This window comes from Niabella sp. CPT15-335-S11, assembly GCF_058792415.1.
Map to the genome: position 1 here is coordinate 57,672 of NZ_JBYTEI010000004.1, position 57,671 is coordinate 115,342.

General features: G+C 46.0%; 52 protein-coding genes and 3 tRNA genes (2 of these 55 cut by a window edge). 20 read left to right on the top strand and 35 right to left on the bottom strand.

Features of this window, described 5'->3' with window-relative positions; translation table 11 throughout:
- The 3 genes from AC3WS5_RS12970 to AC3WS5_RS12980 form a co-directional block, all read left to right on the top strand.
- Positions 1–310, top strand: partial view of an endonuclease MutS2 gene (locus AC3WS5_RS12970; RefSeq protein ID WP_492467821.1) — the 3' end only. 1,796 nt of this gene lie to the left of the window's left edge; only the last 310 of its 2,106 coding nucleotides appear in the window; the start codon falls outside the window, past its left edge; its stop codon occupies positions 308–310.
- 114 nt (positions 311–424) lie between these two features.
- The gene (locus AC3WS5_RS12975; protein ID WP_492467822.1) at positions 425–1,192 is read left to right on the top strand and encodes a phosphatidylinositol-specific phospholipase C/glycerophosphodiester phosphodiesterase family protein; all 768 of its coding nucleotides are present in this window, start codon (positions 425–427) and stop codon (positions 1,190–1,192) included.
- Between the two features lie 36 nt (positions 1,193–1,228).
- Positions 1,229–3,073 (top strand): alpha-L-fucosidase, encoded by a 1,845-nt coding sequence (locus tag AC3WS5_RS12980; RefSeq protein WP_492467823.1) that lies wholly within the window; start codon positions 1,229–1,231, stop codon positions 3,071–3,073.
- A 3-nt stretch (positions 3,074–3,076) separates the two neighbouring features.
- Here AC3WS5_RS12980 and AC3WS5_RS12985 read toward each other — a convergent pair whose 3' ends face one another.
- From AC3WS5_RS12985 to AC3WS5_RS13045, 13 genes are all read right to left on the bottom strand, one after another.
- Entirely contained in the window at positions 3,077–3,769 is a 693-nt protein-coding gene (locus tag AC3WS5_RS12985; protein ID WP_492467824.1) for an NUDIX hydrolase, read from the bottom strand.
- A gap of 33 nt (positions 3,770–3,802) precedes the next feature.
- Entirely contained in the window at positions 3,803–5,437 is a 1,635-nt protein-coding gene (locus AC3WS5_RS12990; protein ID WP_492467825.1) for a sodium:solute symporter, read from the bottom strand.
- 37 nt (positions 5,438–5,474) lie between these two features.
- On the bottom strand, positions 5,475–6,965 hold the full coding sequence (gene araA, locus AC3WS5_RS12995) for an L-arabinose isomerase (RefSeq protein WP_492467826.1): 1,491 nt from the start codon (positions 6,963–6,965) through the stop codon (positions 5,475–5,477).
- Positions 6,966–7,094: 129 nt separating this feature from the next.
- Positions 7,095–9,107 (bottom strand): glycoside hydrolase family 127 protein, encoded by a 2,013-nt coding sequence (locus AC3WS5_RS13000; protein WP_492467827.1) that lies wholly within the window; start codon positions 9,105–9,107, stop codon positions 7,095–7,097.
- A 14-nt stretch (positions 9,108–9,121) separates the two neighbouring features.
- Entirely contained in the window at positions 9,122–9,913 is a 792-nt protein-coding gene (locus AC3WS5_RS13005; RefSeq protein ID WP_492467828.1) for an L-ribulose-5-phosphate 4-epimerase, read from the bottom strand.
- The gene (locus AC3WS5_RS13010; RefSeq protein WP_492467829.1) at positions 9,849–11,537 is read right to left on the bottom strand and encodes a ribulokinase; all 1,689 of its coding nucleotides are present in this window, start codon (positions 11,535–11,537) and stop codon (positions 9,849–9,851) included. Before AC3WS5_RS13010 ends, AC3WS5_RS13005 begins: the two co-directional genes overlap by 65 nt.
- A gap of 274 nt (positions 11,538–11,811) precedes the next feature.
- Positions 11,812–12,000 carry a sulfatase-like hydrolase/transferase gene (locus AC3WS5_RS13015; protein WP_492467830.1) on the bottom strand — a complete coding sequence of 63 codons (189 nt, stop codon included), beginning with the start codon at positions 11,998–12,000 and terminating at the stop codon, positions 11,812–11,814.
- Between the two features lie 239 nt (positions 12,001–12,239).
- Complete coding sequence (locus AC3WS5_RS13020) at positions 12,240–12,680, bottom strand: cold-shock protein (protein ID WP_492467831.1); 441 nt, start codon at positions 12,678–12,680, stop codon at positions 12,240–12,242.
- A gap of 75 nt (positions 12,681–12,755) precedes the next feature.
- Positions 12,756–13,010 carry a short-chain dehydrogenase gene (locus AC3WS5_RS13025; protein WP_492467832.1) on the bottom strand — a complete coding sequence of 85 codons (255 nt, stop codon included), beginning with the start codon at positions 13,008–13,010 and terminating at the stop codon, positions 12,756–12,758.
- A 69-nt stretch (positions 13,011–13,079) separates the two neighbouring features.
- Entirely contained in the window at positions 13,080–13,349 is a 270-nt protein-coding gene (rbp, locus tag AC3WS5_RS13030) for an RNA-binding regulator (RefSeq protein ID WP_492467833.1), read from the bottom strand.
- 421 nt (positions 13,350–13,770) lie between these two features.
- Positions 13,771–14,046, bottom strand: a complete 276-nt coding sequence (locus tag AC3WS5_RS13035) for a hypothetical protein (protein ID WP_492467834.1) — start codon at positions 14,044–14,046, stop codon at positions 13,771–13,773.
- Positions 14,047–14,455: 409 nt separating this feature from the next.
- A complete protein-coding gene (locus AC3WS5_RS13040) occupies positions 14,456–15,694 on the bottom strand; it encodes a DEAD/DEAH box helicase (protein WP_492467835.1) in 1,239 nt (412 codons plus the stop codon).
- Between the two features lie 529 nt (positions 15,695–16,223).
- A tRNA-Pro gene (locus tag AC3WS5_RS13045) sits at positions 16,224–16,298 on the bottom strand.
- A gap of 144 nt (positions 16,299–16,442) precedes the next feature.
- On the opposite strand from AC3WS5_RS13045, the gene AC3WS5_RS13050 reads away from it, so the two are divergent.
- The 7 genes from AC3WS5_RS13050 to AC3WS5_RS13080 all read left to right on the top strand — a co-directional run bounded on the left by AC3WS5_RS13050 (position 16,443) and on the right by AC3WS5_RS13080 (position 23,826).
- The gene (locus AC3WS5_RS13050) at positions 16,443–17,717 is read left to right on the top strand and encodes a dihydroorotase (RefSeq protein WP_492467836.1); all 1,275 of its coding nucleotides are present in this window, start codon (positions 16,443–16,445) and stop codon (positions 17,715–17,717) included.
- Entirely contained in the window at positions 17,701–18,198 is a 498-nt protein-coding gene (locus AC3WS5_RS13055) for a DUF4199 domain-containing protein (RefSeq protein WP_492467837.1), read from the top strand. The genes AC3WS5_RS13050 and AC3WS5_RS13055 overlap by 17 nt, the downstream gene beginning before the upstream one ends.
- Before the next feature lie 2 nt (positions 18,199–18,200).
- Entirely contained in the window at positions 18,201–19,151 is a 951-nt protein-coding gene (locus tag AC3WS5_RS13060) for a glycosyltransferase family 2 protein (protein ID WP_492467838.1), read from the top strand.
- Positions 19,152–19,318: 167 nt separating this feature from the next.
- Positions 19,319–20,461: a glycosyltransferase gene (locus AC3WS5_RS13065; protein WP_492467839.1), complete on the top strand. Its 1,143-nt coding sequence runs from the start codon at positions 19,319–19,321 to the stop codon at positions 20,459–20,461.
- Positions 20,462–20,615: 154 nt separating this feature from the next.
- On the top strand, positions 20,616–21,452 hold the full coding sequence (locus AC3WS5_RS13070; protein WP_492467840.1) for a universal stress protein: 837 nt from the start codon (positions 20,616–20,618) through the stop codon (positions 21,450–21,452).
- Positions 21,453–21,555: 103 nt separating this feature from the next.
- The gene (locus tag AC3WS5_RS13075) at positions 21,556–22,884 is read left to right on the top strand and encodes a TIGR00341 family protein (protein ID WP_492467841.1); all 1,329 of its coding nucleotides are present in this window, start codon (positions 21,556–21,558) and stop codon (positions 22,882–22,884) included.
- Between the two features lie 363 nt (positions 22,885–23,247).
- Positions 23,248–23,826 carry a hypothetical protein gene (locus tag AC3WS5_RS13080; RefSeq protein WP_492467842.1) on the top strand — a complete coding sequence of 193 codons (579 nt, stop codon included), beginning with the start codon at positions 23,248–23,250 and terminating at the stop codon, positions 23,824–23,826.
- Positions 23,827–23,876: 50 nt separating this feature from the next.
- On the opposite strand, the gene AC3WS5_RS13085 is transcribed toward AC3WS5_RS13080, so the two are convergent.
- From AC3WS5_RS13085 to AC3WS5_RS13105, 5 genes are all read right to left on the bottom strand, one after another.
- Entirely contained in the window at positions 23,877–25,121 is a 1,245-nt protein-coding gene (locus tag AC3WS5_RS13085) for a GTP-binding protein (protein ID WP_492467843.1), read from the bottom strand.
- A 153-nt stretch (positions 25,122–25,274) separates the two neighbouring features.
- Positions 25,275–25,616, bottom strand: coding sequence for a hypothetical protein (locus AC3WS5_RS13090; RefSeq protein WP_492467844.1), 342 nt, complete (start codon positions 25,614–25,616; stop codon positions 25,275–25,277).
- Positions 25,617–25,685: 69 nt separating this feature from the next.
- Complete coding sequence (locus AC3WS5_RS13095; RefSeq protein WP_492467845.1) at positions 25,686–26,024, bottom strand: hypothetical protein; 339 nt, start codon at positions 26,022–26,024, stop codon at positions 25,686–25,688.
- Positions 26,025–26,108: 84 nt separating this feature from the next.
- Positions 26,109–26,348, bottom strand: coding sequence for a hypothetical protein (locus tag AC3WS5_RS13100; RefSeq protein WP_492467846.1), 240 nt, complete (start codon positions 26,346–26,348; stop codon positions 26,109–26,111).
- Positions 26,349–26,472: 124 nt separating this feature from the next.
- On the bottom strand, positions 26,473–27,189 hold the full coding sequence (locus AC3WS5_RS13105) for a pirin family protein (protein ID WP_492467847.1): 717 nt from the start codon (positions 27,187–27,189) through the stop codon (positions 26,473–26,475).
- A gap of 403 nt (positions 27,190–27,592) precedes the next feature.
- Here AC3WS5_RS13105 and AC3WS5_RS13110 point away from each other — a divergent pair, with 403 nt between their 5' ends.
- Complete coding sequence (locus tag AC3WS5_RS13110; RefSeq protein WP_492467848.1) at positions 27,593–28,708, top strand: Fic family protein; 1,116 nt, start codon at positions 27,593–27,595, stop codon at positions 28,706–28,708.
- Here AC3WS5_RS13110 and AC3WS5_RS13115 read toward each other — a convergent pair.
- From AC3WS5_RS13115 to AC3WS5_RS13150, 8 genes are all read right to left on the bottom strand, one after another.
- Positions 28,694–29,095 (bottom strand): HipA N-terminal domain-containing protein, encoded by a 402-nt coding sequence (locus tag AC3WS5_RS13115; RefSeq protein ID WP_492467849.1) that lies wholly within the window; start codon positions 29,093–29,095, stop codon positions 28,694–28,696. The genes AC3WS5_RS13110 and AC3WS5_RS13115 overlap by 15 nt on opposite strands.
- Positions 29,067–29,987, bottom strand: coding sequence for a HipA domain-containing protein (locus tag AC3WS5_RS13120; protein WP_492467850.1), 921 nt, complete (start codon positions 29,985–29,987; stop codon positions 29,067–29,069). Before AC3WS5_RS13120 ends, AC3WS5_RS13115 begins: the two co-directional genes overlap by 29 nt.
- Before the next feature lie 195 nt (positions 29,988–30,182).
- Positions 30,183–30,332 (bottom strand): GIY-YIG nuclease family protein, encoded by a 150-nt coding sequence (locus AC3WS5_RS13125; protein WP_492467851.1) that lies wholly within the window; start codon positions 30,330–30,332, stop codon positions 30,183–30,185.
- Positions 30,333–30,397: 65 nt separating this feature from the next.
- Positions 30,398–30,483: transfer RNA gene (locus tag AC3WS5_RS13130), tRNA-Leu, on the bottom strand.
- Positions 30,484–30,645: 162 nt separating this feature from the next.
- Positions 30,646–30,718: transfer RNA gene (locus AC3WS5_RS13135), tRNA-Gly, on the bottom strand.
- A gap of 77 nt (positions 30,719–30,795) precedes the next feature.
- Entirely contained in the window at positions 30,796–31,035 is a 240-nt protein-coding gene (locus AC3WS5_RS13140; RefSeq protein ID WP_492467852.1) for a hypothetical protein, read from the bottom strand.
- 45 nt (positions 31,036–31,080) lie between these two features.
- On the bottom strand, positions 31,081–32,109 hold the full coding sequence (locus tag AC3WS5_RS13145) for a glycosyltransferase family 2 protein (protein ID WP_492467853.1): 1,029 nt from the start codon (positions 32,107–32,109) through the stop codon (positions 31,081–31,083).
- Between the two features lie 180 nt (positions 32,110–32,289).
- Positions 32,290–32,511 (bottom strand): uroporphyrinogen decarboxylase, encoded by a 222-nt coding sequence (locus tag AC3WS5_RS13150; protein WP_492467854.1) that lies wholly within the window; start codon positions 32,509–32,511, stop codon positions 32,290–32,292.
- A 165-nt stretch (positions 32,512–32,676) separates the two neighbouring features.
- Here AC3WS5_RS13150 and AC3WS5_RS13155 point away from each other — a divergent pair, with 165 nt between their 5' ends.
- The 5 genes from AC3WS5_RS13155 to mnmC2 all read left to right on the top strand — a co-directional run bounded on the left by AC3WS5_RS13155 (position 32,677) and on the right by mnmC2 (position 43,302).
- On the top strand, positions 32,677–33,111 hold the full coding sequence (locus AC3WS5_RS13155; protein WP_492467855.1) for an SPOR domain-containing protein: 435 nt from the start codon (positions 32,677–32,679) through the stop codon (positions 33,109–33,111).
- 89 nt (positions 33,112–33,200) lie between these two features.
- A complete protein-coding gene (locus tag AC3WS5_RS13160) occupies positions 33,201–34,379 on the top strand; it encodes a M20 metallopeptidase family protein (RefSeq protein WP_492467856.1) in 1,179 nt (392 codons plus the stop codon).
- 56 nt (positions 34,380–34,435) lie between these two features.
- Positions 34,436–40,570 carry an alpha-2-macroglobulin family protein gene (locus AC3WS5_RS13165; RefSeq protein ID WP_492467857.1) on the top strand — a complete coding sequence of 2,045 codons (6,135 nt, stop codon included), beginning with the start codon at positions 34,436–34,438 and terminating at the stop codon, positions 40,568–40,570.
- A gap of 56 nt (positions 40,571–40,626) precedes the next feature.
- Complete coding sequence (locus AC3WS5_RS13170) at positions 40,627–42,495, top strand: outer membrane protein assembly factor BamB family protein (RefSeq protein WP_492467858.1); 1,869 nt, start codon at positions 40,627–40,629, stop codon at positions 42,493–42,495.
- 81 nt (positions 42,496–42,576) lie between these two features.
- The gene (gene mnmC2, locus AC3WS5_RS13175) at positions 42,577–43,302 is read left to right on the top strand and encodes a tRNA (5-methylaminomethyl-2-thiouridine)(34)-methyltransferase MnmC2 (protein WP_492467859.1); all 726 of its coding nucleotides are present in this window, start codon (positions 42,577–42,579) and stop codon (positions 43,300–43,302) included.
- A 1-nt stretch (position 43,303) separates the two neighbouring features.
- Here mnmC2 and AC3WS5_RS13180 read toward each other — a convergent pair whose 3' ends face one another.
- Positions 43,304–43,906, bottom strand: coding sequence for a DUF4126 domain-containing protein (locus AC3WS5_RS13180; protein ID WP_492467860.1), 603 nt, complete (start codon positions 43,904–43,906; stop codon positions 43,304–43,306).
- 193 nt (positions 43,907–44,099) lie between these two features.
- Between AC3WS5_RS13180 and AC3WS5_RS13185 the strand changes: the two genes are divergently transcribed.
- Both AC3WS5_RS13185 and AC3WS5_RS13190 read left to right on the top strand, forming a co-directional pair.
- Complete coding sequence (locus AC3WS5_RS13185; RefSeq protein WP_492467861.1) at positions 44,100–45,995, top strand: DUF4962 domain-containing protein; 1,896 nt, start codon at positions 44,100–44,102, stop codon at positions 45,993–45,995.
- 37 nt (positions 45,996–46,032) lie between these two features.
- The gene (locus AC3WS5_RS13190; protein WP_492467862.1) at positions 46,033–46,671 is read left to right on the top strand and encodes a TrmH family RNA methyltransferase; all 639 of its coding nucleotides are present in this window, start codon (positions 46,033–46,035) and stop codon (positions 46,669–46,671) included.
- Between the two features lie 132 nt (positions 46,672–46,803).
- On the opposite strand, the gene AC3WS5_RS13195 is transcribed toward AC3WS5_RS13190, so the two are convergent.
- The 8 genes from AC3WS5_RS13195 to AC3WS5_RS13230 form a co-directional block, all read right to left on the bottom strand.
- Positions 46,804–47,766 (bottom strand): YihY/virulence factor BrkB family protein, encoded by a 963-nt coding sequence (locus tag AC3WS5_RS13195; RefSeq protein ID WP_492467863.1) that lies wholly within the window; start codon positions 47,764–47,766, stop codon positions 46,804–46,806.
- Positions 47,767–47,773: 7 nt separating this feature from the next.
- Entirely contained in the window at positions 47,774–48,796 is a 1,023-nt protein-coding gene (gene mltG, locus AC3WS5_RS13200; RefSeq protein WP_492467864.1) for an endolytic transglycosylase MltG, read from the bottom strand.
- A gap of 66 nt (positions 48,797–48,862) precedes the next feature.
- A complete protein-coding gene (locus tag AC3WS5_RS13205) occupies positions 48,863–49,615 on the bottom strand; it encodes a zinc ribbon domain-containing protein (protein ID WP_492467865.1) in 753 nt (250 codons plus the stop codon).
- A 57-nt stretch (positions 49,616–49,672) separates the two neighbouring features.
- A complete protein-coding gene (locus tag AC3WS5_RS13210; protein WP_492467866.1) occupies positions 49,673–50,767 on the bottom strand; it encodes a Nif3-like dinuclear metal center hexameric protein in 1,095 nt (364 codons plus the stop codon).
- A 56-nt stretch (positions 50,768–50,823) separates the two neighbouring features.
- The gene (locus AC3WS5_RS13215; protein WP_492467867.1) at positions 50,824–53,238 is read right to left on the bottom strand and encodes a hypothetical protein; all 2,415 of its coding nucleotides are present in this window, start codon (positions 53,236–53,238) and stop codon (positions 50,824–50,826) included.
- Between the two features lie 163 nt (positions 53,239–53,401).
- Positions 53,402–54,001: a hypothetical protein gene (locus AC3WS5_RS13220; RefSeq protein ID WP_492467868.1), complete on the bottom strand. Its 600-nt coding sequence runs from the start codon at positions 53,999–54,001 to the stop codon at positions 53,402–53,404.
- Positions 54,002–54,177: 176 nt separating this feature from the next.
- Positions 54,178–55,509, bottom strand: coding sequence for a hypothetical protein (locus tag AC3WS5_RS13225; protein ID WP_492467869.1), 1,332 nt, complete (start codon positions 55,507–55,509; stop codon positions 54,178–54,180).
- Between the two features lie 24 nt (positions 55,510–55,533).
- On the bottom strand, positions 55,534–56,121 hold the full coding sequence (locus AC3WS5_RS13230) for a YceI family protein (protein WP_492467870.1): 588 nt from the start codon (positions 56,119–56,121) through the stop codon (positions 55,534–55,536).
- Positions 56,122–56,428: 307 nt separating this feature from the next.
- Between AC3WS5_RS13230 and AC3WS5_RS13235 the strand changes: the two genes are divergently transcribed.
- Both AC3WS5_RS13235 and dnaJ read left to right on the top strand, forming a co-directional pair.
- Positions 56,429–56,974 carry a nucleotide exchange factor GrpE gene (locus tag AC3WS5_RS13235; RefSeq protein WP_492467871.1) on the top strand — a complete coding sequence of 182 codons (546 nt, stop codon included), beginning with the start codon at positions 56,429–56,431 and terminating at the stop codon, positions 56,972–56,974.
- A 1-nt stretch (position 56,975) separates the two neighbouring features.
- Positions 56,976–57,671, top strand: the 5' portion of a protein-coding gene (gene dnaJ, locus AC3WS5_RS13240) for a molecular chaperone DnaJ (protein ID WP_492467872.1). It continues 462 nt past the right edge of the window; only the first 696 of its 1,158 coding nucleotides appear in the window; the start codon lies at positions 56,976–56,978; the stop codon falls past the right edge of the window.

Sequence of the window (57,671 nt, forward strand, 5' to 3'; positions counted from 1 at the left end):
CAAACAGGTTACGATTGAATGGAAAAAAGAGACAGACAAGGATAAAGTGGTCAAGCAAATCAATGCGCTCCTTTTCAATCGCGGTGAGAAAAAACAGGTGAGCAGGATGCAAAAAAAGATCGACACAAAATACCAGGAAATTGGCGGCGAAATCAAAGTGGGAAGCAAGGTAAAGATGAAACGCAACCACCAGGTTGGCGAAGTGCTGGAAATTAAAGGCAAGCGCGCCGTTGTAAAAATTGGGTTGCTGCCCATGCAGGTACCCCTGGATGACCTGATCGTAGTGAAAGATAAAGAAATGGTTCCCTAAAACAAATCGTCGCAATCCACCCGGGTCATGGGGTCGGGTTGACAATTAACGGGTTGACAATTAAATAACGCCCGGTTAAACGGCAGATATTTTTTATTGAAGTAATATTGCGCTATGAAAAAAATAATTCTGACCGGAATTGTATTTTGCCTGACGTTTCTTGGGTCGTACGGACAAAAATATACCACTTCCAATGCCCACTCCCACAATGACTACGAACAAAATGAGCCGTTTTGGAAGGCGTACAGGAAAGGATTTGGTTCTATTGAAGCCGATGTGTTTCTGGTAAATAACGATCTGCTGGTAGCCCATGAAGCAAAACATGTCCTGCCTTCCCGAACCCTGAGAACGCTATACCTGGATCCCATTAGACAAAATATCCTGAAGAACAAAGGGCATATCTACCCCGATAAGAAAAAGAAACTCATTCTTCTCATTGACTGCAAGACAGACGGAGTGGCCGCTATACGGGAACTTATACGTGAACTGGAGGCCTACCCCGAAATCCGGAAATCCAAGACTGTGACGATAGCGATCAGCGGCAATCGCCCCGACAAGGAATTGTATTACCAATATCCCGAATATATTCAATTTGATGGCAATGTTTCAGACAGCTATTCCGAAAGGAACCTGAAAAAACTGGCGCTCCTCAGTGCCAGCTTCAGGAATTATTCAAACTGGAACGGGATAGGGAAAATAGATAGTGCCACGCAGCAGCGATTGCTTTCTGAGATAGAAAGGGTACATAAGCTTAAAAAGCCTATCCGTTTCTGGGCCACACCGGATACGCCCGAAGCCTGGAAATTCCTGATGGAATCAGGAGTTGACCTCATCAACACCGACAAAATAGAAGAACTCGCATCTTTTCTGGCTAAACCCTGAAAGATTTCGCGGAAGCCCTATTTTTGATGAAAAAATATGACCCAACTGTTCCGGCTCGTGACCTTGCTGACTTTGATGATATTTTCCACGCGGGCCTCCTCACAAGCGAAGATTAGTCATGGAAAAATGCAATGGTTTGCTGATGCCAAATTGGGCATTTTTATACATTGGGGAATTTATGCAGTAAATGGTATTCCTGAGTCATGGAGTTTTTTCAACAACTACATAAACTATGCTGATTATAAGAAACAGTTAGACGGATTTACGGCAGCAAACTATGATCCGGGACAATGGGTAAACCTCATCAAAGAAAGCGGGGCAAAATACGCCGTTATCACTTCCAAGCACCACGACGGCGTGTCTTTGTGGGATAGCAAACAGCCTGATGCCTTGACGATTCCCCGGCACAGCACAGCGCGCAAAGACGTGTTAACACCGTTTGTCAGGGCGCTGAAACAAAGCGGACTAAAAACAGGAATTTATTTTTCTCTGCCGGATTGGAGTTATAAAAACTATGATGTGTTTACCGGCTCCATCAAGAGATATGATATCAAACACGAACCTGCAAGATTTGAAAAGTTTGTGAAGTATTACCAGGGCCAGCTTTCAGAAATTTCCAGGCAGTTTAATCCCGACCTGCTTTGGTTTGATGGCGATTGGGAACACAGCGCAGAAGAATGGAAAGCAGCTGAAACCAAAGCCATGTTGCAACGGAGCAATCCTCAAATAATTATCAACTCGCGGTTAAAAGAACAGGGTGATTACGCCACCCCGGAGCAGGGCGTACCAGTACAACGCCCGGCAGATCGATACTGGGAGCTCTGTTACACGATGAACGACAGTTGGGGTTATCAACCCTTTGACAGGCATTATAAAACGCCTTTTATGATCATCAGCACGCTGGTAGACTGCATTTCAATGGGTGGTAATTTACTGCTGGATATCGGACCAAAAGCCGATGGCACCATCGCACCCGAACAGGTGAGTATACTTAAAGCACTTGGCCGATGGACAAAAAAACACGCTGAGGCCGTATACGGGACGCGTGCCGGTAATCCGTTGCTTCAGTACACCGGCAGATCCGCTTTATCAGGAGATGGCAAAACGTTATTTCTATACCTGGATCAACGGGCGATGCCATCGCTCAAAATCGGAGGTATCAGATCTTCGGTCAGGAAAATATCTGTTGTCGGCACAAACCAGGAAATCCCTTTCAATGGAAAGAGTGGAAATTACGAACTGAACCTCCGTTCAGTGAAATGGGATCAGGACATCACTGTGCTGAAACTGAGTCTGAGCGAACCTTTGAACCTCTCCGCCCCTGTTCAGCATATTCCTGTTCCAAAGTTCGGCGATTATATCAAGAACACAAATCGGGAACCCGGACAGGTGATTCGTGATATCTGCTTTGATATTTCTGAAGGCAGGAATTGCTTTTTGGCCGAGCCTCTGGTTATGAATGAACAGTACAAAAATAGCACAATCAGAAACGCACCGCCGCAAGTGAAACAATGGATCCTGAAACATACGGAGGCGATTGCGCAGAGCGGGAAAGGTTTATCACAGGGGCATTATGCTGGCATGTCTGCTTTGTCAGCCGATAAAAAGACGATCTACTTGTTTGTGGAGGGGAGACCCAACGGGCCCATATCGCTGAAAGGTATCAGCAATCAGATCGCGAGGATCAGGATCGTGGGTGATGGTACACTCCTGGATTATAAGATGTTCGATAAACTATACTGGAGCGCTGTGCCGGGATTGGTTTATATCGACATCCCTGAAGCCAGGCTGGACAAGTTCGTTACCGTGATCGCCGTGTTGCTGGATGGACCGGTAAAAGAATACCGGCATGATGTGAAGCCGATTGAGAGCAATTTGTGAGGATTAAACCAACCGAAGGCCTTCTTTTTCAAGTTGGTTATATTTTTCTATATCAAAGACATAGAGGAACGAACCTTTTTTGGAAGTGGACTTCTCCTTTTCCTTCAGTTTTTTCAGTATGCCAAGCGAGAGAATCTTCTTGGTGAAGTTTCTTTTGTCCAGTTGTGTTTCGTAGATGGCCTCGTACAGCGCCTGCAATTGCAACATTGTGAACTTATCCGGCAATAAGGCAAATCCAATGGGATGGCTGGATATCTTCTGACGCAACCGTTCCCGGGCACGAAGGATCATCTCCGTGTGATCAAAGATCACCGATGGGATACTTTTTACCGGAAACCATTTCGCCTGGTGGATCTTCATCAGCGCAGGATCATAATCGTCCAGCTTAATGAGCGCAAAATAAGCAATGGATACAACCCTTCCGCCCGGATCCCTGCCAATATCACCAAAACAATATAGCTGTTCCATATAAACCGAGGTCAGCCCGGTAAGTGTACCCAAAACCCTGGATGCGGCATCATCCACACTCTCATTCTTCTTCACAAAGCCACCCATCAAACTCCATTTGCCCTTACCGGGCGAGAACCCCCGTTTAACCAGCAATGCTTTGAGTTCATGACTGTCAAAACCAAAAATAATACAGTCCACTGCAACCATCAGGCTATCATGGGCAGCGTATTCAGAAGTGCTAGACATCAATTTAACTATTCAGTTTAAGAGTGATACGAATTACCAAAAATAAATATAAAATGCGACACACAGGCCTACGACTATTAGAGAATGTACGACATCCCATTTTGTCCAGCTATTTCGTGTTTCTGCTACCTGCTCGGGTGTTTGCGAAAAATAGGTAACTCCCCGAAGCTGCTCTTCCGTTGGTTTTGGTGTAACGAAACTGATAACTACCATCAGTGCCATCGTGAAGAAAAACAGAAAAATACAGAAATACAGCCAGTTTATTTCCAGCAACCAGTTGAATGCAGCCGGTTTAAAAATCATAACAGCGAGCCGGAACATACCCAATACAAATCCCGTGATCAGGCCCCACTGCCCTGCTTTCGGCGTGATCTTCCGATGAAAAACGCCCAACAGGAAAACTGCTGCAATAGCCGGCGCAATCAGTGACTGGACATTCTGCAGGTACTCATACAACACATTACCCAAACCTTTCATAATAGGGATCCAAATCAGACCAAGGAATACAACCGCTACAGTCGCCATTCGCCCAACCCACACCAGCCTCTTTTCAGAAGCCTGCGGCCGGTAATGCTTGTAGAAGTCGATCGTGAACAGGGTTGCGGATGAATTGAAGTGTGCGGCCAGTGAAGTCATTAACGCAGCGATGAAACCCACGATCACAATACCTTTAATACCAATCGGCAGCAGTGTAGACACCAAACTGCCATATGCCTGGTCGTTAGTTTCAAAGAATGCCATACCCTTGGCTTTCATGGCAGCAGCGATCATTCCGGGGATCAGGAACATCAGCACCGGCAATAATTTAAGGTAGCCGGCAAAGATAGTTCCCTTGCGCGCGTGATTCAGATTTTTGGCGGCCAGCGCCCGCTGTACAATATGCTGATCCGTACACCAGTACCAGAAACCGATGATCGAAGCTCCGAAAATAACGCCTACTCCAGGGAACTTTTCGTAGAGCGGATCTCCCTTGGAATGTATCAAATGCATATTATCGCCCGTATATTTAACGACTTCATTCCAGCCGCTCAAAAGCCCGTCCCCACCCAATTTCAGCAGTCCCAGCACCAGGATTATAATGGCGCCAATGATCAGTATCGGGGTTTGTACCACCGATATCATCATGATTCCTTTCATCCCTCCCAGTACAGTAAACAAACCTGTGATCAATACCAGTCCGATAGCCGATATCCAGAAGAAATCAATTCCCCACATGCTTTCTATGCCGAGTACGGTTTTGAGAAATATGCCGCCAGTATAAGCCGTCACAGAAACTTTGGTCAGTACATAACTGATCAGGGTGATCACAGACAAGAACGAACTGGTACTTTTATTGTACCGTCTCAACAAAAACTCAGGCATGGTAAACACCCGGCTATGCGCGTAAAACGGTACAAACACCCAACCCAGGATCAGGATCATCCAACCCTGCATCTCCCAGTGAGCCATGGCCATGCCGCTTTCTGCACCGGCGCCGGCAAGCCCGACCAGGTGCTCCGATCCGATATTTGCTGCAAAAATAGCCGCACCCACCGTCAGCCAGGTTTCGCTTCGCCCCGAAAGAAAATAATCAGAGGTATCTTCTTTTTTCCGCGATAGAACCTTATAAACGATGATGGCGAGGGCGGCAAAAAACACCAGCAATACAAGCCAATCGACGATATGCATTTTTCTACTTTTTTATGATGAGTAAATAGATCTTCAATTATGAATATGCAATTTCGTTCCAGCGCAATTCATTTTTGAATTGGTACAGATCCGTCTTTTCACCGATCAATACGTATTCAATACCAGCCATTGCCGCAAAGTCCTCCAGGTTCTCAGCGGTCAGGTTCTGGCTGTAACAGGTATGATGCGCTCCTCCAGCAAGAATCCAGGCCGTACATCCATCCGGCATATTGGGATAAGGTTTCCATAATACCCTGGCTACCGGCAGTTTGGGCAGATCATGCTCAGGTTTCACAGCTTCCACGGTATTCACCAGCAACCTGAACCGGTTACCCATATCCACCAGTGATGCATTTAAAGCAGCTCCCCCGTTCGTATTAAATACAAGCCTTACAGGATCAGCCTTTCCGCCGATGCCGAGCGGATGAATTTCACAGGAAGGTTTGTCATTTGCAATACTCGGGCAGATCTCCAGCATATGGCTTCCCAGCACTAATTCATTCCCTGGTTCAAAGTGATAGGTATAATCTTCCATGAATGAATTCCCTCCCGGAAGACCGGTCGCCATCACTTTCATGGCCCTCACCAACGCAGAAGTTTTCCAATCACCCTCGGCGCCAAAACCGTATCCATCGGCCATCAGGCGCTGCGAGGCAATCCCCGGTAATTGTACAAGCCCATGCAGGTCTTCAAAGGTATCGGTGTACCCTTTATAATTTCCATCCAACAAAAATTTTCGCATACCCAACTCAATCCTTGCAGCATCGCGAAGGCTCTGATGCTGACTCCCGCCTTTCTCCAGCGTTGGTGCTAACGTGTACTGTTCACTATACTGACCGCAAAGATCTGAAATCGCTGTTTCGCCGATACCGTTTACATATCCCACCAGGTCACCCACACCATGCGTGTTTACGCTAAACCCGAACTTCATTTCAGCTTCTACTTTGTCACCATCAGTAACGGCCACAAATCTCATATTATCGCCAAAACGCACGAACCGGGCGCCCTGAAGATCATGCCAGCCTACGGCTACCCTGGCCCACCCGGCAATTTTCTCCACCACTTTTTGATCCTGCCAGTGCCCCACCACTACTTTCCGGTTCAGACGCATCCGGCTCATGATGTGACCGAATTCCCTGTCACCGTGTGCCGACTGATTGAGGTTCATGAAGTCCATGTCAATCTCAGACCAGGGGATATCCCGGTTGAATTGCGTATGCAGATGCAGCAATGGTTTCTGAAGGATCTTAAGGCCGTTGATCCACATTTTAGCAGGCGAGAATGTGTGCATCCAGGTAATAATTCCCACGCAGTTGGCAGCGGCATTGGCATCTGCAATGGTGCCATAAATTTCTTCCGTTGTCTTTACCGTGGGCTTAAACACCACACTTACGGGGATCGTTTCGGAGTTGTTAAAGGCAGCAGCAATTTCTTTTGAATGTGAAGCTACCTGCTTCAGGGTCTCTTCGCCGTAAAGGTGCTGACTTCCCGTTACAAACCAAAGTTCTAATTCATTAAATGGCTTCATATGTGTATTTGTTTTATTTGATATTTTCTTCCGGCGACATAACAATGTGCACGCCCGGAACTATTATCTGGCAATTTTCCTTAACGTAATATTTCATATGGCTTATCGTTTACTATCTCCTATGACTGTTTAATTTGCAAGAAGATCGATGTCTTTTATTTTCTCCGGGAACCAGAGTTCCATCTCCCCCTTACCCCTGTTGGCCCAGGCGTAATAGGGAATGGCAACAAATGGTTGTTTTACCGTTTTTACTTCAGTATCCGTATGTACTACGGCATTAACCTCCGATTTCAGCAGCATTACGCCGTTCAGCATTGAAGGATCAAAGGCTGTGGTAAAGCTTGCAGAAGCGGGTATCACGATATTGGAGGTTTGTCCTTTGTTATCAGGCCACTCGGCACAGTACATGATGGGACCCCGCTGAAGGGCGACTTTGCCAATATCTTCTTTTAGTTTTTCATTGGCGACAACCCGGCGTACATCCATCGGAAGATTTACTTCTACTTCATCGCCTTTCCTCCAGTTCCGGTCCAATACTGCATATCCATTTTCCAGTTTATAAGTCACAGGCTGTTGGTTTACGCTGATCAGAACTTTACTGTCGGATCTTGACTGAAAACTGTACAGATCAGATGGGATAGCCTCGTTCTGCGCCCAGCCCGGAATGCGTACTTTCAGCGCAAATGCAGCGTTGCCTTTTTTGGGTAGGATGGCAAACTTCAGATGACCATCCCAGGGGTAGTTGTTTTTCTGTATTATTTCAATTGCTTTGCCATTCACGTCCAGCGATGCATCGCTATTGATAAAAAGATTTACAAAAAGGTCATGGTCTCTCTGTGCGTAAACGTATCCGGGAACAGACGGAAGCAACCTGACTACATTGGTCGGACAACAGGAGCATTCAAACCACCCGGAGCGTTCTCCTTCGAGACCCCGGGGGTGTGAACCATTTCTAACCTGCATGGCATTGGTATAAAAAAATGACTTACCATCGAGTCCAACTCCCGAAATCAGTCCGTTGTACAGGATCTTCTCCATCAGGTCGATGTATTTGGCTTCGCCGTGCAACTGAAACATCCGCTGATTCCAATATACGCTGGAAATGGCTGCACAGGTTTCATTGTAGGCCGTCGCGTTGGGAAGTTCATAATTATCCCCGTATCGTTCGCCCGAAGGCACTGCACCTGTCCCACCCTGCACATAGATCTTGCGGCTTACCATATTCTCCCAGATGCTATCGACTGCGGTTAGTAACGCTTTGTCTCCTGTGAGGGCAGCCACGTCCGCAACAGCGGCATACAGGTATCCGGCGCGTACAGCATGCCCGATTGCTTCGCGCTGATCGGCTACGGGAATGTGATCCTGCCAGTAGGCACCATTCTTCCAGGGATCTTTACTACTGGCGTCATACCCTTTGTAATGGCCTCGTTCATCAATAAAGTATTTCGCGGTTTGGAGGTACTCTTTTTTACCGGTAATGCGATAAAGCTTTACCAGTCCCATTTCTATGACTTCATGTCCGGGTGCCACATGTAATTTGTCGTATCCAAAAACTGAGCAGACCAGGTCGGCATTCTTGAGGGCAATGTTCAAAAGGTTCCTCTTTCCGGTGGCGGCAAAATGAGCAGCGGCGGCTTCATATAAATGGCCCGCGTTATATAACTCATGGCTGAGTTCCCTTTCCCGCTCCCATCGTTTGGATCCTGCCCAGGCATGCGGATGAGCCGGATCAATGGTCCTGGCTGTGTAGAGGTACCCGTCGGGCTCCTGGGCCTTGCCCACTTTTTCAATCAGTGAATCAATATAAATTTCCAGTTTTTTGTCCGGGAATAGGCTCAGGGAAAAAGAAGCGCCTTCGATCGTCTTGTAAATATCAGTGTCATCAAATGGGTACCTTGTGCAGAACTTTCCGGTCCGGGTTGCCGCCATTTCAAAATTCTTCACCCGCCCCGTTTTCTCGCATCGTTCGAAGGATGCAGGGATTGTAGCCGTATTATTCACTTTAATCCTCGGTAACCAGAAGTTATCCGTCAGATGAACTTTGGTAAATGCTACCGGTTTGTACGCATAGTCTTTCTGTTGCGCTTCTGCATGAGAACAGATGACCAGCGCTGCGGAAATAAAAAGAGTTCCGATTTTCATGGCAAATTTTATTTTTAAGACTGACCGTAATAGCTGTCGGGCCCATGTTTGCGTTCCCAGTGCTTACGCTTGATCGATTCTTTCAGTGTGGGCGCCCCGGGATTGATCCTTTCGGTGAGCGTGGCCATCTTGGCAATAAACTCCAGTACAGCGCTGTTGTGAACCGCTTCGTGTGCATTCTTTCCCCAGGTAAAAGGCGCGTGATTGCCCACCAGGATCATTTCTATCTCCTCATAACTCAATCCTTTTTCCTTGAGGCAATTCAGAATCTGAAATCCGGTTTCGTATTCATAATTCCCCCTGATCATTTCATCGCTCATGGGTGCAGTGCAGGGGATATCGACTGTAATGTAGTCCGCGTGCGTGGTGCCAAAAATCGGTATATCACGCTGCGCTTGCGCCCAGGCCGTCGCATAGGTACTGTGTGTATGAGCGATTCCGCCTATTTTGTCGAAATATTTATACAACACCGCGTGGGTCAGGGTATCCGAAGAGGGTCGTAGTTTCCCTTCCACGATCTTCCCATCGAAATCCACGATAACCATTTTCCCCGGGTCGAGGTCGTCATAGGCCACACCGCTGGGTTTGATGGCAAAGACGCCTTCATGTCTGTCTGCGGCGCTCACATTCCCAAACGTAAAAAGAACCAGCCCAAGTTTAGGCAGTTCCATATTGGCCTCATAGGCCTCTGTCATGATATGATCAAATTTAGATCCTGCCATATACTGTTGATTCTTTTGTTCAGTTGTCAGCCTGTTGAGTGATTTCAGATTCAATGAAATTCCCCAGTCGGAGATATTTTTCATACCTGCGTTGATAGATAGCCGTCTTTTCGCTATTGGGATGGTACTCATTGTCGAAACCCTGTCCGATGGCCCGCATCGCGTCTTCTACTTTTTCATAAACGCCGGAGACGGTGGCGGCGAACATCGCGGCACCCAGTGCGCAGGTCTGTTCGCTTTTATGGATCTTGATGGGCATATTCATCACGTCCGCCATCATTTGCATGATAAACGGAGATTTCCTGGCGACACCTCCAAGTCCGATTAGTCCTTTTACAGGAATCCCTTCTTCTACGAACCGGTCTGCGATAGCCTTCGCACCGAAGCAGGTAGCTTCCACCAGCGCTCTGAACAGGTGGGATGCATCGGTTCCCAGACTCAGTCCGCTGAACGCTCCTTTGAGCGCCTGATCGGCATCGGGAGTACGCCTTCCGTTCATCCAGTCGATGGCCAGTTCAGCGTCTTCCTGCAGGGGAAGTTTAGCCGCTTCGTTTGAGAGTTCGGTAAGAAGCTTGTCGGACATTTCTTCTGCCAGCGCTTGCGCGTTTTCGGCTGATATCAGACTTGTTTCCTGGAGCAGGCGCCTCACAGGCCACAGGAGCACATGCTTAAGCCAGGCGTAAGCATCGCCGAAGGCAGACTGTCCGGCCTCCAATCCTATCATTCCGGGAATGATGGAACCCGGGACCTGACCGCAAATACCCTTTACCAGGGTGTTGCCCACTTCAGAGGCTGGCGCTACCAGCATATCACAGGTGGAAGTTCCCATCACCTTGCTTAGGTAGTAAGGTTCTACCTGCCCGCCTACAGCGCCCATATGCGCGTCAAACGCACCTACACCAATTACTACGGTTTCAGGTAACCCAAGCCTGGCGGCCCATTCTTTGGAAATGATACCTGCCTGCTGATCAGATGTAAACGTATTTGCAGGTAATTTTTCGGTAAATCCATCGAGTATGGGATCCAGGGTTTTAAAAAATTCATTGGGTGGGAAGCCGCCGAATTCTGCTGCCCACAGTGCTTTGTGACCGGCGCTGCAAACGCTTCTTTTCATTTCGTGCACATCATTTCCGCCTGTCAAAAAAAACGGGATCCAATCGCAATGCTCCACGAACGAATAAATATTTTTGCGCACGGCAGGATCTTCCCTCAGCACGTGAAGCAGCTTGGCCCAGAACCACTCGCTGGAGTAAATACCGCCGACGTACTGCAGGTAATTGGTTTCAAAATTGACAGCATGATCATTGATCTCTGCGGCTTCATTCACCGATGTGTGGTCTTTCCATAGAACAAACATGGCGTTGGGATTTTCTTCAAATCCCGGTAATAAAGATAAAGGTACCCCTGCTTCATTGACCGCTACGGGTGTGGACCCCGTGGTATCAACTGAGATCCCTTTAATATTAGCGGCTACCTCAGGTCCCGCTTTTTGCACGCATTCCAGAATCGTTTTCTCCAGGCCTTCGAGATAATCGAGCGGATGCTGCCGGAATTGGTTGATAGCCGGATTACAGTATTTACCCTGTTTCCAACGAGGGTAGTAAAACACTGATTGGCTGATTTCTTCTCCGGTAATGGCATTTACCAGGATCGTGCGGACGGAATCAGTGCCATAATCCACCCCTAATACGAAAGCGTTTTTGGTCATATAAACTTTTTAAAACTTATGAAAGCCAGAACAATCAATCTCTTTTCCAATCGTGGCATAAAAACTTGAGCCTTTCCGACACCACAACTTAAAACAAAAAAGCCAGGCAATATCTCGTAGTACTCAAATTTAAGTGTATATTTAACATTTAAGTAATAAATCGAAGTTAGGGCAAATGGTTTAATTGGGGATAGATTATTTCTCCGTTTTCCAAAATTTTTTTGAAACGGGGACTGCTTTGAACGTACTGGCGATTCAGGAAAATACCTGACCGTTAAATCACCTGCCCGGGCAGGTAGGATCCCTGCCCTTTGAATGACACCCAATAATCAAATCCGCGCTGGGGTGTATCCCGCTCCCCACCCATATGCCATTTACCGATCATGGCTGTCTGGTAGCCTGCCGCCTGAAGATATTGCGGGTAAAACACAAGGTCATCTGAAACGGCCAACTGACTTTTCACATTCAAGGGGTATTATGACGGCTGAGGCGCCTCAGTAAAGCGCAAGCAAAAGCCCGCAGCTTCCCGCCACCTGCTGGCAGGAAGAAAACTTTAGTTTCGGCTATTTAGGATTTTGGGGGAACTGACCAGAGGGAAACTGGTTTGAAAAAAATTATTCAGGATGTGCTCATCCCAAATAGCCCCATGTTAAATGTTTTTGTATGGGGCCATTGATCAATGCTGTTTCGATGGAGGAAGCTTTAACTGGCTTTCGTTACATTCACGGCAATCAAGCCCTTCGGGCCCTTCTGAACTTCGAACAAGACTTTCAGATTCTCCTTCAACTCGACAGATGAGGAATTGATATGTACAAAAATACTCTCCCGGGTATCGGCCTCGCGGATAAATCCATAACCTTTACCAGTGTCAAAAAAGGTGATGACTCCTGTTTTGATATGGCTTTCACTATTCTGATCCCTTCTATTAGCGACCGTTGGCGGTATATAGTCATCCTCCGGCTTGCGGGTCTTATCAGGAGGCGTGTCAGACAGATTACCGTATTCATCCACATAAGCCAGCATTTCATTGAGACTTTTGCCCTTGTCTGTATTCTCTTTACGCTCCTGTTTCCTTTCTTCTTTTTTCTTTTTAGCGTTTTTCTTTTTTAATTCTCTTTCTCGTTTGCTCCAGGTTTCTCCCATGCGATAACTTTTAAAATGAAATAATAAATGACACGGCTCTACGAGGTGCTGCCTCAGGAAGCCCTTTCGGGCTACCTATTTCACAGCACTTAAGCGCGTAAATCCCGATCCGTTAAATATCCTGGACAAGTTTATATCCTTTGTCTGTTCCCACAACTCCAGGTTCTTTGCGTTCACTACGCGCCAGAAATTTTTCGCCCTCAGCTCGTCATAATCGCGCATGCTGATGAAAATTCCTGTTACGGCTGACCGGTCTTTAAAATGAATATTCACGGCCTTTTCCCCCCGGGTATTCGTTGTTAAAAATTTTTCAATTGATTCTGCGTCCATAACTATTTTTTTTAAGTTTTCTAAAAACAAAACCGACCTCTAATCTACCAACGATCGAAATGACATGGTCTACCAACGGTTGGAATTATTCCCCCGGTCTTCTCTGGGGCGGGCTTCAACGACCTTGATGGGTCGGCCGTCCTGCATGGATCCATTTAAATCTCTGATAGCCTTCCGGGCTGCATCCTCAGACATTTCAACAAAGCCGAAGCCTCTGCTCTGCCTGGTAAACTTGTCGGTAATAACGCGAGCAGAATCAACGGTTCCGTATTCTGCAAATAATTCGTTAAGATCTTCCGTAGTGAAACTGTACCCAAGATTGGACACAAAAATGTTCATTTTAGTGATTTTTATAATTAATAAATGATTCGAGAAAAGCAAATATATAAAGCTGAAGGCGCGTGCTTACAATAGAGCAGTAACTCAAACTAACGCTGTAAAGATAAGCATTTTTACCCAGATTTCCGTATTTCTTTTACCGAATTAGGCAGGTAATCCCCCGCCAATATTTCCTGTAATATTCCAAACAAACCAGGTCTGAAACGGATCCCTCCGTTCCGGGATCTGACAAACCGGCTCCTCACGCTGGGTTCTCCAAAATACCAGCACATTTATTGTTTCCGGATTCGGTTCCTTCTGCAAAATTGACTGCTGGTCATATTAATAACCACCCGAAGATACTCAGGCTATCCTTTGTCCCCCGGGTTCCGGCGTCAGGGCCTTTCATCAAATAACTTCCGGATTCATTATATTCTTTTCGCTATGCTTCATCATAGTCGACGAATGACTGTTGAGAAAGCTGCGCCACCGGTTGAGGCGCCTTCGCTCTGAGACCCGTTACGATATAATAAACACTATCACCTCTTTGCTCTTCGTACCAATACCAGTCGTCCAGGTCCAGCACATTCTTTTTAGCCGTATAGCGGCTCAGCTGCACAATTGCATCCCCGGTAAACCGCACTTTTGCGGATACCTTCCCACCATGCTTTAAACAAACAACCAGTGGCGCTTTATTGGAGTGTGGTACATGAAACATTTAAATAATTTAAAGTGTGAGCAACTATTATACCGGAAAATCTTTTTCTAACTACTGCGTCATACGGGATCATTGGCATTCCACTCATCCACAACAATAATCAAAGCTGAATAGTTCACCCGATGTCATAAATATAAAATATTGCATCCATATATAATGAAATATATATTTGACACTTCGGGGTAGTTGAGACAGCCCTGAACGAACTGTTTTAGAAGATTGCATCCTCCTACTTACCGTTCGCAACAGGAAACGAAAATCAAAACAGAGTTTCACATTTACATTTCTCTCAATTGCAGACTGAACCCTGCTAAGGATGCGTCACCGGGATCGTGCTTTGCTAATAAGCAGGATGGCCGCCGCGGGAGACATTGAACGTCGCCTCCTGTATTATTTAACCCTACAAAGTCTATACTTTTTGTAAAAAGGTCCTTCCCTTTCTTTTGCCAAACCCACCTCTTTGAACCCTGGATGGAGCCTGGGTTTCAGCGGGTTTTTCACTACCGTGCATCAGTGGCACGTCATAGGCGTGGCCCTTAACAACAGGAATGGTTTTCTTGATCAGTTTTTGAATATCGCGCAGATACAGCTTCTCCTCATAATCGCAAAAAGAGATAGCCACGCCTTCTGCGCCGGCACGTCCTGTACGTCCGATTCGGTGCACGTAGGTCTCGGGTATATTCGGCAGTTCATAATTGATCACATGACCCATATCATCGATATCAATACCCCTGGCTGCAATATCCGTAGCTACCAGCACTCTCAATTTACCTGCTTTAAACTGTGAAAGAGAGGCTTGTCGCGCTGCCTGCGTTTTATTACCATGAATGGCGGCTGCCTTTACTCCTGCCTTGCTAAGGTTCTTTGCAATTTTATCGGCTCCATGTTTTGTTCTTGCAAACACCAGTGCTGTTTTAATTTCTTCATTCTTTAACAGGTGCAGCAGCAATGGCAGCTTAGCCTGTTTTTCCGTGTAATATAAAGACTGCTGAATAAGATCAACGGTCGATGCCGGCGGTGTTATTTCGATCTTTACGGGCTGCTTTAAAAACGTATCTGACAGTTGCTGTATTTCCGGGGGCATGGTTGCTGAGAACAAGATTGTTTGTCGCTGCACAGGCAGCCTGGACATGATCTTGCGGACATCATTCACGAAACCCATATCCAGCATACGGTCGGCCTCATCCAATACCAGATATTTGATATCGTTTAGCGTAAGGCAACGCTGGTTAAGCAGATCCAGCAGGCGGCCGGGGGTGGCGACAAGTACATCTGTACCCTCACGCAGGGCTTTGACCTGGTTATATTGAGATACGCCTCCAAAGATGGCGACGTTTTTTATGGGGAGGTGTTTACCATATACAGTAAAGCTTTCCGCCACCTGCAATGCCAGTTCGCGGGTTGGAACCAGAATCAATGCACGGCAGTTTCGCCTGGCTTTTCCAGGGTTATGCTGGTTTAGCATTTGCAGCAACGGCAGTGCAAAGGCAGCTGTTTTTCCGGTGCCCGTTTGGGCGCAGGCCAGTACATCTTTTTTCTGTAAGATTTCCGGTATGGATTTTTCCTGTACCGGAGTTGGTGTGGTATAGCGTGCTTCTTCCAGCGCCTTCATTAGGGGCGCAATGAGTTGTAAATTGTTAAATGACAAAATAAATTCAATTAAAAAATGATAAAATAGTGGTAAAGCTATTGCACTGAGGGTGCGAATACGATACCAGCTTTACGTTAACGATCACTATATTTGAATGGAGGAAAGAAGACAAATCCAGTGCTAGGATAACATACAAGGCTGCAAAGATAGTATATTTTTTTGAGAATCTGTATTTATTTTTTGAAAAAAGCCCTCGACAGCGATCGTTCGGATATGTAACTCGCTATAATTACACGATCCAGGCAAGCCTGATCATCAATCCAGGACTAGATTAACTTCGTTGATCTTTGGGGGGGGAGAATCAAAAGAAAAACAAGCCCTTCGGCTTTTGTTTCCTCATTCCACGATTCAGGCAAGCCTGATCGTCAATCCTCGACTAGATTAACTTCGTTGATCTTTGAGGGGGAGAATCAAATAAAAAACAAGCCCTTCAGCTTTTGTTTCCTCATTCCACGATTCAGGCAAGCCTGATCGTTTCATTCCAAAACAAAACCCCCGCTTGCGCAGAGGCTTGTTTTTTTATTTGTCGGGATGACTAGATTCGAACTAGCGACCACACGCCCCCCAGACGTGTACTCTAACCGGGCTGAGCTACATCCCGAACCTGCCGTTTTACCGGGCGGTAAAGATACAACTAATTCGCGATCTTTTCTCCCGGGAAATGCATTTTTTTTGGCGATGTAACTCATTAACCCCGTCAAAATCAAGTGATTTTTACCCCCTTTTATATTAACTTCGCTGCTTAATGAATATCCTCATTAAGAATGCGGTCATCACAGACCCTACATCTCCATTTAATGGCCGGCTTGCGGACCTTTTCATATCGAAAGGTACCATACAGGCTATTGGAAACTCATTGAACTTCAAGGCGGATACTATTATTGAAGAACCCGGCCTGCAGGTTTCACCCGGCTGGCTCGACCTCTTTGCTGATTTCGCGGATCCCGGTTTCGAATACCGGGAAAACCTGGAAAACGGCGCAGCAGCAGCCGCCGCAGGTGGCTATACCGGCGTTTGCCTGATCCCCAATACCCATCCGGTGGCGGATCAGAAATCCGTCATAGAATATATTATCAAAAAATCAGCATCCCTCCCGGTAACTATCTATCCCATGGGCAGCATCTCCCGAAAAACAGAAGGCAGAGAACTTTCGGAAATGTACGACATGAAGCTCAGCGGTGCGGTAGCATTCACAGATGGATTAAAACCCGTCCAATCGGCCGGCGTTCTCGTAAAAGCCCTGCAATACGTCAAGTCTTTCAACGGGGTTATTGTCCAACTGCCCGACGATCAAAGCATCCAGCCACACGGACAAATGACTGAAGGTATCACTTCAACCCGACTCGGATTAATGGGCCGCCCTGAACTGGCGGAAGAAATTCAGGTGGTCAGAGATGTTAAATTAGCCGCCTACGCAGAGTCCAGGCTCCACCTGACCGGCATCAGCACCGCAAATTCTGTTAACCTGATCAAAGAAGCAAAAAAGAAAATTACCGGGATCAGTTGCTCCATAACTCCCTATCACCTTTTTTTCTGCGATGAGGACCTCGCCGGCTATGATTCGAATCTGAAAGTGAATCCGCCGCTGCGAAACAAAAAGGACCGAAAAGCGCTGCAGAAAGCCGTTGAAACTGGCATCATTGACTGTATTGCCAGCCATCACTTTCCACAAGACCGGGATCATAAGATCGTTGAGTTTGAATATGCCCAACCCGGAATGATCGGGTTGCAGACGGCTTATGCTGCCCTGAATACAGTATTGCCCTCGATCAAACAGGAAAAATGGGTAGAACTGCTGGCAATCAATCCCAGGAAAGTGCTGGGTCTGGATATCCCCACTATCGACATCGGGCGCAATGCCTCCCTGACTTTATTCAATCCAAAAACAAACTGGCAGTTACGCGAGGAAGATATCAGATCATCCAGCAAAAACTCTCCCTTCACCGGTATGGAACTGGCCGGAAGACCAATAGGTATTATCCACAATAACAAACTCGTATTGAATGGAATTGTTGAATAAACTCAGCCCATCCATGAAAGGCCTCATAACGGGTCTGCTGATGGTCGTGGCCGCGATCTTGTTGTCTTATTTCAAGGCGTCCGATGGCTCCGCCCTACACTATCTCACCTACATAATATTTGGATTGGGTATTGTTTGGGCGGTATCCGGAAGTTACCTGCTGGGACAAATAAAATTCGGTAAACTTTTTGAACCAGGATTCCGTTGCTTTGTGGTAGCTACATTGGTGATGGCTATTTACTCCATCATCTACTATAAACTAAATCCCGAAATTATTGAACGAAGCGCCGAAATGACCCGAATAGAGTTGTTGAAAACCGAGCGTAACCGGACCCCCGCAGAAATCGATGAGATCATAACCAACGGCAAAAAGCATTTCATCCTAACAAATACATCCGTTTTTGTATTTCAATATTTGTTCATCGGGGCCATTGTTACGGCAAGCGCTGCAGGTATTCTTTCCATCTCAAAGAAAAATTAATTATGGATCTGTCAATAGTCATACCCCTGCTGAATGAGGAAGAATCCTTACCGGAACTGGCTGGCTGGATTGAAAAAGTGATGACCGAAAATCAGTTTACCTATGAAATTATTTTTGTCGATGACGGCAGCACCGATAGTTCCTGGGATGTGATCAGGCAGCTAAGATCAGCTAACCCTAATATCCGGGGCATCAAGTTCCAGCGTAATTATGGAAAATCCGCCGCATTAAATGAAGCGTTCCGGGCAGCTCAGGGAGATGTGGTAATTACCATGGATGCCGACCTTCAGGACAGCCCTGATGAGATTCCCGACCTTCGTAAAATGATTGTGGAGGATGGGTTTGACCTGGTCAGCGGATGGAAAAAAGTTCGATATGATAACACGCTTACAAAAAATATCCCATCAAAATTTTTTAACGCAGTCACCCGGCGCGTCTCAAAGATCAAGCTCCATGATTTTAATTGCGGGCTGAAAGCCTACGATAAGAAAGTGGTCAAGAGTGTTGAAGTCTATGGCGAGATGCATCGTTACATTCCGGTACTTGCGAAATGGGCAGGCTTCAGGAAGATCGGGGAAAAAATTGTGGAACATCGCAAGCGGAAGTTCGGTATTTCAAAATTCGGCTGGGATCGGTTCATCAATGGTTTTCTAGATCTGTTGTCGATTACTTTTGTGGGCAAGTTTTCAAAGAGACCCATGCATTTCTTTGGCGTGTGGGGTATCTTCTTTTTCTTGATTGGCCTGATCACATCGTTGGTGCTGATTATTTCAAAGATCGTGAATATGGAGTATAGCATCACTAACCGCCCCAGCTTCTATATAGCGCTGACAGCCATTATTATCGGCGTGCAGTTATTTATGGCGGGATTTATCGGCGAGCTGATCTCAAGAAATTCTTCTGTTCGGAACAGCTACCTGATCGAGGAAAAGACCGGCTTTGACCAGGTCTGAATGCAGCGTTAAACAGTGAAGGGCGGAGATAAATCCCATACCCGAAATCGTTCGACCGGATCTGAATGCAGCGTTAATGCGCAGATCAATCAATCAGCTCTCCGCTTGCGGCCAGCACCTGCTGAAATGCTTGTTCATTCTATTGATCCATTTATCTTTACAGCACTATGGCAAAGATCATCCTATTAGGTCCTGCTCATCCACTGCGCGGTGGTATTGCTGCTTTTAATAACCGCCTGGCCACACAGTTTGTTCAGGAGGGGCATGACTGCGAGGTCTGGTCTTTTTCGCTGCAATACCCCTCCCTCCTTTTTCCTGGCAAAACGCAATTTACAGACGGACCGGCGCCTGAAGGGGTCCGCATCTTTCCGAAAGTGAATTCCATCAATCCACTAAATTGGATCCGCACGGGTAATGCACTCCGGAAGCTGAAACCCGATTTGATTGTGGTCCGTTATTGGCTGCCATTTATGGGTCCTAGCCTGGGTACCATCCTAAGATGTGTAAGGAGAAACAAATACACGAAAATAATATGTATCGCTGATAATGTGATCCCTCACGAGAAAAGACCGGGGGACAAGATCCTCACCCATTATTTCACCAAGTCGTGCGATGCTTTCATAACAATGAGCGAACAAGTGAAAGGAGACCTCAGGTCTTTTGAACCTCATAAGCCCATCCTGCTGATACCTCACCCCCTATATGATAATTTTGGCAAAGCAGTCTCGAAAGCTGATGCCCGCGCGCATTTAAAGCTTCCCCAGGATGAGAAACTAATTCTTTTCTTTGGATTCATCAGGAAATACAAGGGCCTGGATCTGTTGCTTCAGGCCATGAAAATAATTAAAGATGATCAGGCGCATTGGCAGGGTCGGCCACCGAAGCTGTTGATTGCCGGCGAATTCTATGATGATGAAAAAGCTTACCTTGACCAGATTGAAGAAAATAGTATCAAAGACTTCTTGTACCTGCACACGAGTTTTATCAGCGATACGGAGGTGAAATATTATTTGTGTGCGGCAGATGTGCTGGTACAACCCTACCGGAATGCCACCCAGAGCGGGGTTACTCCACTCGCCTATTTTTTTGAAAAAGCAACCATTGTAACCAATGTGGGCGGCCTGGCCTCGCTGGTACCCCACGAAGCATGCGGATTAGTTACGGAGCCAGATCCCCGGTCACTAGTAACTGCTATTGAAAGGTTTTACGAATTGGGTGAGGGGCACTTCAAACCCTGTATCCGCACAGAAAGGGAAAAGTACAGTTGGAAGAACTTTGTAAGCGCGATCCTGGAGTTGGCGAAGGTTTAAGATCACCTGAATTCACATTTTTGATTATATCATTTTCTGTGCGTTAATTTCATTATTTTACGTGTTGAGTGATTTTTAAGACGCAACCAAAGTAACTCAGAATCGGTAACTTCGTAAAGTATAGATACTTAGCTGAATTGATTAAAGTTAGTCCATGATAAGATATCAGATTCACAAGATTGCCGTTGCAACAAATTTTGGTGAGGAATCAAATAACGCGGTGTATCATGCTGCAATTCTCGCGAAAAAGCATAACGCTGAGTTGGATATAATCCATGCCGTGTCTCCGGCGGATTCCCGAAATAAAAAAGCGGAATTTGTGGGGGCGGCTTATGAACGATTAAAAAAGTATCGCGATCAGATCGTAAATGAATTTGGTATAGAGTCAAAGGTCTTTGCCCGTGTCGGCGATGTAGTTGCATTTATCTATAAATATTGCGTTGAAAACAAAACCGATCTTTTGCTTATTGGTGTACTGAATGGTATTAGGCGATATTTTAAAGAATCGATCGCTTATGAAATCATTATGAAAATTGAATGTCCGGTGCTTTCCATACCAACGAGTTTTAAAAAATCGGATTTTTACAAAATCTTATTCCCCGTTCGTGACGTTGAAGGCGTTAAAGAAAAGCTTATTTATTCCAGACCGTTTATCCAGAAAGACAACTCGGAGCTGCAAATTATTTGCCTCGGACAACCCGAATTTTATAAGGTTAATGAAGTGATTGAGCTGGCCGAAAATCAGCACATACAATTTTCGGTGTCGAATTTTAATACGGATTCAAAAAAAAATGTTGCCCCTGAGGTAATTTCAGCGGCAAAAGAAAGACAAGCTGACCTGATCGTCATTAATGCTACTTCAGAAAGACAATGGTATAATATATTTGGTGAAAATTATACGGAATACATCTTAAAAGAGGCAGATAGGGCTGTTTTGTCAATCACACATCCTTTTGAATCGGATAATCAACCTGATACTCCAAAATCCTAAGATCCGCCATCCTATTGGTTAAAAAAAAACCGTTGTTTTTTAACAAATAAAAAGTTTGTCTATTTTTAAATGAAAGAAGATAACCCATATTATTTGTTGAACTATGCGTAATCAAAACAGGCGTCTCAGAGCCATCCGGCTGACATTTGCACGATTATTTAATCTTCATCTTGGAAAAGCAGATGAGGCAGATGTGGTAGCTTCTATCAAAAAGGATGTCGCTTTCAGGGGGCATAATTTATGGACACTGATCTTTGCGATATTTATCGCTTCAATTGGTTTAAATGTCAATTCCACCGCAGTGATCATTGGCGCCATGCTGATCTCGCCGCTTATGGGTCCGATCATGGGCATTGGCCTGGGTATAGCGATTATAGATATTGACCTTGTAAGGAAAGGCAGTAAAAACCTCTTAAATGCAACCCTGATCAGTATTGCCACTTCTGCACTGTATTTTTGGATCACCCCGTTACATGATGCGCAAAGTGAACTGCTCGCCCGGACGATGCCTTCAATATGGGATGTTTTTATTGCGTTTTTTGGCGGGCTTGCGGGCATTGTAGCAAGCACCCGGAAAGAAAAAAGTAATGTAATCCCTGGTGTCGCCATCGCTACGGCATTAATGCCACCGCTTTGCACAGCAGGTTTCGGGCTGGCGTCGGGAAACTTTTACTATTTTATTGGGGCTCTTTACCTGTATTTCATCAATAGTGTTTTTATCTGTCTCAGTACCTATTTGATTGTACGTTTTCTGAATTTCAGGAAAGTGCAGTTTGAAAATCAATCCTACGGTAAAAAAGTGTCCCGCTATATTTTACTTATTGTTGCGGCAGCGGTAATCCCCAGCATCTACCTGACTTATCAAATAGTTGATAAAAGTATCTTTGAATCGAATGCGCAAACCTTTGTAAATGATCAGTTCCGTTTTAAAAATACGCAGGTGGTCAATAAGACATTCCGATACAGATCCGACAGCAGTGAAATTGACTTATTGCTGATCGGGAAAAATCTGCCGAAGTCAACTATTGACAGCATCTCACAAAAGCTCAATCAGTACCGGCTAAAGAATGCCAAACTGGTTGTCAGGCAAGGTTTAAATGCCAAACAGGAGATCGACTTCAGCCAGATAAAAGCGAGTATTCTTGAAGATGTGTTTAAAAAAGATTCTGTCAACAACTCCACAGAACAGGAGCACCCATCCCCTCAGGAGCTACCAGATCTGAGGGCGGAGTTGAAAGCGTTATATCCAGCATTAACTTACTATACCGGATCCCAGTCCGTCATTTACCGGACAGATACATTTGCGACAGATACAATTACTGTATTTGTGGCTAACTTTTCAAAGTCACCGGGGCGTGCGGAACGCTTCAAAATGCAACAGTGGCTAAAGCAGCGTTTGCAGGCTGATTCGGTAAAACTGATCGTTCAATAAAATCTCATTTTCGCCCGAAAGTTATAACTCACTGATCAGTTTGCTAACCGGGAATCCTTGAATCAGTTAAGGCGCTCAATGCCGGTCTGTTAAGTGAATTTCCAGATGCCAACTGTGGTACTGCCGCCTCCCCCAGTCGCAACATATACGGGAAATGAGGAGGTAGTAAATTTAACGAAATATTCCGAGTGCACCTTCGAATATCATTCGTAAATTTCATCTGCTTTTTCAGTCAGTTCTCCACAAAATTTGGAACAAGCAGCCTATTTATCTTAAGTGCGGTTTATGAAAATTGAAAAGAGATGATCGCTGGAAAATTGGACAGAAGCAAATGGATTTACCTGGCTTTTTGAATACGTCCATATGACATTCATTAAAATCCTGACGCTAATTGGACTTCCTGTAGCTGTATGGCTTACAGGCAGGCTAGATTTTTTCGGAGGGAACCCCGGACACGTCACAGCAATTGCTACCCTCGAAGCCAAAAATTTAGGTAATCAACACAATCCGGATCCCAGGAAATTATTTACTAAATCAGATGCCGATAAGATAATGGGTCAATCCACTCATTTGGCAGATAGTTCATCAAAAATGGAGAGGCTGTCCGATTCGTACCTTTGCGCTTACAAAACGGATGTCAAAGATATCACCACGGGTAAAATAGGCGCGATCTATTTTTTGTTTGAAAAGTACAAGTTACTGTCAGATGCTAAAAAGAGGTATACTGACATAATGCTGGCAAACAAACCCCATGGCATAAAAAATATAGAGAACTTAGGCGATGAAGCATATTTCCACACCGATAGCGTGAACTTTTATTTTATTATGGTCAGGAAAGGCAATTACGTGTACAATATAAAAGTAAACAAGATTATCAGCACCACCTCCTTAAAAGAATTTAATAACGCCGCAAATAAAATTGCAGTATTGATTCGGAAATAATGCAACATTTCGCTAAGCGGGCCTTCCCTTATCCATTTTTGTCACATTGATTAATTTGTTACGGGGAAAGGATCACAAAAACGGATTTTGTTGTCAAACAAATACTGTTCGTCAGCTTGTAATAAACATTGTTCCAGGTCTGCGATCATTTTTTCTTTATCCATATCCTGACCAATAAACACCAGCTCATTCATCCGGTCACCCCATTGGCGGCTCCATCGTGCTTCTATGGTATCCCTGTTGTGCACATAAGATGCATAACGCATTCGTTCTGCAAATGGCATGCTGCACCACCATACACCCGCATGCTCCAGCCTCGATGAACCGCCAGCCTGCGAAAAATTCAGGGCATCGTTCGGGCGGGAAGCCAGCCAGAATAATCCTTTAGCCCTAATGACATCGGAAGGATAGGCTTCGTTCAGGTATTTCCAGAAACGCTCCGGATGAAAGGGCTGCTGGTGGCGGAATACAAAGGAACTGATGCCATATTCTTCTGTTTCAGGTGTATGGCCTTCTGCTTCCAGCTCTTTTTGCCAGCCCGCGGAGGATTGTGCCTCTTCAAAATTAAACAACCCGGTATTCAATAGTTCTTGAGGAGCTACTTTCCCGAATGTGGATTCGATGATGCGTGCACCGGGATTTAGTTTGTGCAATGCAGCCTTCAGCACCCCTAATGTTTGCGTGCTCACAAGGTCTGTTTTGTTTAATACGATCACGTTGGCAAACTCTACCTGGTCGGTCAGCAGGTTTACAATAGTACGTTCGTCGCCCTCCATGTCGGTAAGCTCCCGGTCTGCTAATAATTCATCGGTGCCAAAATCTTTTAAAAAATTAAAGCAATCCACCACAGTTACCATCGTGTCAATATAGCTGAACCGGGAGAGATCAATGCCATTGTTTTCATCAACATAAGAGAATGTTTGAGCTACGGGGACTGGTTCTGATATACCCGTACTTTCAATGAGCAGGTAATCAAACCGATCCTCTTTAGCCAGGCGCTCTACCTCTTTCATCAAGTCTTCCCGAAGCGTGCAGCAGATGCAGCCATTGCTCATTTCTACCAGTCGTTCTTCTGTTCGCGAAAGGGTGTTTTCGTTTTCAACGAGCCGCGCATCTACATTTACTTCGCTCATGTCGTTGACAATTACAGCTACCTTCATACCTTCTTTATTGTGCAGGATATGGTTGAGCAGGGTTGTTTTGCCAGCGCCTAAAAATCCACTCAGCACGGTAACGGGCAATTTTTTCTGTTGTGATGACGGGGCCTGTTGTGGCCTTGATAGGGAATATTGCATTGTGTTTTGTTTGAATAGTTCTTGGGTGTACAATTTCATCCGCATGATGGTGCTTACAGTTGCAGCCTAATGTACTACAGTAGAGCAGTAGGCTAAAGAGCACCGGTTTTTTCGGGATCTGAATAGAATGTTGCCGGGACATGTTCATCGGTTTTAGAAGGCCGTAATGCTTATGCTTCCTTCATCTGATAGAGAGCCATCTGGCTGACGTTTATACTTTTTAACCACATCACCCCCTTTGTTAGGTAATACAAACACGTAGTCTCTATAGGCCTCAACGAACGGGTATTGTGTGGATTGTCTTGCTTTGACGTTTGTGTGAATGGTGATGGCCAGATCTTTAAACGTTCCTACATAACCAGTAGCAGGACTGGAGGTGGTAATGTTGGTGACCACTACAAATTGATCGAGGCCGTTTTGCGGATTGCCACCGCTGCTGTCGCTTTTGCTGCAGGAGGAAAAGACTGCAATAGTTGCTATAATGAAGACAATCATTACCTCTTTTACAATTGGCATCGTGTATTGGGCAATGCCGGATGTAAGCAACATTTTCATCGCATAATGCTAGAGAAAGGAGGGCGGGTCGCGGCTACCGGTAAACCGATTTGGTGTTATAGGAATAATAGATTGATAAAATACATGTAGTGTATTATAAAAAGAGACAGGAGCAAAACTGATCAAAGGGTTGGTTATAATATAGCTGCTGTAATTGTGTAAACAAACGGCGCAATGATCAGTGAGCGAGATCCCTTTGGTCAGCGAAACTTCATTGGTCTGGTGATTATTAAAACTGGAATCTACCGGCTGATGCCGATGCCATAGCTGCACCGGCGTAGTAATAAACAGGTACACCAGCAGTATTGCCACTGATGTACTTTTCCGATATCCCTCTTTTATTTTCAATTTTTGAAACGTTGTTGCAAATATAGGGAATTTGGGAATTTACCAAAACTTTAAAAGGTTCGAATTGTCAACAGCGGTGATACTCTATCTATCAAAATAAGACTCGATTATCCCGCCGATATTTTTCACATCATCGATGTTTAAATTACCCCAAATCTGTTTCCACTCGCCGGAGTCTTTTCGTAACTCGGTAATTTCTTTTTCTCCCATCTGACATTTGTAGAACTCAACACCGTCGGTGGTTTCAGCGGTATTCACCAGGATATATCTGGAACTGCCATTGATCACTACTTCAATTGTAAAATTAATATCTCCTGATTCCATAACGCATATTTTTTAAAAATAGCAAAAAGGTCAGGTTAAAAACTAAATATTCTATAAAGGATCCCCCAAAATCGAGCCAGAAATCGTGACGATCAAGCAGCCCCAAATCAATCATTTTCAATAACTACCATTTCATGGGCACTTCCATCAATAGGAGTTCTGCGCCTGGTTTTATGTTGAAGGAAATGGATTTTTTATCCCAGATTCCAAAGCCATCCCTGCGGCTCAATGCCACCCCTTCAACATCAGCTTCGCCTTCCAGTACAAAAACATACAGTCCGTTTCCTGTTGCTTTTATTTCATAATCAATGGAAGTTTCTTCATTGAACTTACCCAGGTGGAACCATGCCTGTTGGTGTACCCACACACCTTCGTCATCCGGGTTTGGCGAAAGAATTTGAAGAAAGCGGTTGCTGGCTTTTTCTTCATCAATCTTTATCTGGTCATAACGTGGCGTTACATTTTGCTTATCAGGGAAAACCCAGATTTGCAAAAATTTTACCGGTTCTGTTTTGCTGGCATTGTATTCACTGTGCATTATGCCTGTGCCTGCGCTCATCATCTGAATATCACCTTTTTTGATAGTACCGGTGTTGCCCATGCTGTCTTTGTGTTCCAAAGTGCCTTCAAGCGGTATGGAAACGATTTCCATGTTATCGTGCGGATGTGTGCCAAAACCCTTTCCCGGCGCAACGAAATCGTCGTTTATTACCCGCAATGCGCCAAAGTGTACACGCTCAGGATTGCGATAGTTGGCGAAGCTGAAGGTATGTCGGCTATGCAACCATCCATGGTCGGCATCGCCCCTTGTATCTGCTTTGTGTAGAATAGTGTTGCTCATGTTAATTCTCCTTTTTTTATGACGTAAAATTACATTTTCAAAAAGGCGTTCACAATATCCTATGGTAAGAATTGATGTGAATAGTGGGCAATAAAAAAACCCCATTTTGCATAGCAAAGTTCGGGTTGTGCTAGTTTCTCAAAGACCCTAGGACCCGATTGTATCGGGTACGACCGTTGTGGATCACCCCTATTGAAAATCGGGGTGTGTCTGCGAGGCTTGCCTGCCAAGGTAGGCTTGCTTGCCGTAGACAGGAAAATACAGAAACCAATGGGCGCAGAAGGATGTTCGTTTCGATTGGGAATAGGTGCGGTGAATAATAATACTATTCTTCGCGCTTTTTGCATATAATAATTACGTATGCGGAGAATATTTGTTATATTCGTCGCATAAAATGCATAGAATGTATATCTATCAATTGACCCAATGGCCTCATTTTCAATGGCAGACGGAAGCGATAGCTTCCTTGCTGACACGCGTGCGCCATCAACAGGGTCGGTTATTGGGGCGGATGGAAAACCTGGGGTTTAACCTTCGGGCGGAAGCTACCCTTCAAACCCTTACATTGGATGTGCTCAAATCCAGTGAAATAGAGGGTGAGGTATTAGATGCCGAACAGGTGCGCTCTTCTGTAGCCCGGCGTTTGGGAATGGATATAGCCGGTTTGATGCCTGCCGATCGTAATGTGGAGGGCGTTGTTGAAATGATGTTGGATGCTACCCAGCGATATCAGGAGTCACTTACTGAAGACCGTCTTTTTGGCTGGCATGCCTCTTTGTTCCCGTCAGGACGCAGTGGTATGCACCGGATCAAAACCGGAAAATGGCGGGATAACCTGCCTGATGATCCCATGCAGGTAGTGTCTGGCCCTATGGGGCGGGAGACGGTGCATTTCCAGGCACCGGATGCGGATCAGGTTCCGGCTGAAATGAAAGCATTCCTGGATTGGTTCAATGCTCCCGATAAAACAGACCCCGTATTAAGGGCAGCTATGGCCCATTTATGGTTTGTCACCATACACCCGTTTGATGATGGTAATGGCCGTATTGCCCGGGCTATAACGGATATGCAGTTAGCCCGTGCAGATGAAAGCCGCCAGCGATTTTACAGCATGTCTACCCAGATCCGGGCTGAGCGTAAAGCCTATTATGATATACTGGAGGCAACCCAAAAAGGCCGGATGGATATAACCCCTTGGATTCATTGGTTCCTGGGCTGTTTGGATAGGTCTATAGATGCAGCGGAGGCCACTTTGGCGGGGGTAATGAGGAAGGCAATATTTTGGAAGCAGCCGGCTACGCATACTTTAAACGACCGGCAAAAGCTGATGCTGAATAAATTGCTGGATGGTTTTACCGGCAAGCTCACCTCCTCCAAATGGGCAAAGATTGCCAAAACCTCTCAAGACACGGCGATACGGGATATCCAGGACCTGATAAACAGGCAACTGTTGGTGAAAGGGCCTGCAGGTGGCAGAAGCACCAGTTACCTGTTAAATGACGCTTTAACCTGCAACTAACTGGTAAGAATTTGAAATTGTTTTTCGGCCAAACCGCTTTAGCAATTCAACTTCATTCGAACTATTAATTTTCTCTTTTTTAAGAATTTCTTGAATTTGTGGCTGCTTTAAACCAGGGATGCGGACCTGAAAGAACGGCCAAAGGACTTCGCTTTTGTAAATCCGGTCAACATCAGGAAATCCAACAATTGGATTGTACTTCCCCGAATTCTTTTTAAACTGTTCGGTATATTTAAAATACCACTCCCCATTTTTGCAAGATAAAACCCCAACAGGAATTTCGTCATTTTCCAAGGAAAATATTGCCTCCACATCTTCGGGAACGCGGCTATATCCTTCCAAGTCGTCTTGGTTTTTATTAAACCAATTTTTTATCTTGCGTAACATTTGTTAATCTCCTTATTTTTTCAAATCTCTTTCTTAAAATTAATGAAATTAACTCTAATCTTGTACTTGTTAAAATCAGAGAAAATTCCTGCCGTATCATATTAAGAACTTTCAATTCATTTTCCACACTCGAAAACTCTTCAATAAGACAAACATATTCATCACTTAAACGTATTAGGTAGTTAATAAGTTCAAAATGATTTGCCTGTATATTGTCGGCTATACTAATCCGGGGGCATGCCTTCTCAATATAATTAACAATTTTTTTGCCATTTTTCGAATATTCGTCTAAATACCCTTTTATTTGTGCTTCGGTACAATTCCAGAACAATCCCCTTGCCGAATCATAAAGGGGCGCGAAGGTAGGCAATTTTGACGACTTAATTTGAGTCCTAATAACTCCCCAGTTATAAAAGTGCCGGTCATTATTACCCACAACAGCGTCAAAAATGATCATTTTTACTACCCCAACGAACAGATTATCAAAGGATTCTGGAAAAACGTTGCGGATTGATTCTTTAATAAATTCAAAAGTAAATAGCTCTCTTGACGATCTCCTGTCATTGGCTATCTCTTTGGCTAAATCCCTGTCACCCAAGTGTTCTCCACAAATTTCTGCTCCGTGAATCAATTCTTCTCCGTCCTTCAAGAAAAATTTACTTAAAAATCGAATTTGTTTGTTTACCCATACCAACCTTATTTCGTTCATTTCAAGGCCCACTGTTTGCCCAATGCGATTGATCAGGTATTCATAAATAGATTCATGCGGATAATATTTTTCTGCAGTTTTGGCAATATAAGAACACCATGTTTTTGGATTGGCTTTCCTGACTGTACCGTCCCTTTCAAAAAAATAGGCACGAATAAACTGTTTTGGGGCGTCGCCGTCCAATGGAATGTCGTGTACAATATAGTCGGACTCTTTAAGCGTAGGAATACTCTAGGGTCGTAAGATTTTACCCGATTTAAAAAAGGATTTCTCCCTTCGCAAATTTCCCCTTTTTGCCATTTACTGGTTATTAAAAGTTTGTCGAAGCTCAAAGCTATTGTAATTCGAAAACCTAACAATGCTCTCTTTTTAGGATCGTTAAACGCCAAGACATAGAAAACCTAGACAATTCCTCGTAGCCGCTACCTTACCGGCGTTGTGACGTTCCAACCGTGCCGAGACGTCCGCAGAGTAACCCACATAAAAACGCCCGCACTTCTCTGAATACAATATATAAACGCTATACATATGGCATGTAAACTTTAAACATATGGCAATAAAAAAACCTCTGTTACATAACAGAGGTTAGGTTGTGCCCCGGATCGGACTTGAACCGATACGACCGTTGCGGGTCACAGGATTTTAAGTCCTGCGTGTCTACCAATTCCACCACCAGGGCGTTCATGCTATCAGCACGAATATTATTTCAAAAAATCAAGAACTCCACATTGCTGCCAACCCCGATTTTCAATCGGGGCGTGTCTACCAAGTTTACCTACCGAAGGTAGGTCCACCACCAGGGCGTTCAAAAAAAAATCCTCTCAAATGAGAGGAAAGAATGAGCGGAAGACCGGGCTCGAACCGGCCACCCCGACCTTGGCAAGGTCGTGCTCTACCAAATGAGCTACTTCCGCGATTTTTAAGAACTAATCCCCTTCAAAGGGGCTGCAAAAATAAGAGATTACAGCGTCGGAAAAAAATTTTGCCCGGATTATTTGTAAACAGGCGTATAAAGCGTGCTGCTCTGCACCTGAACCTTCGGTTTTTCAAATCGCTTGGTATAAAGCATATAACACCCTCCCAAGGTGTAAAACACTAAACAAGCAACACTCAGGTAAAAAATAAAGGGCGATGAAGATACCCAGCTTTGCCTGAAATCTTTCTTTTCTCTTCTCTTAAGCGCCTGCTGGTATTCCTGCTGCTTTAGCTGCTCCTGTTCGTTTTGTTCCATTGTTGATTAGATTGTCCTGCAAAAATAAGGATTCAATAAAAATAATCACCCTTCTTTTTCAACGATATCAGAAAACCGTTTCTTACCCTTTACAAAATGATCCCAGGCGATATTACCCCTGTAAAAACCTGATAATCCAGCTTTTCTGTTGCGCGGGAAAATACTCTTTTTCCGTTCCAGCAACATCCATTTTATAAACGACAGGTGAGCACTGGCCACTGCAACAAAATAACCCCCATCACCTCCCAATAAACTTTTAACGGCCGATATCCCGTCCAGCACAAAACGTACCATCATCACATACAACCGCCGCCATCCATACATGTTTTTGTAAATCATGATATGATTGTTCCGGAAGTTCAGGTAGGTCTTGAGTGAGTTTCCCCTCGGCAACGTACCGCCGCCAACATGATAAACCACAGATTGCGGGCATACAAAAATCTTATACCCAGCGAGCTGAAGTCGCCAGCACAGATCTATCTCCTCCTGGTGTGCAAAAAAATAGGGATCAAATCCTCCGGCAGCGTGAAAAACCTCAGACCGTATAAATAATGCCGCTCCACTAGCCCAAAATACCCGCGAAATATCCTCGTACTGCAAAGTGTCCTCCTCACAATAGTCAAATATCCTGCCCCTGGCAAACGGATACCCCAGACTATCCAGCCAGCCACCACATCCGCCCGCATATTCAAAATAACATGGTTTGTTGTACGACAGGATCTTCGGCTGACAGGCAGCAATGGTCCGGTCAGTTGCAGCCAGTGCCACCAGGGGTTCAATCCACCCCGGACTCACCTGTACATCTGAATTAAGTAAAATATAAAAATCGGCCGAAACCTGCGCCAGGGCAATGTTGTAACCTTTCGCAAAGCCATGGTTCTCACTGAAGGATATGATTTCCACTTCAGGAAAATTCGATTTTAGAAAAGACACAGAATCGTCCGAAGAACCATTATCGGCGACCACCACCCTAAAATTGGCATAAGTCGACTGCAGAACATGTGGCAAAAATTTGCTCAGATAATTCTTACCATTCCAGTTCAGGATGACTATGGCAACTGAAGGATTCTCCATGTTGATCAATTGGCCCAAAAATAAGCGTTACCAACAATATAATTTGTGAGGCTGGACAATTTTCACCAATTTTCTAAAGCTTCCCCGGATTAGAGTCAAAAAGTTATAACAACTTCAACAAAAAGCAACTATGTCCGTATTCTTCAGGTGCGGAGCACCAGAACGCCGGTAACAAACCTTTCAGTTTCTCCCGGGTTGACCTGGAACAAGGAGATGATAAACATGGATGGCAGCAATCATGCCATTTGACAGGATCAGCGGCCATTTCCAGCCCAATAACACGCCATAGGCCACAAAAAACAGGCAGGCTACCAGATTCATCCAACGGATCAACTTTATCTGCCTGGGGATAAATGATATCACCAAAAAGAACATGGCCATATATCCTACCCATTCCGTCATTTTCATTTTAATTTATAAGAATGAATCCAAACCAATCAGCTCACTCCCTCAAAAAGCTAAGTTATTGACAATATACCGATATTTACCCCCGTGTTGTACCTTCGCAGGCAACCTGGAAATAATATATATCGTCAAATTCGGATGGGATGTAATCAAAAAACCGGCATGATGAAATACATATTTTGTTTAATGACCTTCTTTTTCTACGCAGGACTGCATGCTCAGAACGGAAATTCTGTTACGGTGATCAAAGACCCCCGGATCGACCTGCTGCTGCGAAAACAAGCCGAAATCAATGATGTTTCCACCCGTAACGCTACCAAAAGAAGAACAGCCAGGGGATACCGGATACTCATCATCAGTACCAATAAGCGCGAAGAAGCCATCGCCGCAAAAACAGCCGTATATAATTATTTCCCTGAACTAAAGTCGTATATGTGGCACCAATCCCCCTATTATAAAGTTAAGGTGGGCAATTTCACAACCAGGGCTGAAGCTTCAAATTATCAGAAAAGACTGAGCCCGTTCTTTCCCCGGGGCGTTTTTATCATGAACGATGTCGTGGAAATCAAGCCTGAATTTATCGAAGAGCAGAATTAAAGACTCAGATAAAAGTAGGAAACCAGAGGGAAACAGACAGATCCACCCCCACGGGATAATTTCTTTCCCGTTTACGTTATTTTTGTCGAATGATTCAGACCATCCAGCAATTGGCTAAGAAATACGCGGATGAATTCATCGCCGTCAGAAGACAACTTCATGCCAATCCCGAATTGAGCTACCAGGAATACGAAACCTCAGCTCTCGTACAAAGAAAACTGTCTGAATGGCAAATTCCATTCGAAATCAAAGCGGGGACCGGCGTAATCGGTATCATCAAAGGCAAAAACCCTAAAAGAAAGATCATTGCCTTGCGTGCCGATATGGACGCCCTGCCGATTACCGAAGAGAACGAAGTCCCCTATAAATCCAAAAACCCAGGCGTTATGCACGCTTGCGGACACGATGCTCATACCGCCTGCCTGCTGGGAGCTTCTAAAATTCTGAATGAACTCAAAGATCAATGGGAAGGCACCGTTAAACTGATCTTTCAGCCTGGAGAAGAAAAAAATCCCGGAGGCGCAAGCCTGCTGATAGCGGAGGGCGTTCTTGAAAACCCGAAACCACAGGCGATTTTCGGCTTACATGTGCACACCACCCTCGATGCTGGAAGACTTAGCTTCAGAAGTGGTAAAGTGATGGCAAGCGCCGATGAGCTATATTTCACGATTCGCGGGATTGGCGGGCACGCAGCCGCCCCGCATTTGTGCGTAGATCCGGTATTGATTAGTTCGCACCTCGTCGTTGCCCTTCAACAAATCATCAGCCGAAGAAATAATCCGCTTAACCCCTCCGTACTTTCCATCACAGCGTTCAACGGGGGTACAACCACGAATGTGATTCCTGGTGAAGTGAAATTAATGGGAACTTTCCGCGCGATGGATGAGACCTGGCGACATGAAGCCCATCATCTGATTCGGGAAACCTCGGAAAATCTGGTGAAAAGTATGGGCGGCGCGTTAGATCTGCACATCGACCTGGGTTACCCCTGTGTTCTGAATAATGAAAAACTGACGGAATCTGCCAGACAAAACGCCATCGCTTACGCCGGACCCGAACGGGTAGAAACCACCGAAATAAGAATGGGTGCAGAAGATTTTGGCTATTATACACAACTAATACCGGGGTGCTTCTTCCGGCTGGGCGTCCGAAATAAAGCGCTCGGAATCACGGCCGGTGTTCACACACCACACTTTAACCTCGACGAGCGGGCTATCGAAACGGGTATGGGTATGATGACCTGGCTGGCCGTGAGCACCGAACCCTGAGGATCAACAGATCATCTTCCATTTCAAACAGAGGCGGAGAACAAAAAAACATACGGATGAAGACACTGAAACTGCTCCTGACAATCATCATGCTGACCGGATCGGGTATGACAGTCATTGGCCAGACTATCAGAAATTACGAGGCCGACTGGAAAAAAGCTGAAGAAGCCATTAGCAAGGGATTGCCCGCTTCGGCGAGAGAGATCGTGCTCGGGATCTATAAAAAAGCAAAATCGGAAAAGCAGGACGCACAAGTTGTCAAATCACTGGTCTATCTGAACTCCGTCCAACAGGAGAACCGGGAGAACAACGAAATCATGTCCATCCGGGAGTTAGAAAAAGAAATTTCAAATAGTCAGGAACCGGTGACCTCACTGCTCAACAGCTACCTGGCGGGCTTATACCAACAGCTCTTCGCGCGCAATCGATTTAAAATATATAACAGAACCAACGTGGAAGGCTCAGGCAATGAGGATCCCGAGATCTGGACGGCTACAGATTTTCACAAGAAAATTTCGGGCTTGTATTTGGCCTCCATCAAAAACAAAGAACTGCTGCAGCGTTCCAGGCTTGAGCCCTGGGATGCGCTGATCACCAAAGGCAACCGGCGCTACCTTCGCCCTACCCTTTACGATCTCCTGGCACAACGGGCACTTCAGTATTTCAAAAATGACGAGCGCGACATCACCCGGCCGGCGTATTCGTTCGAGATTAGCCAGCCGGAAGCTTTTGCAGATGCAGCACGGTTCGCAGCGTTTAAGTTCGATTCGAAGGATAGCCTTTCTCTATCATACAAAGCGTTACTTATTTACCAGGAACTCATCAGCCTCCACCTGAAAGACGAAAAACCCGATGCGCTGATTGATCTGGATCTGGACAGACTTCAATATGTACGTTTGAAATCTGTCAATCCAAATTCGGATACCTATTACACAGAAGCGCTCGAAAATATTTTTAGAAAATATAGCAATCAGCCCGCCGCATCGCAGGCTCTTTACCTGCTGGCCCTGTGGCACCGGATAAAAGGTGTGAGCTTCCAGCCAGGTGTAGATACCGCCAACCGGTTTGAACTGGTCAAAGCCAAAGAACTGACCGATAAGATTCTTGCAACAGCTCGTACAGAATCCGAAGGATATGTCAATGCCTTTAACCTGAACCACGAGCTTACTGCACCATCCTACAATATTCAAGCTGAGAAGGTCAATATACCCAACCAGCCATTCAGGTTTCTGCTGAGTTTCAAAAATATTCAAAAACTTTACCTGCGAATTATTCCGGCTGCGGGCGATCTGAAATATAACAGCATTCAGGGAAACAGCGGAAACAAGTTCTGGGAAAAACTTACGGTTACAAAACCCATCCGTTCCTGGGCACAGGACCTCCCCGCAAACACCGATCTGCAAAACCATTCCGTGGAATTAAAGGTCGATGCTTTGCCGCCCGGAGAATATTTTATTCTGAGTTCGCTAAATGACCGCTTTGATCAAAAAGAAAATATCCTGGGTGCACGCCTGGTGAATATATCTCATATCAGCATGGTCGGTAACAGGAATGACTATTTTGTGCTAAACCGGAATAGCGGGCAGCCACTGAAAAATGCAAAAGTGCAGGTGTGGCGCCCGGAGTACAACTACTTGAACAGTACCACCAGGAAAATCAGATTTGCCGAATATTCAACGGACCGCAACGGATATTTCAAATTCATCAAAAAAGATGACAAGGAAAGAGGATACAACTATCAATTTGAAATTTCACATAATGGTGATGTTTTATTTATGGACGATGCTGTTTACTATTTTAACACCTACAACAGCTATCAGGCCGCAAATTCAAAAAAAATAAATACCAGGGCGTTTTTGTTTACGGACAGGAGTCTTTACCGCCCCGGACAAACGGTTTATTTCAAGGGGATTGCCGTTGACAGGCAAGCCGATGGTAAGAATTCCGAAGTGCACCAGGGATACAAAACAACCGTCTATTTGATTGATGCCAATCAGCAAAAGGCAGACAGCATGCTGGTTACAGCCAATGAATTCGGTTCATTCAACCGGAGGTTTACCCTGCCCAGCAGCGGATTGAACGGAAGTTTTTCCATTAGTACGGCAGACTGGTCGGGAACGATTGGGTTTAACGTGGAGGAATACAAGAGACCGCGATTCTATGTCGATTTAGAGAAACCGAAAGGTAGTTACAAATTGAACGATTCTATTTTGGTACCCGGTAAAGCCCTGGCCTACGCTGGTAACACCATTGGAGGAGCTACGGTCAGGTACCGGGTTGCACGGATGGCCCGCTTCCCCTACCCCTGGCTGTTCAGTTCACGCATTGGCTGGCCCCAAAGCCCCGAGCAGGAAATAGCCCATGGTGAAACTTCCACGAATCCGGATGGTCTGTTCTTCATCAGCTTCCTGGCCCTGCCTGATCTGAAGACCGATCCAGGCTTAGAACCAATCTTCGACTATCGTATTTATGCCGATGTCACCGATATAAACGGCGAAGTGCGCAGCACCAGCAGTGTGGTCTCGGTGGGCTACAAGTCCCTGATCATAAAAACAGAAATACCTGACAGGGTTTCAATCGACAGCCTGCAAAAAATAAAAATCCTAACCACTAACATGGCCGGGGCATTTGAAAAAGCCAAGCTTAAGGTCAGCCTTTCAAAACTAAAACCTGAACAACGTTTGTTACGAAACAGATACTGGCCAAAACCCGATCAGTTTGTGATGACCCGCGAAGAATATATAAAAAATTTCCCGAATGATATCTACGACAATGAAAATGACCCCAAGTCATGGCAGGTAGAGGCTGCAACCCTGGAACAGCGGGGCGAAAGTGATTCAACGGGCATCTTCAAAATAAACAGTCAGTCGGTATCACCGGGTTTTTATGTGCTCGACATATCCACCGAAGATAAAAATGGCAGGGCTGTCCGCGACCTTCATTACGTGGAAGTCTATAACCCCAGGCAGTCTCAACCGGCCTACCCGCAATACCTGGTGTCTACTAACCCTGAATCCATCGAGCCGGGACAAAGGACTGAAATGACACTCCAGAGCTCCGCCGAAAATATTTTTTTGATTCAGAAGGTGAGCAAGCAAAGCGATCAGTACAGTTTTTCCAGACTTAGCCATGAAAAGAAATTATTTACCTATAGTGCTACTGAAGCCGACCGCGGCGGCTATGGCGTAAGTTTCATGTTTGTAAAAAACAACCGGATATTCCAGGTAAGTCAGACCATCAACGTACCCTGGAGCAACAAAGAACTTAACATTGAATACAGTAGTTTCCGGGATAAGACTGAGCCGGGCGCCGATGAAAAATGGTCCGTCAGGATATCAGGTAACAAGAAGGAAAAAGTTGCTGCTGAAATGCTGGCTTCCATGTATGATGCATCACTGGATCAATTCTATCCGCACCGCTGGCAGGTACCGGGACTTTGGAGCAAATATGTTAATAATCCCACCTGGGTATCCAACAATTTCGGCGCTGCCCCGGCAATGCTGGGGAATGGTTACACTTTTTCGAACAAGACTTACGAAAAGAACTACGATCAGATATTCGAACAGTACGGCGCGGGGAGTCGCCCACCCGGGATCATGATCAGGGGACTGAACGGGCGCATCGGAGGAATCTCTGCTGAAAATGCAGAGCAATTAAGTGAAACGGTAGTGGTCGGCTATGGCAAGCAAAACGCTTCGGACGTCACAGGCGCCGTTCCGCTCCTTCAAGGAACTGCGGACAGTTTGGCGCTAAAAGGTCAGTCTGGACAAAACCCGGGCGAGAGTGAATTAAGGATCCGAAAAAACTTCAATGAAACGGCCTTCTTTTTTCCTAATCTGAGAACGGACCCGGCTGGCAATATTCAATTCTCCTTTACTATACCCGAAGCCCTGACCCGGTGGAAGTTCCAGGCGCTGGCGCACACCCAGCATATGTCGATGGGATACAGCAGCAAGGAAATTATCACTCAAAAGGAACTGATGGTGCAACCCAATATTCCCAGGTTTTTGCGGGAAGGCGACCGGCTGAAACTCAGTTCCAAAATCGTTAACCTTTCTCCGAATGAATTGACTGGTCTGGCTACCCTCGAATTATTCGACGCAGCTACTGCTGAACCTGTTGACGGCTGGTTTAAGAATGTGATACCCAAACAATACTTCACCATTTCTGCCGGCAAAAGTCAGGAGCTGTCCTTCCCCGTGGAAGTCCCTGCTCAATTCAATAAAGCGCTGACCTGGCGGATCACCGCGCGTGTTGGCGGAAGCGGCGAGAATATCCATCTCAGCGACGGCGAAGAAAATGTGATTCCCGTTCTCACCAACCGGATCCTGGTCACAGAAACCCTTCCCCTCCACATGCGTGGAACCGGTGAAAAGAAATTCAGGCTAGAGAACCTGCTGAAAAGCGGATCCAGCGAAACCCTCACCAATCAGGGATTAACGGTGGAATACAGCTCGAATCCGGTTTGGTTTGCCGTGCAGTCAATACCATACATGATGGAATATCCTTATGAGTGCGCCGAGCAAAACTGGAACCGGTACTATGCAAATAGCCTGGCGACCCTACTGGCAAAGAGTTCTCCGGATATCAAACAAATCTTTGAACGCTGGAAAGCAGGAGACAGTTCGGCGCTTAAGAGCAATCTTGAGAAAAATCCTGAACTGAAATCGTTGTTGCTGGAAGAAACTCCCTGGGTTTTACAGGCTAAAAATGAAGCGGCGCAGCGAAAAAATATTGCGCTGCTGTTTGACCTGTCACGGATGAACGGCGAACTCAGCAAAAGTTTTGAAAAACTCCGGCAGATGCAGAGTCCGAACGGAGGTTTTGTCTGGTTCCGGAACGGACCGGATGATCGTTTCATCACCCAATATATCGTTACGGGTATCGGACACTTGAAAAAGCTGAAGGCAGTAAGTGGATTACAAGAATCGAATCTCAACAGAATCGTACAAGCTGCAATCCCCTACCTCGACAGCAAGATCAAGGAGGAATATGATAATCTGGTTAACAGCAAGACAGACCTCAATAAATACGCGCCTTCTTATTATGTTATTCAGTATCTCTACATGCGAAGCTTCTTCCAAAGCCTGAAAGTGGCGCCCGAAGTGCAGAAAATCATTGACTATTTCAGTGCAAGAAACAAGGCAACATGGACACAACAGAATAAATTCATGCAGGCGATGATCGCGCTGGCGATGTCCCGTCGCAATGATGCGGCGACTGCAAAAGAAATTCTGCGTTCGCTGAAGGAAACGGCTATCTATCAGGACGAAATGGGTATGTACTATAAGGACAACGCCCGAAGCTGGCGCTGGTATGATGCACCCATTGAAAGACAGGCGATGATCATTGAAGCTTTCGAAGAGATCGGAGGCGATGTGGCGACTGCCGACGACCTCAGAACCTGGTTGCTGAAAAATAAACAAACCAATCACTGGGGGAGCACCAAAGCCACTGCCGAGGCCTGTTACGCGCTGCTGTTGCGTGGATCAAACTGGCTTTCCAATACGCCAGCGGTTGAAATAACCCTTGGTACAACACAGTTTAATTCTAACGAAGAAAAGCCGGAAAGCGGCACCGGATATTTCAAGAAATGGATCCCGGGAGAAAAAGTAAAACCTTCCATGGGCGAAATTTCATTGCGAGTGAATGGGGGCTCGCCATCAGAAAAACCAGTAGCCAAGTCGAAAAACAATCTTACCGGATCCTCCTGGGGCGCCGTGTATTGGCAGTACTTTGAGGCGCTCGACAAGGTGCCCGCTGCTGCATCCGGATTGAAACTGACGAAAAGATTATTTTTGGAAAAGAATAGTGACCGGGGTCCGGTGCTAACGCCTATAAATGATGGGACCAGCATCCGGGTAGGCGATAAGGTGAAGGTAAGGATTGAATTAAGTGCAGACAGGGACATGGAGTACCTACAGCTCAAAGACATGCGGGCAAGCAGTTTTGAACCCGTGAATGTGTTGAGTCAATATAAATGGCAGGGCGGACTGGGTTACTACGAGACCACGCGGGATGCTGGCACTAATTTCTTCATCGACTTCCTGCCAAAAGGCAGCTATGTTTTTGAATATGATCTTTTTGCGACCCAGGCGGGGAATTTCAGTGATGGTATTTCAACTATCCAGTGTATGTACGCGCCGGAATTCAGTTCGCACAGTAAAAATATAAATATCACTGTAGAGTGATTTAAAAAAGAGACGTTTATTTTTTCTCAATGTATCATACCAAATTCAAAAATAGCGTGACTAAGATTTTTGCAGACAAGTTTTATTTATTAGGCTTCAGCCTGCTGCTTCTTGTTCAGCAGGCAACCGCCCAGCCTGCGTTTCAATTTGCCCAGATTACCGACCTCCATATCGGATCCCAGGGGGCTGATGAAGACCTGCGCCGCACGGTACATGACATCAATCTAAACCCCGAAATAAAATTCATCATTGCATCCGGGGATATAACGGAGTTTGGCTCCGATGATGAATTGCAGTTAGCCAAACAAATCCTGGATTCACTCGATAAGCCCTGGTATATCATTCCCGGAAATCATGATGACAACTGGAGCGAAAGCGGCACCAATTCTTTCCTTCGAATCTTTGGCAGCGAGACTTTCAGCTTCCGTTTTGGCGGATATTATTTTATGGGAAACAACTGCGGACCAAATATGAAAATGAGCCCCGGTCAGGTGCCTTATGAAAATATCGTGTGGATGGATTCGGTCTTAAAAACCGTACCGGCACAGGCTCCCATCATCTTCGTGAATCACTATCCGCTCGACTCCTCACTAAATAACTGGTACGAGCTGGCTGACCGCCTGAAGGCCCGCAATACACAGTTGTATTTGTGCGGCCACGGGCATCAGAATCGAGCATTCAACTTTGAAGGTATCCCCGCGGCGATGAGCAGGTCTAACCTCAGGGCACGCGATTCGGTGGGCGGATACAATATCATCACTTTTGAAAAGGACAGTGCGTTTTTCCGGACAAGACTGCCCGGTGTACTCACCAAAGAAACATGGCTTAAAATCCCGCTTACAAATCATCATTATAAAGATGACACTAACCGATATCCCAGGCCCTCCTACCAGGTCAACCAGGAGTTTCCGCGGGTCCGGGAAATCTGGCGATACCAGGATGCGAGCGACATCGGATCAGGCATGGCCATCTACAAAAATCTGGTTATCACGCCCGATGCTAAGGGCCGGGTCATTGCTTTCGATCCATCTACCCGGAAAATCATTTGGCAGTTTGCCACCGGAGGCAAGATCTACAGTACGCCTGCGATCGAAAAAAACAAAGTGATCATTCCTTCGACCGATGGGACCATCTATTGCCTGAATGCCGAAAGCGGCAGGCTAATCTGGAAGACCACAACCCCAAAATCGCTCGTCGCTTCACCCGTTATAAAAAATAATCATATTTACCTCGGCTCTTCAGAGGGCCGTTTCCGCGCACTGGATCTGCAAACCGGGAAACTTGCCTGGAGTTTTGACAGCGTTAAGGGCTTCATGAAATCGCAACCGCTGATCTATCAAAACCGCATTTATTTTGGGGCCTGGGGTAATGAATTCTATTGCCTGGACATCGCATCAGGAAAACTGATCTGGAAAAATTTCGATGGTTATTCAAACCGGATGTTATCTCCGGCATCCTGTGTGCCTGTCGCGACAAACGGCAGAATTTTTATCGTCGCACCGGACAGGTTCATGACAGCGCTTAATGCGGAAACGGGCAAAATTATCTGGAAACACAAATGGGATGAACACTGGGTACGCGAGTCGATGGGACTCTCTGCCGACAGCAACCTCGTCTTTGCAAAAACAATGCAGGGAAAGATCATCGGCGTTGACACCCGCGGTGATAGCGCGGTCATTCGCTGGGAAACGCCCTCGGTTTTCGGATATGAACTGAACCCTTCCGTAGTTTCTGAATATAATGGGAAGGTCTATGCTTTGGGTGATAAGGGTCTTGTAGCTTCGTTCGACCGGAAAACCGGCGCAACTTTATGGTTACATAAAGTATCTAACTCGCTGGTCAATGATATGAAATTTCTGAATGATCAGACCGCGGTTGTCACAACGATGGATGGAAAATTGGTGGTATTATCAATTCCCAGGTAGATTACCAGGATTACCGGGATGAAATGATCCGAAGCTTTTGTTGATTTTCTTTCCGAAGATTCGGAGGACAATGCAGATGAGGTGAACAAGGAGCAAACCAGTCCGGGGAATTCTTTGTTAAACGCAATGGCTGAAGAAAACCGATATGAAATCGTCAGGACCGAAGATGGATCGGATACTGTGCTATTCGGTTCTCCGGGCATCAGTTTTCATTCTATCCACGGTGCTATCCAGGAATCAAATCATGTGTTTCTGAATGCTGCTTTGAAATTCTTTCTCGAAAATCATCCCGTTGCAGATCAGATCAGGATCTTTGAAATGGGCTTTGGTACAGGGCTTAACGTACTGTTGGCGGCACGCGAGGCGTTGAGAACGAAAACAAAACTGATCTACCATACGGTAGAACTGCATCCTCTACCCACGGAAATTCTTTCACAACTGAACTATCCTGACCTGTTACGCGAGCCCGCTTTATATGCATCCATTATCCGATCGCCCTGGGACCAGGAAGTCGTCGTCAGCCCCTATTTTACACTGATGAAAACCGAGGGTGATTTTGGCAGCTATACGTTCCATGATATTTACCACCTGATTTATTATGATGCATTTGCACCCGAAGATCAGCCGGAACTATGGACTAGTGAAGTTTTCGAGAAAATTTTTAAAGCGATGTCACCCGGCGGTATACTGACTACCTACTGCTCGAAGTCTGCCGTCAGGAAAAAACTTACGAGTATCGGCTTTCAGGTGCAGAAACTTCCCGGTCCGCCTGGAAAGCGGGAAATCATCCGGGTTGTAAAACCTTGATTCAACCTGGAAACCGGGTTGGGCTCTTCCCTCTTTCCTTTCTTCCGAACCGGCTAAATACTTTCCGGATCACCCAGATAAATAGCAGAATAAAAAGTGCGGCCATGATAACGGGGATCACGAACGAAAGGATCGAACCGCCGACTGCCGCTGTATTTTCGCCGGTGGCAACCATGACGTTTCCAGTTCCCAGCGTGGTCTTACTACTAAACAATCTCAGAAATCCCGTACCTGCGGCGATGAGTCCGGCTCCTCCTCCACCGGCAATGATACCAACCAGCCATTTGATCCATTCGCTATCTGCAGGTATGACGGCAATGGCCAGCATGCTTCCTGCCACCATAGCTAAAGGGGCCGAAATAGTGTCCAAAATATTATCTACAAAAGGAATATAATAAGCAAAGATCTCCGCTACGGTCGCGGTTCCCAGGGCTATAAGTGCGGGCGTGGATGAAAGCCAGGCATAATGTTCGGAAAAGGAAAATAGGTCAAACCGCCCCGCGATGCCTGCCACCAGCATGGGTACAAACACACGGAAGCCGCAACAAGCCGCCAGCGCAATGCCCAGGGCGGACGCCGTAACCGTCTGAACATCTACCATCATATCCTAAAATTACGCTTTTGTCCGATCAGCACGTATTTTCAGGCCGGATTTATTATTAATTCTTTGAATTTCGAAATGTTCGTCCGATTACGACAAAGCCTCTGCTTGGATAATAAAATAATCGGGAGCCATTATTTGGCTGCTTTGTGTTTTACTGCTGGATTTGGGTTAAATTGCAGCTAAATCTCTGTTCATGATACGATTACTTATCATATTGCCAACCCTTTTGCTTTCGCTCACTGCCTGCAGCCGTAAACCTGAAAAGACAGGCATCAATCCAAATCCACCGCTGGAAAGCGCTGCCGGACATCCCCGCCTTTTATTGCTCAAAGGCGAAGAAAGCAAGATTCGTCAGACACTCGCCTCAGACCCGGCTCTGAATAAGGTCCATGAGGCAATCATATCAGAGTGCAACAAGCTGATCACAACCCCTGTATTGGAAAGAGTCGTCACCGGGCGCAGGCTACTGAGCGTATCCAGGGAGGCCATCCGGCGTATCTTTTACTTGTCCTATGCACAGCGCCTCACTAATGACAAACGGTATGGTGCACGCGCAGAACAGGAGATGATACACCTGGCGGAGTTTACCGACTGGAACCCATCTCATTTTCTGGATGTGGCGGAAATGACATTGGCTATGGCCATTGGTTACGACTGGCTTTTCGACCAGCTTTCTAAAAATTCCAAATCGCTTATTAAAAATGCCATTATCAAAAAAGGTATTGAACCTTCTTTTAACCCATCGTATAATTCCTGGCTCAGGGCAAAGCATAACTGGAACCAGGTCTGCAACGCGGGTATTTCTTTCGGAGCGATAGCGGTGTACGAGGACTATGCCGACTCAACGCAAATAGTGCTTAACAGAGCCATCGCTTCCCTCCCACTCGTAATGGATATGTATGAGCCCGATGGCGCCTATCCGGAAGGATACAGCTATTGGGGCTATGGAACATCATTCAACGTACTGTTTATCGACGCTTTCGAAAAGTTCAGGAAGACCAATTTTGACTTTTCAAAGACTCCCGGCTTTTTGAATACGGCGGGGTACATGGAACATATGACCGGACCTGGCGGATTATGCTTCAATTATTCGGATGCGGGCATGAAGGGTGGGTTGCAACCGGCGATGTTCTGGTTCGCCAACAAGCTGAATGACCACTCGCTGCTTGCGCAGGAAAAGGAATTCCTGGATAAGGGCACCAGCAGTACATTGACCGGAGAACGGCTGTTGCCGGCGCTGCTGATTTGGATGATGGGAAAAACCACGCGGGACATCGTCACACCAAACAAACTGATGTGGGCTGGCAGGGGTGTAAATCCGGTAGCGATGATGCGAAGTTCCTGGACCGACCCTGATGCTATATATGTAGGGCTTAAATGCGGATCGCCATCGGTTAACCACGCTCATATGGATGCCGGATCCTTTGTGATGGATGCTCTTGGAGAACGCTGGGCCAGTGATTTCGGTAGCCAGGACTACAATTCCCTGGAATCCAAAGGCGTTCAACTGTGGGGCATGCAACAGAATTCACAACGCTGGACTATCTTCAGGTACAATAACCTCACGCACAACACGCTTAGTTTTGATGATCAGTTCCAAAAAGTTTCCGGCTCGGCTCCCTTTAGCGGTTTTTCGGCCAAACCTGATTTTATGAATGCCACCACGGATCTCAGCACGATTTATGATGGTCAGGTCGCTTCCGCGCACAGGGGTATCGCTTTAATGGGGAATAAATATGTTTGCGTGCGTGATGAAATTAAGGCGCTTCCGACCGGAGGTAAACTGAGATGGACATTGCTGACCTCCGCCAGTGTTAGTTTTTCAGATCCTTCAACCATCGTACTGACGAAGGGTTCAAAGAAACTCGTCATGAAGATCGTGTCACCTGCCGCGATAACGCTGAAAACCTGGTCTACCGTGGGCCCGAATGATTTCGATGCGCCAAATCCCGGTTATACACTAACCGGTTTTGAAGCTTCGCTTCCGGCGGGAGCAGCGACTTCTTTTAGCATTTTTCTCTATCCGGAGAAAAATTCGGGAGATGTCGATCTGAATATCGGGGAGCTTAAGAATTGGCCGAGGGATTAGATATTCATATATACAAATTAGCGATACAAAAGTAAGCATGATGACGCCAGAACGTGAGTCAAGATTACGAGGAGTCATTGCCAGGCGACAAACCAACCTCGGCATTGTGCTGGAAAATGTTTTTGATCCGCATAATATATCCGCCGTTATGCGAACCTGCGATTCAGTTGGGGTTCAGGACATTTATATCCTGACCACCCGGCTCCCACCACATAAAAAATGGGGTCCAAGAAGCAGTTCAAGCGCTGCAAAATGGATGACCGTTCACCAGTTCCACGATACAGAAGAATGCCTGGCCGCGTTGAGGAGCCGGTATGATCAGATTTTTACCACCCATCTCGGCAACCAGGCCACCTCTCTTTATCAAATGGATTTAACGGGGAGCCTGGCCCTCGTATTTGGCAATGAACACGGCGGTATAACAGAAGCGCTCAGAAGTAACTCTGATGGGAACTTTGTGATACCACAGGAAGGCATCATCCAATCACTCAACATCAGCGTCGCCTGCGCGGTCACGCTGTATGAGGCTTACCGACAGCGGGCACTGAAAGGATATTATCAACATACGGATTTGAATGATCCGCGTAAAAAGCAATTGCTGCAGGAATGGGACTTGAACTCAGATACTAGATATTACCCGCCCGTACCGAACGGTACGTTCGGGCGGGGACGTTAGATTCTAGATGCCAGACGCTAGACGTTAGGCATTACACATATATAAAAATATATTAGTCTTATTCTAAGTCTCAACCTGCCGACGGCAGGTTCACCTCCCGACGGCAGGTTCACCTCCCGAAGGGAGGCAAGCCTATGAAACCTTTTCGTCCTCTGAAAGTCCTGTTGCAGTAGCCGGATCTTTATCCCGCGAGACCGAATAGATACTCAGATTCAATTCAAAGCCAACCAGCAGGCTGAAGGAATTCACAAAAATCAGGGCCATTATGACCATCAGCGTGCCAATAGAACCGTACAATTTGTGATAATTGCCAAAACGGCTCACCCACCAGGAAAAACCGAGCGCCCCAATCAACATTAACAATGTCGCAACCACAGAACCGGGCGTCAGTATTTTCCATCGCTTTTGTACCGAAGGCACATATCGATAGATGATGGCGATAATAATGAAAAACAGGAAAATCATGATCAGCCAGCGCAACCAGGTTATTGTTATCACCACCGTATGATTCCGGATGCCAAGCGCGATCAATACCGCTTTTTGCCCCGCCATTAATCCCAGGTAAACAAGGAACAGCAAGTAAAGTACGACCGTTATCCGGATAGCAGCCAGTCTTTTTCTGAGCCCTTTTCGTTTTATAAACCCCGGATAATTCTTATCAAACGAACGCATGACACCCATGATGGCGTTGGAAGAGAAAAACAGCGATAGCAATACACCAAAAGACAAAAGTCCGCCCCGGTGCCTGTTCTGGAGATCATCCAGAAATTGAACGATCGCCCTGTAATTGCTCCGTCCCGGCACGATATCCCTGATCAACGCGTATAATTGCGACACAAAATGCTGGCTGATGGGCAGGAATGGAATTAGCGTAAAGAGAAATATCAAAGTAGGAGGAATAGCCATCGCGAAATTAAACGATATCGCTGAAGCTCTCTCAGTCAGGTTGTCTGTACGCACCTGCTCTTTGAATCGCGTCGCAACCTCATGCAAAGAAGCATTGCCAAAGCCAGGCAGACGCGTCTTCCTGGCCAGTTTCACCAATGCCCTGACAGGCGCGGACTGGTCAATATAATGTAGAAAATTATTGCGCAAATCCTGATTATTCTGGTGTCGTTTTACCAAACCGTTTATTGAGTTCTTCCTGGTACTGCCTTGCATATACCAGATGATCCGCATAATTCGTAGAAAAAACGTGAGTCCCATCAAAAGCCTTATTGGCCACGAAATAAAGATAATCTGTTTTAGGTGCGTTTAGCACTGCATCCACAGTCTTCTCCAGGGGTGTACAGATCGGTCCGGGAGGGAGACCTCTGTTCTTATAAGTACTGTAAGGCGAGACCACCTCCAAATGCTTGCGCAGAACCCTTTTTATCCCGAAATCCTTAAGCGCGAATTTTACAGTTGGATCTGCCTGCAGCGGCATCCCTTTAGCCAGGCGGTTCAGGTAGGTGCTGGCGATATTTCCTTTTTCTGCACTGGCATTGGACTCTTCGTCAATGATCGACGCAAGCGTCACTACCTGGGGTGCGGTCAGGCCTAAGGCCGCTGCTTTCTGCTCCCTTGCGGGTGTCCAAAACTGTTTATAGGCAGTGACAAACTTTCTGAAAACCGCTCCCGGCGTGGTGTTCCACAGGGTAGTATAAGTTAACGGAAGTACAGCAGCCATGGCGGTATTACTGTCCAGATTATATTCCCGGAGAGAATCATTATTATTCAAAAAACTGATAAAGGAAAGTGAGTCGCATTCAAAGGCCTTTCCGATCCTGCCAGCCAGTTGCTCTTTGGTCCGGATTTTCGTCACCACAAAGTTTACCGGCTGCTGGTGACCGTTACGCAGATTTCGTACCAGGCTGAAAATGCTCATTCCGCTGGGAACAGCATATCTCCCGGGCCTGACTTTCTTGAAATCCACAAACTTCGAAGTCAGCTTAAACCAAAAAAGCCCCCCGACGATCTTTTCCTCCATCAATTGCTGTTTAAGTCCGCTCAGGTTGGTCCCGGTCTTTACAAACAAAAACCCTTTTTCAGGTTTGTGCACGGTGGGTCCGAAAAGCTTGTATCCTGCAAATATTCCGATTAGCAATAATACAATGAGCAGGAATTTTAATCTAAATACCTTCATCCGGGCAATTTACAAAAAACCCCTGCCAGGTGGTCAGGGGAAAATAAAAAAAGAAAAAAATAGTTTCTACAGATCAACGGTGCTGTTTAGATCTTCATCTACGAGGATACGGCCGCAGTTTTCGCAGGCGATGATCTTTTTATGCTGTTTGATCTCACTTTGTTTCTGAGGGGGGATAGCGTAGAAGCAGCCTCCGCAGGCATCCCTGACTACGGGTACCACAGCCAAACCATTCCTGAAATTACCCCGGATCTTTTCGTAGCTGGCCAGCAGGCGCGGCTCAACCTCTTCTTTCGCTTTGGCAGACAGACTTAAAAAATGTTTCTCGTCTTTTTCGTTGGCTACGATGATCTTCTCCAGTTCGCCTTTTTTCACCTCGAGCGCGCTCTCTTTGGCGCCAATATTTTTCTTGGCCTTTTCTAATAATAAAACCTTATCAGCTATTTCCTCATTGGCGTCCTTAATATGTTTTTCAGCCAACTTGATATCGAGCTGCTGCATTTCAATTTCCTTATTGATTGCCTCAAACTCTCTGTTGTTCTTCACATTCTCGCTGTCCTTCTCGTATTTCTTGATCAGAGACTCTGCTTCTTTGATCACGTTCTTACGATCTTCGATAAACTCCGTAACGCCATTGATCTCTTCTTCGATACGGGTTTGCCGGGCGTGCAGCCCGTGAATTTCATCCTCCAGGTCAGCTACTTCCATCGGAAGTTCGCCTTTTAATATTTTGATCTCGTCGAGCTTGCTGTTTATTTTTTGCAGGCGAATCAGCGAGCTGAGTTTTTCTTCAATCGAGAATTCTTTTAATTGCGGCATATTGTCATTTCAATTTGAAATTTAATCCGGGTACCATTTCGGAAAGAGTTCCCCAGATTAAAAATAGTTTACCGGGTTGGTATTTACGCCGGTTTTAAGGACGGCAAAGTTAGGGAATTTTTTTTCTAAATGTGTTGCCAGTAGATCAATCGTAAACTGCTCGCTTTCAAAATGGCCGATATCAGCCAGAATTATGCGGCCATCTGCGTCAAAAAATTCGTGATACTTCAGGTCAGCTGTAATGTAAATATCTGATCCTGAATTGATTGCTCTCTCTATCAGGAAGCTTCCTGCCCCACCGCAAACCGCCACTTTTCTGATTTTTTTTCCTCTAAGCGCCGTATGCCGTATGACTGCCAGCCCGAACTTTTCTTTTAGCAACGACAAAAACGTCGGCTCATCCATCGGTTCCGGTAATTCTCCCACAACCCCGGACCCCAGTTGCTGATGGTCGTTTTCCAGCGAGATGATCTCATAGGCGACTTCTTCGTAAGGATGACTTGCTTTTAGTGCTGACAGGATTTCCGTCTCCCGCCAGGCCGGAAACAGGATTTCCGTCTTCAGCTCGTCCGCCACGTGGCGGATTCCAGTCTCACCAACAAAAGGGTTGGCCGCAGCTTCGGGCTTGAAGGTACCTGACCCAGGTGCAGAAAAACTACATTCACTGTACTGGCCGATATGTCCCGCCCCTGCCTGAAACACCGCATTCATCACTTTCTCTGCATGATCCGCAGGGACATAGTAGTAAAGTTTTTTAAGCTGGCCCTTTTTGGGGAGAAGAATGGTGTGGTTTTTAAGGCCGATTTTCTCGGCAATCTTTTGATTCACGCCGTCCAGCACATTATCCAGGTTAGTATGGATTGCATAAATGCAAATATCATTTTTCAGCGCTTTGATCACAACCCGCTCCACATAGCTTTTGCCATTTAATTTCTTTAATCCTGAAAATACAATGGGGTGGTGCGCCACCACCAGGTTACATCCTTTTTCTATTGCTTCATCAATGACCGGCTCGGTTGCATCGAGGCAACATAATATACCTGTGCAATTCCAGGCCTCCTGGCCGGTAAGCAGGCCCGCATTGTCGTAATGTTCCTGCAATGAAGGCGGGGCAAGGGTTTCAAGAAAGGCCATGATGTCAGAAATCTTCATAATCACTGGTTAACTTTAGCGTGACTGATATACGGGAATTTGTTAATCCGGCAAATTTACCGTTTTCCCGGTTCAATGACGGATTCAGACATCAACAACCTACCATCGCTGGTAATACCTTCCGCTACCACCCTGAATTTCCTGGTCCGGTCGTTATTGTAGAACCTCACCGGAATCACCGGGTTCACGCCATTCACATAAACTTCCGGGTTCCAGTCAAGCGTAAGCCGGTAATCAGCAAACCGGTTTTCGACTGGCCGGGAATAATCCGGCTGGTAGAATTCCTTGATGATGCTGTAGCCGTTGTAATCTACAATTTCACCGGTCTGGTCAAAATAGTCATTAAGCTCATTACCCCTTTTTGTATAGACCGCCAGCACGCCATTTGCACCTCCGCCCGGCGCTCCGATAAAATTGGGATATAATTTAACTAAGGCGATCTCGCTCACAGGTATTGAAGAAATCATTGAGGCGTCCGCAGGCATTTCATCCAGATAAAGCTGCATCGGCCGGCTCAGCCCCGCCTGGCGATAGTATAATGAGTAATGATCAAAACTGGCCCGGTCTCTCACAACCGTTAGCCCGGCAACCCTTCCCATCAGGTATTCAAACAAATTGATCTGGGGAACAAATTCCCGGGTAAGATCGAAGGTTTTAGCGTTGATGCCACCGGCGAACAATGGGCTCATATACCTGGCTTCAAGCTGACTGGTACTGTTCCTGATCCCGTGTACCGTCACATTATCCAGCATCAGACCCTCTCCCCTGACATAATCGCGATGGGCAAGCGACATGTTATTCACCGGACCCGAACTACTGGAAGATATCCCCGCAATGGGTATATGGAGGGGTGGCAGATCATAAGCATGGTATAATGAATCGCGGTTTAGTCGTACGGTGATAAAACGGCTTTTCTCCCCCATCACATCTGAAAAAAGGATCTTTGCCTTATCGAAAAATACCATCGAATCCATCCTGAACCTGCCTTGGGCATCTGTTTTTACCAGTTGCAGGGAACGCGCCGAGTCGGGCGTTGTTACCCAGACCATCAGGTCGCGGTCGGCGAATGATTTTTTCGATCCCCGCAGTTTTACCTGACCGGACAATGAAATGTAGGCCTCATCTTTATATTGCGGCGATGGCATTTTATTGGCAGCGAGATCAGTCCATTTGAAACGCCGCCACCCGTTTGTCATCATAAGCAGATCCATCGCTCCGTCGGTAGAATCGTTTCCCGAAAAATACCAGGCAGGTCGATTCACGTAGTCGGAAATGTCGCTCGACAGCAGGAATTCCGACCAGATATTGGCACCACGGTTACCAGGAAGATCGAAGTCCGCGTCGGTTACGGATACAGAAAAATTCCCCGTCACCGAGTCGGACAGAAGGAGTGAAAAATGATTGAGTTTCCGGGCTGCGGTTTGCAGGGTATCCACCTTCATCCGGAAAGGAAGTCTGTATTCTTTATTATCGATAAATGTCAGCCGTTCTGCCAGGGGCATACCTGATGCATTGAAGACGGTGATCTGCAATATCCCAGAGGGAAGCCGGGAAGTGGGGATAAGACCATGGAATCCGGTGCCGGCACCGCTCAGCGGGTGCTTAAAGACTACCTGGTGCTGCATTTGCCCGATCAGGTAAGCGGGTTTAAATGCAGGATTCCGTCCCTTTTGCTCCAACCTGAAGTCTTTCCCATCAGCTACATTCCGGATGGCCAGTGCGATACCTTCCTGCGCGACTTCAGGCAGACTCGTTTTAAGATTTGTTGCCGACGGCTCAATAACTGCGTAATAGCTATCTCCGGAGCCGGGGATCATTGTAAAAACTCCCATGCCGTCGTGGAAGCTGCTGAAAGTAGTAATTGTTTCTCCCCGTTGACTTTTTATCAGACCGTGGACATCAACGGGCAAACCGTGCGCATCGGTGGCCTTAAAAGCAATATTATTTGAAAGACCGGCGACCAGATTACCACCTTCGGGAAAAAACCTGATCTGCAATGCGGTCGAAATTTTGTTTTCTTCATTCAAAGCTTTCTCCCTGCCAAAGACCTCAATCCTGCGGCTGAACAGGAACTGTTTATCGTAATTAAGCATCAGGGGACTGTATGCGCGCAATTGATAAGATCCCGTTGACAGTGTATCGGGCAGCTTAAAGTCACCGTAGGAAACAGCCCCAAAAACAGGCAGGACCTTTCTGAGGATTAAAGCGGATTGGTTGTTCAGCAGTTCGACAAAAAGCGTGGAATTGCTGGCCGAAGGCAGAAAACCTGACATGAAGTAGCCTTTAAACCAGACTTCCTGCCCGGAAAAATAGAGATCCCGATCGAGTTGCAGGTACAGTTTCTCAATAGGAATTCGCCTGTTAAGGGAATCCAGCAATCCCGCCTGGTTCTGAGCCCGTATTGAAGGGACCCATAGCAACCAAAGCAAAAGCATTAAAAGCCGGCTAAAGCTTAATTGATTTGATATCATAGGTGTGCGGTGATTTATTCCTGTATTTTTCAACTTCCGGTCCGATAGCAAAAACTCAGCCCAAATGCCCCGGAGAAACGAGTCCTGAGGTTCACGAACGACCCTTGCTGCCAGACCCACCTATAAATATACGGAAAAAAACGACGCGGTGCTTTTTGGGGGGCTATTTTTTGATGGGTTTGCAGGTTAACCCAACCTGCAGCTCGATTTGCACTTCGTCGTTGACATTCACAAACCCCATCACGTTGACCGGAGCTTCCAGATTATATCTTTTCAGGGAGATGGCATACACGGTTGAACAATGTATGTATTCGCCGGATCGCCGGATCTTGAGCGGCATCACTTCCAGCCTTTTCGTTCCGGCAATGGTCAGTATGACCATGGCAAACACTTTGTCGGGGTCGCCGGTGTTGGGAAAAATTCTGACCAGTTCTATTTCTATCGCAGGATGGTCGCGGTGGTGAAGCATCTTCCTGAAGTCACGGGTCATGAGTGGATTGGAGGGCTTAAAGTCGTCTACCCGCAAGACCAGGCGGGTGTTTCCGGAGACATTGATCCGGTTTTCCTGATGTTCCAGGTTTACCACCTCTGCGTCTCCAATAAATCCGGAATAGGTAAATACAAACTTATTCACATTGGAGGATCCCCGGATTTTGAACGTGGAGTTTTTGTTCAGTTTAACGTTGTAAGACTGCGCGAGGGGCTGGTAGTTACAGGCAAAGATCAGCAACAAAAGCCAGGAGATATACAGTGCACTCTTCATTGGATCCATCATAAGTTAAAAAACCGGTTATTATCCTAAAATATGCTGGCTATTTTAAATTAAAAATACACGATGGTCACTCAACCCGGTTTTCTCATTAAAGGGGCAGTTCCAGAAATTAAAAATAATAAAAAAACCGGATACAAATCCGGTTTTTTGATCGTCGTTTTTCTCATCTAAAATCCAACTACTGCTTCAATAACAGCTCCTTTGAACTTACCATCTCTCAAGATGCTGTTCGTCGGGAAGTCTTTATACTGCTGATTTACGTATTCAGCTTTCAGCAGAATATTGTTCGTCAGGAACCAACCGCCGCCAAAGGCCACACGATTTATCTGCTGATCATTCGGGTTGATACGAAGGAGTTCACCTTTCAGCGTATTGTAGCGCACACCGGCAAACACTTTTTCTTTGGCACCAAACCTGTAAATAGCATCGATGGCGAATTGGTTAACAGACCTTTCGGGGTATCCGTTAAATCTTTCTGCGTTATCGCGGCCTTTTGCATTTTCGTAGGTTCCGAAAAGTTCAAATCCGTAAGCTTTCATGAAACCGTTCAGCATGACAGCACGTATCTGGTTACTCAATCCGGGATTAAACCTTCCGGAAAACGGATTTCCAGCGTAGGTGGCGTTAGCGGGCTCCATCACGTAAGCGTAATTGCTACCTGTACGATCGCCGCCAAACAGCGTACTGCGTCCGTCATTATTATTGAAGTAAAGAGATGCAGAACCCCTTAACCTTACCTCGCCGATTTCTTTATCAATAGCACCCTTCAGGTAAACGGAAGGATTGCGGTAAGTGCCTTTTGGAGATCTGGCAGTTGAATCAAAATATAGCGGACTTTGGTATCCGCCGTTGATCAAACCATTGGAAACACCCACCATACCCAGGAAGCCATTGTGTTGCAAGTAAATCTCACCCCCGACTTCTGTTGCGAATTCATCCATGATGTAGTTCTCAGCGAATGGGTTGTGGATGGTATTACCTCCATCGGAACGACGAAAGTGCTGATCACCATAGTTGATCTCCATGTGTCCTACTTTGATCGTTGTAAACTTCATCAGATCATCCCAGAACTGACCTTTGAACGGAAGTTTGTCGAACTGGATATAACCGCCCTTTACCCATGATTCGTTGTGGTGTTTGGAAGACAGGTAAGTTTCCAGGTTCAGTTTGATACCGTCAGCAAGCTGAACATCGGTCATCAGATTGGCCTGGGCAACGCCAAAACCCGGGGCCAGCCTGGGGTACATGGCTACCGCACCTGAATTTGAATGACTAAGGGTTTGAAATTGTTGGGTAAACCCTGCTCCAAACTTCACTTTCAGTCCTTCGTAAGGGATCTTGTTGTCTTTTGAAGTTTCGAACACGTTGAGACCCGTTTTGTCTCCCGGCCGGGTATATTGAATCTCCGGCTGGAGTTTTGAGATAAAGGTCTCATCCTGTGCAAGCGTCACCGTAGTAAAACCAGCAACACCAAGAAGAATTAATGATAAACGTTTCATAAATTGGATTTTTTAATTTGGTTATTATTTCTGGAATGTAGCATTCAACACGATCGTCACTTCATCACCACATTTGATGGTGCCCAGCAGTGCTTTAGGTGGTGCAATACCAAAAGCAGTCATTTTGAATTTTACGGAACCTGTAAATACCACTTTGTTTCCTTCAACAGTAGCTTTCACGGGGAATGTAAGTTTATTGGTTTTATCGGCTACAGTTAAATTACCTGTTGCATGGAAGTTGGATGTATTCCCGGTCGTTTTAACACCCGTAATGTCGGCCAGGGTATACACGATTTCGGGAAACTTGTCGGCCTGAAGGGCTTTATAGGTGTTTTTATCCATGCCTTCTTCGTAATAGCTTCCGTTTTCCTTGATGCTCTTTATTGATTTGGTGACCATTTTAACGTTAAGTGATTTGATTTCAAATGCACCTGCGGTGTTGATAACTGCCGTACCACTCTGCTGTTCCACTATGCAGCGCCAATCGTGCAAATTGGAAGTTCCTTTTACCAGATTTTTAGTTGCAGAAGGCACGAGTTTGTATGTACTTTGCGCAGATACAGTGACTAATCCAAAGGCTGAGAGGACTAAAATCAGGAGTAATTTTTTCATTTTATTTTGTTTTTGTTTTAATGTTTCAACTTCGTAATGCAAAAATGTCCCTAATACACGGGACAATCAATGATTAAACCTTTGTTAATTTATGATTTTCGTCATATGGAGAAAAATATCGTTTCGGCGCGGATGCAGGACGGCTGCAGAAAGGGCAGTTAGCCTGAGCTCGGGTGAGAGGAAATTGACATTCCAACCTTGATTTTAAGCCTGAACCGTCATTTTGTCTAAAATTTACCGGTTGGCAGTATTATTGTCTGACTTTGCAGGTTATCGTATTTTTTACCTCAGCGTAAATTGAAATTTCATGATGGAACATGCAAAAAATAATAACGAGGAGAACCTGAATATCAATGCGGACGAGAACCTGAGCGGAACGGAACACCTCAATGATCCGATTGGCGAATCTGCGCTGGATGGGCTCCAGAGTGAGCTGGATGAAAGCCGTGACAAGTATCTCCGGCTCGCTGCCGAGTTTGATAATTTCCGTAAGCGAACAGCGAAGGAAAGACTCGAGTTGTTTCAGACGGCGGGAAAAGACATTATTTCAGATCTGCTGGAAGTGCTTGACGATATCGACCGGGCGGGACCCCAGATTGAAAAAATGGGAGATACTGCCGGCGTAGAAGGTATATTATTAATTTTCAATAAGTTCAGGAATATTTTACAGTCAAGAGGGCTTAAAGTAATGGAAGCGGTAGGCAAAGAGTTCGACCCCGAATTGCACGATGCTATTTCTATTATTGCTGTTCCTGACGAAAATCTGAAAGGCAAGGTTCTGGATGAGATTAACAAAGGCTACTACCTGAATGATAAAATTATCCGCCATGCCAAAGTGGTGGTAGGAAAATAGCATGTCAAAACGAGATTATTACGAAATTCTGGGAGTAGTAAAATCTTCCAGTGCTGATGAGATAAAGAAAGCCTACCGGAAGGTGGCGATGCAGTTCCATCCCGACAGAAACCCGGGTGATAAATCTGCTGAAGAAAAGTTCAAAGAAGCAGCCGAAGCCTATGAAGTGCTGAGCGATCAGGACAAGCGGGCTCAATACGACAGGTATGGGCATGCCGGCGTGAGTGGCGGCGGGCGCGGATTTGGTGGCGGCATGGACATGGAGGATATCTTCAGTCAGTTCGGCGATGTATTCGGGGATGACCTGTTTGGAAGTTTCTTTGGTGGCGGAAGAGCCCGGAGCGGCGGACAAAGAGCCAGGGGGATCAGAGGCAGTAACCTGCGGGTGAAACTGAAATTGAATTATGAAGAGATTGCCAAAGGCGTTACAAAAAATATAAAGGTCAGGAAGCACGTAACCTGCTCCACCTGTAATGGAAGCGGTGCCAGGGATAAGAGTAGTATTCAAACCTGCTCTACCTGCCATGGAAGCGGCCAGGTGAGGAAGGTCCAGAATACTTTTCTGGGGCAGATGCAGACTGTGACGACCTGTCCCACTTGCAATGGGGAAGGCACTATTATTACAGCCAAGTGTAACACCTGCCGCGGTGAAGGAAGGGTTTACAGCGAAGAAACGATCTCCATTGACGTGCCGGCC

Coding starts and splice junctions, on each gene's coding strand:
- AC3WS5_RS13050 (WP_492467836.1), top strand. CDS start 16,443: ATGAATATCCTCATTAAGAATGCGGTCATCACAGACCCTACATCTCCA.
- AC3WS5_RS13115 (WP_492467849.1), bottom strand. CDS start 29,095: ATGTTACGCAAGATAAAAAATTGGTTTAATAAAAACCAAGACGACTTG.
- AC3WS5_RS13060 (WP_492467838.1), top strand. CDS start 18,201: ATGGATCTGTCAATAGTCATACCCCTGCTGAATGAGGAAGAATCCTTA.
- AC3WS5_RS13145 (WP_492467853.1), bottom strand. CDS start 32,109: ATGGAGAATCCTTCAGTTGCCATAGTCATCCTGAACTGGAATGGTAAG.
- AC3WS5_RS13100 (WP_492467846.1), bottom strand. CDS start 26,348: ATGGAATCAGGAGATATTAATTTTACAATTGAAGTAGTGATCAATGGC.
- AC3WS5_RS13205 (WP_492467865.1), bottom strand. CDS start 49,615: ATGCCGCAATTAAAAGAATTCTCGATTGAAGAAAAACTCAGCTCGCTG.
- AC3WS5_RS13110 (WP_492467848.1), top strand. CDS start 27,593: ATGTATATCTATCAATTGACCCAATGGCCTCATTTTCAATGGCAGACG.
- AC3WS5_RS13235 (WP_492467871.1), top strand. CDS start 56,429: ATGATGGAACATGCAAAAAATAATAACGAGGAGAACCTGAATATCAAT.
- AC3WS5_RS12975 (WP_492467822.1), top strand. CDS start 425: ATGAAAAAAATAATTCTGACCGGAATTGTATTTTGCCTGACGTTTCTT.
- AC3WS5_RS13055 (WP_492467837.1), top strand. CDS start 17,701: ATGGAATTGTTGAATAAACTCAGCCCATCCATGAAAGGCCTCATAACG.
- AC3WS5_RS13025 (WP_492467832.1), bottom strand. CDS start 13,010: ATGGACGCAGAATCAATTGAAAAATTTTTAACAACGAATACCCGGGGG.
- AC3WS5_RS13080 (WP_492467842.1), top strand. CDS start 23,248: ATGACATTCATTAAAATCCTGACGCTAATTGGACTTCCTGTAGCTGTA.
- AC3WS5_RS12990 (WP_492467825.1), bottom strand. CDS start 5,437: ATGCATATCGTCGATTGGCTTGTATTGCTGGTGTTTTTTGCCGCCCTC.
- AC3WS5_RS13005 (WP_492467828.1), bottom strand. CDS start 9,913: ATGAAAAATATCTCCGACTGGGGAATTTCATTGAATCTGAAATCACTC.
- AC3WS5_RS13150 (WP_492467854.1), bottom strand. CDS start 32,511: ATGACGGAATGGGTAGGATATATGGCCATGTTCTTTTTGGTGATATCA.
- AC3WS5_RS13035 (WP_492467834.1), bottom strand. CDS start 14,046: ATGTTTCATGTACCACACTCCAATAAAGCGCCACTGGTTGTTTGTTTA.
- AC3WS5_RS13010 (WP_492467829.1), bottom strand. CDS start 11,537: ATGACCAAAAACGCTTTCGTATTAGGGGTGGATTATGGCACTGATTCC.
- AC3WS5_RS13185 (WP_492467861.1), top strand. CDS start 44,100: ATGATACGATTACTTATCATATTGCCAACCCTTTTGCTTTCGCTCACT.
- AC3WS5_RS12985 (WP_492467824.1), bottom strand. CDS start 3,769: ATGTCTAGCACTTCTGAATACGCTGCCCATGATAGCCTGATGGTTGCA.
- rbp (WP_492467833.1), bottom strand. CDS start 13,349: ATGAACATTTTTGTGTCCAATCTTGGGTACAGTTTCACTACGGAAGAT.
- AC3WS5_RS13190 (WP_492467862.1), top strand. CDS start 46,033: ATGATGACGCCAGAACGTGAGTCAAGATTACGAGGAGTCATTGCCAGG.
- AC3WS5_RS13165 (WP_492467857.1), top strand. CDS start 34,436: ATGAAGACACTGAAACTGCTCCTGACAATCATCATGCTGACCGGATCG.
- AC3WS5_RS13000 (WP_492467827.1), bottom strand. CDS start 9,107: ATGAAAATCGGAACTCTTTTTATTTCCGCAGCGCTGGTCATCTGTTCT.
- AC3WS5_RS13085 (WP_492467843.1), bottom strand. CDS start 25,121: ATGCAATATTCCCTATCAAGGCCACAACAGGCCCCGTCATCACAACAG.
- AC3WS5_RS13090 (WP_492467844.1), bottom strand. CDS start 25,616: ATGATTGTCTTCATTATAGCAACTATTGCAGTCTTTTCCTCCTGCAGC.
- AC3WS5_RS13125 (WP_492467851.1), bottom strand. CDS start 30,332: ATGTATAGCGTTTATATATTGTATTCAGAGAAGTGCGGGCGTTTTTAT.
- AC3WS5_RS13075 (WP_492467841.1), top strand. CDS start 21,556: ATGCGTAATCAAAACAGGCGTCTCAGAGCCATCCGGCTGACATTTGCA.
- AC3WS5_RS13070 (WP_492467840.1), top strand. CDS start 20,616: ATGATAAGATATCAGATTCACAAGATTGCCGTTGCAACAAATTTTGGT.
- AC3WS5_RS12980 (WP_492467823.1), top strand. CDS start 1,229: ATGACCCAACTGTTCCGGCTCGTGACCTTGCTGACTTTGATGATATTT.
- AC3WS5_RS13020 (WP_492467831.1), bottom strand. CDS start 12,680: ATGGGAGAAACCTGGAGCAAACGAGAAAGAGAATTAAAAAAGAAAAAC.
- AC3WS5_RS13065 (WP_492467839.1), top strand. CDS start 19,319: ATGGCAAAGATCATCCTATTAGGTCCTGCTCATCCACTGCGCGGTGGT.
- AC3WS5_RS13105 (WP_492467847.1), bottom strand. CDS start 27,189: ATGAGCAACACTATTCTACACAAAGCAGATACAAGGGGCGATGCCGAC.
- AC3WS5_RS13155 (WP_492467855.1), top strand. CDS start 32,677: ATGATGAAATACATATTTTGTTTAATGACCTTCTTTTTCTACGCAGGA.
- AC3WS5_RS13220 (WP_492467868.1), bottom strand. CDS start 54,001: ATGAAGAGTGCACTGTATATCTCCTGGCTTTTGTTGCTGATCTTTGCC.
- AC3WS5_RS13225 (WP_492467869.1), bottom strand. CDS start 55,509: ATGAAACGTTTATCATTAATTCTTCTTGGTGTTGCTGGTTTTACTACG.
- araA (WP_492467826.1), bottom strand. CDS start 6,965: ATGAAGCCATTTAATGAATTAGAACTTTGGTTTGTAACGGGAAGTCAG.
- AC3WS5_RS13140 (WP_492467852.1), bottom strand. CDS start 31,035: ATGGAACAAAACGAACAGGAGCAGCTAAAGCAGCAGGAATACCAGCAG.
- AC3WS5_RS13210 (WP_492467866.1), bottom strand. CDS start 50,767: ATGAAGATTTCTGACATCATGGCCTTTCTTGAAACCCTTGCCCCGCCT.
- AC3WS5_RS13160 (WP_492467856.1), top strand. CDS start 33,201: ATGATTCAGACCATCCAGCAATTGGCTAAGAAATACGCGGATGAATTC.
- AC3WS5_RS13180 (WP_492467860.1), bottom strand. CDS start 43,906: ATGATGGTAGATGTTCAGACGGTTACGGCGTCCGCCCTGGGCATTGCG.
- AC3WS5_RS13215 (WP_492467867.1), bottom strand. CDS start 53,238: ATGATATCAAATCAATTAAGCTTTAGCCGGCTTTTAATGCTTTTGCTT.
- mltG (WP_492467864.1), bottom strand. CDS start 48,796: ATGAAGGTATTTAGATTAAAATTCCTGCTCATTGTATTATTGCTAATC.
- AC3WS5_RS13230 (WP_492467870.1), bottom strand. CDS start 56,121: ATGAAAAAATTACTCCTGATTTTAGTCCTCTCAGCCTTTGGATTAGTC.